The following is a 57,671-nucleotide window of genomic DNA, read 5'->3' on the forward strand; positions in this document are numbered from 1 at the left end:
GGCGTCACCGAGCTCCCCTATGCGTGGGTGGAGCAGACCCGGCCCGGCGGGATCATCCTCGCCACACTGTCCGGCTGGCTCTACTCCTCCGAACTGGCACGGCTCACCGTGGAAGAGGACGGGACGGCCCGCGGCCGACTCCTCGACGGGCAAGTCTCCTTCATGATCGCCCGCCCCCAACTCCCGCCCCCGCTCGGCCTCCTGCCGGACATCGACGACGGCGAGGAACGCACCACCGGGCTCCCCCCGAACGCTCTGGACGACTGGAACACGCGCTTCGTCGCCCAGCTCGCAGCCCCCCACGCGCAGCGCCTCACCATCGACCGTGACGCCCGCACCGAACACCTCCTGATCGACGTCGACGCCGGCGCCTGGGCCGCCGTCGCCCAGGACGGCGAGACCTGGACCGTCCGCCAGGGCGGGCCCGCTCGCCTGTGGGACGACGTCGAGGAGACCGTCACCCAGTGGCGGGCCCACGGCGCCCCGGGCCTGGACCAGTTCGAGGTCACCGTCACCCCAGACGAGCAGACAGTGACCTGGTCCAGGGTCTGACGGCAACGTGCACCAGGAGGCACGGACGATGGCAGAAGAGGAGCCCCTGCACGAGTGGGCCGCCCGACGAGACCGGCGCCGGGCAGCGGATCGGGAGATCACCGGTACACGAAGGGCCGCTCCTCTCGCCGATGGAGCCCGCGCCTCCCACGTCGTCCCCGACGCCCCACGCGCTCTGATGGAGTGGGACGGACACTCTTGGGTGACGGTCGGCGTCGCCGCGAACGCGGACGCCGCCCGGGAATTCCTCGGCCATGTGCCCGCTCCTGCCCCCGAGACCGGGCCGGACGTCCAGCCTGCCTCGCCCGGTCTTGGCCCCGGCCGAGGACGTCACCGAAAGCCCTGAGTGAGGAAAGGTGACGGGCGCCAGACCGGCCCCGTCCGTCCGCTCCCCTCGTGGCGGATGGGCGGGGCCCGTTTCATGCACGTAGCTCATGCCTCAGTGGTGTACCGACGCCAGCATTCCGCGTCCGATGTATTGCGCATTCCAGCCAGGCTGGCGCATTGTGGTCGCCCGTCGCCTCACCGGCGCCCCCTTTGGAGGGTTCCGGCTCCTCCCCCGGGGGTGATGGCGCGCCCCAAGCGGGGCGTTGGACTGGTGTCCCGGCCGGGCTTCCCCCGTCCCGGCCGGGACACCGCGATGTGCGACTCGGCGGGCCGTCTCGTCGAGCGGCGCCAGGTGCGGGCGGTCATGCCTGCCGTGTGACGGTGAGAATGTGGTCCTTCCATGCCTCGGTGGCGTACCGGCGCCAGCGGACGGGAGGCGAGTTACGACTTCGCCGTGCAGTACGTGGACAGCGTGTGGGCCGACACCGCCGCGCACGGCCGCAGGAACATGGCCAAGGTCTTCATGAAGACCACCATCGCCCTGCTGAGACGCGAGCCCACGGACTACGAGCCCGTGGCTGTGCGCAGAGCGCTCCGCGAGCACGCCTTCAACAAGAACAAGCGTGACACCGCCCCGCCGGAGATGCAGGCCATCCTCCGATTCGTACAGCGCAACTCACTCAGCATGGCGGCGTGGGAAGACCCGGCGAAGGTCGAAGAGGTGATTCGCCAGGTCAATTCCCTGCTCAACGGCAAGCAGGCCGCTGCGAGTTCAATCCGGCGTAACCGAAATGCGCTGAGCGGGATATTCGACTACGCCATCAAACGGGGGGTGCTGGCTGCCGACCCAACACCCGGGGGGAAATGAGACAGGGTCAAGACGTCGAACACGGTCGACAAGCGCTCCCTGGTCAACCCCCAGCAGGCGGCAGCACTGCTTAGGTGGGTGTACAGCCAGCCCAGGGAAGGCAAGATCCTGCACGCTTTCTACGCGACCATGTACTACGCAGGGCCGTGCCCAGAAGAGGCCACGCGCTACGCGTGAGAGACGTAACCCTTCCGAACGCCGACCAGTGGGGCGAACTGCTAATCCACAAGGCGACGCCAGATGTCGAGAGCCAGTGGACCGACTCCGGGAAGTCCTTCGACGAGCGGCACTTGAAGGGGCGCGCCGGGTGTGAAGGGTGCGAAGCTGCACAGTGTGGTGATTCGATGCATGTGGGGACAAGGATCGTAAGGCCGTGCTAACCCCCCACGAGTATGACTCGATCCTCGGTAAGCGGGTGTACGACTGGCGGCACGTCTGCTTGACGACCTGCTGAACAAGGGAATCCCCCCAGCCCAGGTCGCGGAATGGGCCGGAAACAGCGTGCCCGTACTCCTGCGCACGTATGCGCACTGCATCAAGGGTGAACTCGACCAGTACAAGGAGCGATGGAGGAGGGCCCCGACCTCTCGGACGCCGCCTAACGGCTCGGAAAACCTGCCCGCGTATTGCCCGTGGGCAGCCGTAGAGGCCCGGTGACAGCCGGACACAGTCGGACCCGCACACCCTCTGGGGAGGCGGGTCCGACTGCTTTTCTGGGCGCTGACGGGCCGTGCCGTGAGACGGAGGCAGGGGTGTCCTCCGACTCGCCACGGTGCCCGGCCGCAGCCCTGTTTTGCCTGTTCATCGGCTATGCGAGGTCAGCTCACCGGCGTGAAGTCCCGCGCCCCGATGAACTCCGGTCGCCGTACCGGCGCCGCGAACGGCTCCACCGCCGCGTTCTCCACGCTGTTGAACACGATGAAGACGTTGCTGCGGGGGAAGGGCGTTATGTTGTCGCCGGAGCCGTGCATGCAGTTGCAGTCGAACCAGGTCGCCGAGCCGGCCTTCCCGGTGAAGAGCTTGATGCCGTACTCGGAGGCCATCGCGGTGAGTGCCTCGTCGGACGGGGTGCCTGCGTCCTGCATCTGGAGGGATTGCTTGTAGTTGTCCTTCGGGGTGGCCCCCGCGCAGCCGAGGAACGTCCGGTGCGACCCCGGCATGATCATGAGGCCGCCGTTGGTGTCGAGGTTCTCGGTCAGGGCGATCGAGACGGACACCGTGCGCATGTTCGGCAGGCCGTCCTCGGCGTGCCAGGTCTCGAAGTCCGAGTGCCAGTAGAAGCCGGACGCGCCGAAGCCCGGCTTCACGTTGATCCGGGACTGGTGGACGTACACGTCCGAACCGAGGATCTGCCGGGCCCGTCCGACGACCCGCTCGTCGCGTACCAGCTGAGCGAACAGCGCACTGATCCGGTGCACCTCGAAGACCGACCGGATCTCCTTGGACTTCGGCTCGATGATCGACCGCTCGTCGGCCCGGATCGCCGGATCGGTGATGATCCGCTCCAACTCCTGCCGGTAGACGGTGACTTCGTCCGGGGTGATGAGCTCCTCGACGGCGAGGAAGCCGTCGCGCTCGTACGCCTGGAGGTCGGTGAGGGAGGCCGGTCCCGGCGTGCCGGGGGCGCCCCACACGACCGGGTCCTGACGCGGCACGTGCACCTCGGTGGCGCCGCGGCTGGGGTAGAGATCGGTGACGGTGGTGGTGGTCATGGTGATGTCACACCTCCTCGGGTTCGGTGAGCAGGGGGTAGACGCCGTTCTCGTCGTGGTCCTCCCGGCCGGTCACGGGCGGGTTGAAGACGCAGATGCAGCGGAAGTCCTCCTTGATCCGCATCGTGTGCCGCTCGTGCCCGTCGAGGAGGTACATGGTGCCGGGCGTGATCGTGTACTTCCGCCCGGTCTCGTCGTCGGTGAGCTCGGCCTCGCCCTCGACGCACACCACGGCCTCGATGTGGTTCGCGTACCACATCGACGTCTCCGTACCGGCGTAGAGGACCGTCTCGTGCAGGGAGAAGCCCACCCTCTCCTTGGCGAGGACGATGCGTTTGCTCTCCCATGTGCCGGACGCGGACTGTACGTGGCGGTCGGTGCCTTCGAGATCCTTGAAAGAACGGACGATCACGGTCGGTTCAGGCCTCCTTCTCAGACGGTTTCGCGGACGGCGCGGGCCAGCGTGCGCAGGCCCTCGTCCAGTTCTTCGGGGGTGATGGTGAGGGCGGGCAGCAGTTTGACGACCTCGCCCTCCGGGCCGGACGTCTCGATCAGCAGCCCGAGTTCGAAGGCCCGCCGGGCGATCCGCTCCGCGCGATCCTTGTTGTGGAACTCGATGCCCCACACCAGCCCGCGCCCCCGGTACTCCTTCACATCGGCGAGGTTCTCCTCGGTGATCGAGATCAGCGCCTGCTCGATCTGCTCGCCGCGCGCCCGGGTCTGCTTCTCCATGGCGGAGCCGTCCGCCCAGTACGTCTCAAGGGCGGCGGTGGCCGTCACGAACGCGGGGTTGTTGCCGCGGAACGTGCCGTTGTGCTCGCCCGGCTCCCAGATGTCCAGCTCGGGCTTGAACAGGCACAGCGACATGGGCAGTCCGTACCCGCTGATGGACTTGGAGACGGTGACGATGTCGGGGGTGATGCCCGCCTCCTCGAACGAGAAGAAGGCCCCCGTACGCCCGCAGCCCATCTGGATGTCGTCGACGATCAGCAGCATGTCCTGCCGCTCGCACAGGTCGGCGAGCGCGCGCAGCCACTCCGGGCGGGCGACGTTGATGCCGCCCTCGCCCTGTACGGTCTCCACGATCACGGCGGCGGGCTTGTTGAGTCCGGAGCCCTGGTCCTCCAGGAGCCGCTCGAACCACAGGAAGTCCTCGACCGTGCCGTCGAAGTAGTTGTCGAACGGCATGGGCGTGCCGTGCACGAGCGGGATACCGGCCCCGGCCCGCTTGAAGGCGTTGCCGGTGACGGCGAGGGACCCGAGGGACATCCCGTGGAAGGCGTTGGTGAAGGAGACGATCGCCTCCCGTCCCTTCACCTTCCGGGCCAGCTTCAGCGCGGACTCGACCGCGTTGGTGCCGGTCGGCCCCGGGAACATGACCTTGTACGGCAGATCGCGCGGCCGCAGCACCAGGTTCTGGAACGACTCCAGGAAGGCCCGCTTCGCGGTCGTCGACATGTCGAGCCCGTGGGTGACGCCGTCCCGCTCCAGATAGTCGATGAGGGCACGTTTGAGTACGGGGTTGTTGTGGCCGTAGTTGAGCGAACCGGCGCCGGCGAAGAAGTCCAGATACGTGTGGCCGTCCTCGTCGTACATACGGCTGCCCTGCGCGCGGTCGAAGACGGTGGGCCAGCCGCGGCAGTAGCTGCGCACCTCGGACTCCAGGGTCTCGAAGACGCTCAGGTCGGGCTGGGTGATGGTCACGGTCGATCGCTCCTCGATGCGTGGGGAGTGAGTGCGGGGAGAGCTCTTCGTACTTCTTCGGGTTCAGACGGCGAGCGGGCCGATGCGGTGCAGGACCTCCGGCTCGTGAGAGCCGTCCGGGAAGTCGGCCGCCTCGAACAGGACGGTGCGCTCGATGCTCGCGCCGTGACGTTCGGCGTACGCGGCGAACAGGCGCTCGGACGCGGTGTTGCCCGGTGTGATGGTGGTCTCGACGGTGGTCAGGGCCTGCCGACGGGCGACCCGTGCGGTGAGCCCGTCCAGCAGCGCGGCGGCGAGCCCGCGCCCCCGGTGCGCCTCGTCGACGGCCACCTGCCACACGAGGAGGGTGTCCGGCCGTTCCGGCCGCACGTACCCCGTCACGAACCCGACCGGTTCACCCGTCTCGTCCCGCGCCACCGCCGAGGTGTCGGCGAAGTCACGGCACCACAGCAGATAGCTGTACGACGAGTTCAGATCGAGGGTTCCGGAGTCCCCGGCGATACGCCACAGCGCGGCGCCGTCCGCCACGTCCGGGCGATCGATCCGAATCCCTTCCGCGATTTCCATTTCTGCTTGTGCGGCAGTCATGTGGCTTGAATTTACCGAGGGAGATTTTTAATTGCATTACCGCTCGGGGTTACGTATGGGCTGTTCATGTGTTATCGCGCGGGCGCGGGCGAGCGCACGAGAAGGGTGTCGAAATGTGTAGGTTTGACCGGAAATTACCACACAAAAAGGACCCCTTGTGGAGTAGGTCACATTTCTGCAACACTCGCGATATCGGCTCGAATTGTTGCCCCCTCGTCGCTCGTTAAATATGTGCGTTTACGAGAGAGGGGACTGGGCAGAAGAAAACGGGGCTCTGCTTGGATTAATCCGATGGGATTCTCGTTGGGAAATCTTTGCGGAGAGTCCGGGAAAGGGTGATGCGGTCACGCGCCGGTGACGCCGTCGATGCGTTCGCGCACGATGTCGGCGTGGCCGTTGTGCCGGGCGTACTCCTCGATCATGTGGATCAGGATCCACCGGAGGCTGACCTCCATCCCGCCCATCATCTGGCCGTCCGGGATCCGCCCGAGCGAGTCGAGAGCACGTCCCGCCACCGTCGCGCGACTGCGGGCGACCTCCCGCCGCCAGATGTCGAGCGCCTTGTCGAGCCCGCGCTCCGGGGAGAGCCGGTAACCCGTCCCCTCCTCGTACACGTAGGGAGCGTCCACGCCCGCGAACACCCGCTGGAACCAGTTCCGTTCGACCTCCGTCAGATGCTGCACGAGCCCCAGCAGCGTGAGCTCCGACGGCTCCGCCGACGCCGTCCGCGCCTGCGTGTCATCCAGCCCCGCACACTTCAACTCCAAGGTGGCCCGATGGAACTCCAGCCAACTCTCCAGCGTGGAGCCCTCGTCGCCGGTCATCAGGGGGATGGGGCGACCGTCGGGGAGGGTGGCGGGCGTCGTCGTACCGTCGGCGGGCGGGGCTGTGGCGTCGGTGGGCGTGCTCGTGGCGTCGGTGGGCTCGGAAGTGGTCATCGGGATTCCTCCGTGGATACCCCCGCCTTCAGGCGGGGGAGGGGACGGACTCCTGTGGAGCAGGGCAGGGAAAGCCGATTCGCCCTCCGGGTGGATCGGCGTCGACCATCAACTACTCCAGCATGCTCACAAGTTGATATGCTAGTTTGTGAGTCATGGTCACTCACGTGAAGCGGGCGTTCAAGTACCGCTTCTATCCGACCGATGCGCAGGCAGCCGAGCTGTCGCGCACGTTCGGATGCGTGCGGAAGGTCTACAACATGGCGCTCGCGGCCCGCACCGAGGCCTGGGCGCGGCTGGAGCGGGTCAACTACAACCAGACCTCGGTGATGCTGACGGCGTGGAAGAAGACCGAGGAACTGGCCTACCTGGGCGACGTCTCCTCCGTCCCGCTGCAGCAGGCACTGCGGCATCTGCAGACCGCCTTCGCGAACTTCTTCGCCAAACGCGCCAAGTACCCGCGCTTCAAGGCGAAGAAGAAGTCCCGTGCGAGCGCGGAGTACACCTCCTCGGCGTTCCGCTTCCGCGACGGGCGCCTGACGCTGGCGAAGATGGCCGACCCGCTCGATATCGTCTGGTCGCGTCCCCTGCCCGACGGGGCCACGCCGACCACGGTGACCGTCAGCCGGGACAGCGCGGGACGCTGGTTCGTCTCCCTGCTGTGCGAGGACCCATGGGTGAAGCCGCTCGCGGCTGCCGATGCGGCAGTCGGTATCGATGTCGGCCTGGACCACCTGCTCACCCTCTCCACCGGGGAGAAGATCGCCAACCCCAGGCACGAGCGCAGGGACCGGTGCAAGCTGGCGAAGGCTCAGCAGGAACTGTCCCGCAAGGCCAAGGGCGATGGCGCCAACCGGCGCAAGGCCCGGGCGAAGGTCGCAAAGATCCACGCCCGGATCGCCGATCGCCGGCGGGATGTGCTGCACAAACTGACGACTCGACTCGTGCGTGAGAACCAAACGCTCGTGATCGAGGATCTGACCGTACGCAACATGGTCAAGAACCGGAGCCTGGCCCGCGCGATCAGCGATGCCGCGTGGTCTCAGTTCCGAAGCATGCTGGAGTACAAGGCCGACTGGTACGGACGGGAAGTGATCGCGGTCGACCGCTTCTTCCCCTCGTCCAAACTGTGCTCCGCCTGCGGCACCCTCCAGCCGGAGATGCCGCTGGGCGTCCGAACCTGGACGTGTGGCAGCTGTGGCACGGCCCATGACCGGGACGTGAACGCGGCGAAGAACCTTCTGGCCGCCGGGCTGGCGGTGTCTGTCTGTGGAGCTGGTGTAAGACCTCAACGGAGAACTCCGGGCGGGCAGTCGGCGGTGAAGCAGAAAACCCCACGGCGCGAGCCATAGGAATCCCCCTCGTTCACGAGGGGAAGGAAGTCAAGAGCCCACCCTCGCACGCGCCCCCGGCGCCTATCCCCAAGTCTCCGAAGCCGCCCGACGAGCCCCCTCCAAGTCGACCGTCAGCCCCGCCTCGGCCATCGCCGCCCCCAGCCCGGCCAGGCTGCCGTCTACTGCCTCGGGGGAGGCGTCCGGGCCGTAGTGGTTCACCCGGACCATCTCCTTGGCGAGGGCGCCGCCGCCCGCGGCCAGCGGCAGGGCGGGGTCCGCGGCCAGCGCCCTGGCGACCAGCTCGGAGGCGTCGACCCTGGCGGGGACGCGGAGGGTCGTGGCGACGGGCGCCGCGTCCCGCGCCTCGTACACGTACGGCTCCAGGCCGCCGCCCAGCGCGAGCGCACCGGCCCGGGTCGCCGCGGCGGCGGACGCGTGCCGGGCCATCACCGTGGCCGGCCCCGCCGCCTCGATCCGCTCCAGGCAGGCCTCCAGGGCGAGCATCTCCAGCTGGGCGGGCGCGTGGAGAAGGGCGCGTCGGCCGCCGTCGATCCAGCGCTCCTTCCAGTCGAGGAGCGAGAGGTACGACCGCCGCGGAGCCCGAGGATTCGCGGCCATCCGGGCCCACGCCCGCTCGCTCACGGAGATCGCCGACACCCCGGCCGGCCCACCCATGGCCTTCTGCGCGCCGATGACGCACAGGTCCACACCCCAGGCGTCGGGCAGCACCGGCTCGGCGCCGACGGACGCGACGGCGTCGAGGTAGAAGAGGGCGCCGTGCTCGCGTACGACCTCGCCGATCTCCGCGACGGGGTTCGTGTTGCCGGTCGCCGCCTCCGCGTGCACCAGGGACACGAAGTCGATGGCCGGGTGCTCGGCGAAGGCCTCCCGGATCCGCGCGGCCGTGACCGCCGTGTGGAAGGGCACCGCCAGGTCCACGACCGTCGCCCCGCAGTCCCGCAGCCAGTTCCCGAAGGTCTGCCCATACGGACCGGTGATCACGTTCAGCGCGGTCGTACCGGGCCCGGCGGCCCCCCGGATCGCCCCCTCCAGCGGCAGCAACGCCTCGCCCTGCGTGATCACCACGTCCTGCTCGGTGGAGAGCAGCCGGGCCACCCGGTCCTCGATCGACGCGAAGTGCGCCGCGCTCAACGGGGCCAGGTCCAGAAACGGGTGCGTCACGGGGTGCTCTCTTCGCTCACGGGGTAGACCGGGGTAGGTGGTGTCGAGGGTATCGACGGCGTGTCAAGGAGTGCCGATGGCATGTCGAGGAGTACTGACGGCCCCAACTCGCCCCGCACCGACGACATCTGAGGCCAGGCGGCCCAGTAGCCATCGGATTGGTTTGAGCAAGTCAAACATCTCCTTATAATCGGAAGTCTGCGCTCTCTCTGTTTTCTTTCTTTCCCTCACAGGAGGTCTCCCCGTGAACTCGGTCCTCGGACGCCGGTCCCGCATCCTGGCCGCCACCACCGCCACGGCCGGGATGCTGTTCGTCGCCGGCTGCTCCTCGACCGACGACGGCGGCAGCGGCACCACGACCGCCGCCGGTGGGGTCGAGCTGGTCAAGGCCGGTCAGCTCACCACCTGCACCCACCTCCCGTACCCGCCGTTCCAGTCGGAGATCGACGGCAAGGTGCAGGGCTTCGACGTGTCGCTGATCGACCTCGTCGCCGAGGACCTGGGCGTGAAGCAGGAGATCCTCGACACGCCGTTCGAGAACTTCAAGACGGGTGCCTTCCTGAACTCCGGCGAGTGCGACCTCGCCGCGGCCGGCATGACGATCACCGAGGAGCGCAAGAAGAACGTCGACTTCTCCGACCCGTACTTCGACGCCACCCAGGCCGTCCTCGCCGACAAGAAGGCCGGCATCGGCTCCTTCGCGGACCTCGAGGGCAAGAAGGTCGGCACCCAGGCGCAGACCACCGGTGAGGACTACGCCAAGAGCCAGGGCCTCGACCCGGTCTCCTTCGAGTCCTCCGACGCCGTCCTCAACGGTCTGCGCGCCGGCCAGGTCGACGCCGTCGTCATCGACTACCCGGTCGTCCAGGGCTGGCTGAAGGACAAGGCCAACGCCGACGCCTTCGAGGTCGCCGAGCAGATCAACACCGGTGAGCAGTACGGCTTCACGGTCAAGAAGGGCAACGCCAAGCTCCTCGCCGCCGTCAACAAGGCGCTCGCCGAGGCCAAGGCCGACGGCGTGTACCGCGAGCTGTACGAGCAGTGGATCGGCCCGTACGACGAGAGCGCCGCCTCCGCCTCCGCCTCCCCGTCGGCCTCGGCCTCCTGACCCCATGACGGACACGGACATACCGCCCCAGCCGTCCCGGTCGCTTCAGCCGAAGAAGAAGGGCCTGACCCGGCGCCAGAAGCGCAGCCTCTCGCGCGGCGTCCAGTACGCCGTCTTCGTCGCCGCCGTGATCGCCTTCGCGGTCTCGGCCGACTGGGACCGGCTGAAGAACCAGTTCGCGCAGGCCGACATCGCCGAGCAGATGTTCCCCGACGTCATCACCATGGCGCTGAAGAACACCGTGCTCTACACCCTGTCCGGCTTCGCCGTCGGCCTGGTGCTCGGCATGGTCATCGCGCTGATGCGGCTGTCGTCGGTGGGCCCGTACCGCTGGTTCGCCGGTGTGTACATCGAGATCTTCCGCGGTCTGCCCGCCCTGCTGATCTTCATCTTCATCGGCGTCGCCGTCCCGCTCGCCTTCCCCGGCACGGAGATCGTCGGCGGCACCTACGGCAAGGTCGCCCTGGCGCTCGGCCTGGTAGCGGCGGCGTACATGGCGGAGACCATCCGGGCGGGCATCCAGGCCGTCCCCAAGGGGCAGATGGAAGCGGCCCGCTCACTGGGCTTCTCACCCGCCCGTGCCATGATCTCGATCATCATCCCCCAGGCGTTCAGGATCATCCTGCCGCCCCTCACCAACGAGTTGGTGTTGCTGTTCAAGGACTCCTCACTCGTCCTGTTCCTCGGCGTCACCCTGGATGAGCGCGAACTGTCCAAGTACGGCCGCGATCTGGCCAGTACCACCGCCAACTCCACGCCGATCCTCGTCGCCGGCCTGTGCTACCTGCTGGTGACCATCCCGCTCGGCTTCGTCGTGCGGCGCATGGAGGCGAAGGCTCAGGAGGCCGTGAAATGAGCCGATCGGAAATCGAAGTACGCGGACTGCACAAGTCGTTCGGCGACAACGAGGTGCTGCGCGGCATCGACCTGGAGATCAACCAGGGTGAGGTCGTGTGCGTCATCGGCCCCTCAGGCTCCGGCAAGTCGACGCTGCTGCGGTGCGTGAACCTCCTGGAGGAGCCCACCAAGGGCCAGGTCTTCGTCGGCGGAACGGAGTTGACGGACCCCGACGTCGACATCGACGCCGTACGCCGCCGTATCGGCATGGTCTTCCAGCAGTTCAACCTCTTCCCGCACCTCACGGTGACCGAGAACCTGACCCTGCCGCAGCGCCGGGTTCTCAAGCGGGACAAGGCGAAGGCGGCCGCCGTGGCCGCCGAGAACCTGGAGCGGGTGGGCCTCGCGGAGAAGGCGAACGCCTACCCGTCCTCCCTCTCCGGCGGCCAGCAGCAGCGCGTGGCCATCGCCCGCTCGCTCTCCATGGGCCCCGAGGTGATGCTCTTCGACGAGCCGACCTCCGCGCTCGACCCCGAACTGGTGGGCGACGTCCTCGCGGTCATGCGCATGCTCGCCGAGGAGGGCATGACGATGATGGTGGTGACCCACGAGATGACCTTCGCCCGCGAGGTCGCCGATCGCGTCGTCTTCATGGACGACGGAGTGATCGTCGAGGACGGCACTCCCGCCCAGGTCATCGGCAACCCGGCCCACGAGCGGACCCGCCACTTCCTGTCCAGGCTGCTGGACCCGGCGATGGCGGACGTGGAGGAGGAGACGTCGGACCAGGTGGGCGGAGAGACTGAGGACTGATGGGGGTGCGGGCCCCTACTAAGGTGCGGAGCATGAGCGAGCGCGCGGTGCTGCATGTGAAGGGCCGGATCCTGGTCGGACCCGAGGAGGTCCGGGACGAGCTGTGGGTGATCGACGGCCGTGTGTCGTACGACCGCCCCGCCGGTGCCCGGGATGTCCGTACCGTCGAGGGCTGGGCGCTGCCCGGCCTGGTGGACGCGCACTGCCACGTGGGCCTCGGCGCGGACGGTCCGGTGGACGCGGACGCGGCGGAGAAGCAGGCCCTGACCGACCGGGACGCCGGCACCCTGCTGATCCGCGACGCGGGCTCGCCCTCCGACACCCGCTGGATCGACGACCGCGAGGACCTCCCGAAGATCATCCGCGCCGGCCGCCACATCGCCCGCACCCGCCGCTACACCCGGAACTACGCCTGGGAGATCGAGCCGGACGACCTGGTGGCGTACGTGGGGCAGGAGGCCCGGCGCGGCGACGGCTGGGTGAAGCTGGTGGGCGACTGGATCGACCGCGAGGTGGGTGACCTGTCACCGTGCTGGCCGCGCGAGGCGGTGGAGGCGGCGATCACGGAGGCCCACCGCCTGGGCGCCCGCGTAACGGCCCACTGCTTCGCGGAGTCGTCGTTGCGCGACCTGGTCGAGTCGGGCATCGACTGCATCGAACACGCGACGGGCCTGACGGACGACCTGATCCCGTTGTTCGCTTCCCGAGGCGTGGCGATCGTCCCCACCCTGGTCAACATCGCCACCTTCCCGAAGCTGGCCGAGGGCGGCGAATCCAGATTCCCCCGCTGGTCCACCCATATGCGCCGCCTCCACGCCCACCGCTACGACACAGTCCGCAACGCCTACGACGCCGGCATCCCGGTCTACGTAGGCACAGACGCGGGCGGCACCCTGCCCCACGGGTTGGTGGCAGAGGAGGTGGCGGAACTGGTCACGGCCGGCATCCCCCCGGTCGAAGCCCTGTCGGCGACAACCTGGAGCGCCCGCGAGTGGCTGGGTCGCCCCGGCCTGGACGAGGGCGCGGCAGCGGACCTGGTGGTGTACGAACGGGACCCCCGCACCGATGTACGCGTGCTGGGGGCCCCGCTGAGGGTTGTGCTGAACGGGCGGGTCGTCGGGTGATCAGAGATCAGTCCGCGTCGTCGCCGTAGGTGCGACACGAGACAAGGCCGTGCAGAAACTCCGAGAACGAAGGCGCGAGGCGCCTCGGAACCCTGTCCTCATCGACGTACGACACGGAAGGCTCACCGAGCGGCCCGCACTCGGAATAGTCGAGCATCACCGTGTCGTGCCCGGCGGAGGGAGTGATACCGAGGACGACGCCGATCTCGGGATACCTCCATTCAGCGATCAGGCGGCGTGACACGACATCCACTCCCCATGTACCCCCGACCCCCCAGACCACGTCGAGGCACACATGGTCCGGCGCCCACGACGTGGGGAATTCGGTGGGGAAGCAGCGATTTCGCAGCACGCCGCCGTTCTGGACGGACACCAGATCGACGTAGCTCTTCGGCAGGCGAACCTGAAGCACGTCCTCGGCGCGCCGAATCATCTCGGCATCCACCGGCGGGCCGACGTACTCGGATTCATCCGCTGGGTCGAAGATCATGATCCCGGACTCCGCTCTAACAGATCGAGAAACCGCCGGTATGGCCGGTTTGCGAGTGAACGGCCATGTCGACGAGCTGCATCACTCCGCAATCCTGGTGATGATGCCATGTCCACTTGCCCTTACGAGATGCCGCCGTGATGCCGGCCGCCCTGTCCGCCGCCGAGAAGTCCCTCCTCCTGTTGCCGGTCAAGGCGATGGTGACATCCGGTACGTTCGGGTGCCGGTAGGCGCTGAAGTCCGGGAACCCCTGGGCATCGAACGGCACCCCCGTGACCGGGTGATTGCCACCGGCGTGCTGAGCGTTGATCGGCCCGACGGGAGTTCCACCTGTGGCACACGTGCATGCAGCGGTGTGGCCGCCCACCGATCCCCCGCAGTTGTGCACGAGTACGGGCGTCTCACCTGCCAGCACGAGGTACGTGTGCAGGCCTTCGACGGTCAGGTTGTGGACCGTCGCCTGCGCCTTGCGCGCCTTGACGGCCGTGATCTGGACCCAGCTGCCGCCCCCCGAGCTCAACCACTGCCCGCGCTTCAGGTCGTCCGCGTCCACCCAGCGGCCCAGGTCCGGGAGCCAGAACCGGTGGCCGTCGGTGGCCGTGATCGTGGACGTCTTGCCGCCGGACTTGCCGTCCGTGTCGACGGTGAGGGTGACCAGGTGCTTGGTGCCGTCACCCTCGATCGTGCGCGTGACCGTGCGGGACTGCGCGTCGTCCGTCTCCACGTCCGACGCCGCGACCTTGTCGCCGATCTCGATGTCCTCGATCGGCTTCGTGGTGCCGTCGGCCATCAGGACCTGGGTGCCGGGAGTGAAGCTGTTGCCGATCTTGCAGGTGGCACCCGTGGCCGGCGGCGCGTCCGGGACCTTCGGCGGGGCCGGGGCGGGTGCCGGGTCTGCCGCCGGTGGATTGGTCGTGTTCGTCGGTGGGTTGGTCGTGTTCGTCGGGGGTGTGTCGGCGCCGCTGGTTGACGGAGGATTGCTCGTGGACGGCGTGGTCGCGCTCGGCGGTGTCGCGTTGTCGACCTGCCGGCCCACGTCGCTCGCGGTGTCGAGCGCCTCCAGCGCCTCGTCCCCGTACTTCGCCGCCTTCGCCGCCGTCGCCCCGTACCCCGCGAAGGGGATCGCGGAGGCGCAGGACAGGGCCGCGTCCACGTACTCGCCCTCGGCCGCGTACCAGCCGCAGTTGGCCAGGTCCGCGACCTCTCCCACGACCGGGATCAGGCCGACCACGTCCAGTGCGGCGTGACCGATGTCCGACCATGACAGGCCGAACAGGTGGCCGTCGATCTCTATGAACGAGATCGGGTTGCCGCCGGCGAAGGCGTAGCGGTTGCCGGTGAAGGGGTCCGTCGTGAGGCTCATGTCGGCGAGGGCGCCGCCGTACATGTCGCGGGTCAGGAAGCGGTTCAGGCCCGGGTCGTACGTCCGGAAGCCCATGTCGTACGTGCCGGACGTCGTGTCGTAGCGCTTGCCGTTGAAGCGGTACGAGTTGTACGGGTCTTCCGGTTCACCGCCCGACCCCGGCTTGTCGGCCCCCGTGAACTGGGCCGTGTCGTTCTTGCCGTACGCCGTGTAGCCGTACGTTGTTTTGGTGTCGCCGTCCTTGTCGGTCAGTGCCTCCACGTCACCGTGCGGGTGGTAGAGGTACTGCGTGGTCTCCGGGTCCTTGTCCTCCTCGTCCTTGATCTGGGTCAGCTTCTGGCCCCAGGACGCGTACTGGAAGGACGTGACACCCTCGTCCGTCACCTCCTCCTTCAGCGAGTGCGTCGTGATGCCCAGGTAGGTGAAGAGCGTGGTCTTCGCGTCGTCGCCGCTGCCGACCGCCTCCTTCACCGTGCGGTCGAAGGCGTCGTACGTCATGCGGGTCGTCTTCGCGGAGTCCCCGGACCCCGCCGTGATCGACGCCGGGCGGTCGAAGCCGTCGTAGCGGTACTTCTGGATCGTCTCGCCGCCGAAGGAGACGGTGTCGAGGCGGCCGAGCGGGTCGTAGTTGTACGTCGATGACGCGCCGTCCGCCGTGGAGGTGAGGAGGCGGTTGCGGTCGTAGCGGTGGGTCGTCGTCGTGTCGTCGACCGTCTGCCAGACCACGTTGCCGGCCGCGTCGTGCCGGTACTCCTCCGTCTTGTCGTCGTCGCCGGTCTTCGCGACCTTCGCGATGCGGTCCTGCGGGTCGTACGTGTACGCGTACGTGTTGTCGATCGTGTCGCCGTGGTCGTCGGCGTCCATCAGCTTCAGGACGTCCTCGACCTTGTGGCCGTTGGCGTTGTACTTCAGGGCGTGTTCGGCGACCAGGGTGTCGTCGGATTGCTTCTCCGTGGTCTTCTTCGTCGAACCGTCGAGGTAGTAGTCGACGGTCAGGACGTTGCCGTTCGGCTTGGTCTGCTTCGCCAGTTCGCCCCGGGCGGTGTATTCGAGCGAAGTGACCTGGCGGCCGTCCGCCGTCGCCGACGCCGCGTTGGTGATCCGCTCGACCCGGTTCAGCGGGTCGTAGTCCAGCTTGCTCCAGGTCAGGTCATGGGCCGTCGTCAGCGTGTTGCCGTTGGCGTCGTACGTCAGCGCGGTGGTGTTGCGCACGGAGTCGCCGTCGCGCTCGACGACCTTGCTGAGCTGGTTGAGCTCGTTGTACTCCAGGCTGTAGCGGTCGACCTCGACGCCGGGGCTGTTGTCGACGATCTCGATCTGGTTGCCGTTGGCGTCGTAGCGGTAGGAGAAGTCCTTCTCCTCGTTGTCCGTGTCCCCTTCGTTGTCGCGGACCAGCCGGACCGCGTCCGCGACGACCGTGCCGGTCGCCTTGTCGGTGAGGGTGATCGTCTGACCGGTGTCCTCGGCGAAGGCGTACTTGCCCAACGACCGCCATTCGCCCGGTAGTTCGGTCTGGTCCAGACTGCGAGTCTCCGTGCCGTCCTTGTGTTTGATCTCGTACGAGGCGTCCTTGGCCGCCCCGTCGACCTTCGGGTAGTGGACGTAGACGGTGTAGTCGCCGCTCTGCGGGATCGTCAGCTGCCAGACGAAGCGGTTCTCGCCCGAACCGGCCGTGTGGGTCTGCGCGTTGTAGCCGTACGAGCCCGCGGCGGCCGTCTCGTCCCAGGTGCCCTGGGTGGCCGTGTTGTTGATGTCGGAGTTGTCGACGAGCGCGACCTGGAGGCCGACCGGAACACCGTCGTCCGAGCGGGACTTCAGCGCGCCGCTCGGGTAGAACGACGAGTCGAGGGTCCGGCTGACCGAATCGCCCGCGCTGGTCAGGGTGTTCTGGATCTGCTGGCCGAGAGCGTTGTACTCGTAGGTGTTCTCGATGTCGTAGGCGTCCGTGGACGTCTTGATCCAGCCGGTGTCGAAGTAGGTGTACTCCGTCTCGTTACGGACGCTCTGGCCCTCCGACGGCGGCGCGCTGACCTTCTTCACCCGGCTCAGCGCGTCGTACTCGTACGTCGTCCGGTCGGGTGTGTTGTAGCGGCCGTCGTCGGGGTCGTAGGGGCTCAGGGTCTCCTTGACCCGGTTCAGCTCGTCGTAGATCGTCTCGGAGGCGAAGTCCTTCGCGTCGTCGCCGGTCTCCATACCGCGCGGCGTGATGACCCGAGTCTGGTTGCCGACCTCGTCGTACTCGAAGCGCGTCTTGCGGACGACCCCGTCGTCGTGCGGGACGTGGGCCTCGGCCAGAGCACCTCGGGGGTCCAGGATCAGCTCGGTGCGGTTGCCGTTCGCGTCGGTGGTGGCGGTGGTCAGACCGTCCCAGTCGTAGGTGCTCGTCGTCGACTTCCCGGCAGCGTCGGTGGTTTCCAGCAGCCGGTGGTCGAGGTCGTAGCGGAACTTGCTGGTGTAGTCGTCCGGGTCCTCGGTCTCGTTCTTGCGGGCGTCGACGACCTTCACCAGGTCACCGACGTCGTTGTAGAAGGCCGAGGCGCGCTTGCCGGCCGCGTTGACCGCCTCGATCGGCTGGTACACCTCGTCGTACTTCGTCGTCGAGGTGAAGTCGCCCGGGGTGTCGGTCAGATTGCCCTTGGGCTCGGTCGCGGTGAGCTGGTTGCCGACCTTGTCGTAGGTGAACGTCGACACCCGGTCCGGCGAGCCCTCCTCGTCGCCCGGCTGGGTGGTCTTCAGCAGCTGGTCCGCCGCGTCGTACTCGCTGCTGGTCGACACCTCGTTCGGGGCGGTGAAGACCAGGGTGTTGTCGTTGCGGTCGTACTCCGGGGCGGGCGTGACGATGAACACGCCGGCCTTCTGGTCCTTCGGCCTGCGGTTCTCCAGCGGACGCGCGAACAGGTCGTACGTCTGCGTGGTCGTCGCCCCGTCGGCCTCCTCGACCTCGGTGACATTGCCGCGCACGTCGTACGTCGTCGTCGTACGGTTGCCGAGGGCGTCGACGATCACCCGCGGATATCCGGACGGGTCGTGGTCCTCGAACTTCGTGGTGTGCTCGCCCGCGTCGGTGGCGGAGGTGAGTCGGCCGCGGGCGTCGTAGGCGTTGGTGGAGGTGTAGTCGCCGTCGGGCTCGCTCGCCACGCCCTTCGGGTCGGTGACCGAGGTCATGTTGCCGCGCGCGTCGTAGCCGAACTGCCAGGTACGGCCCTCGGGGGAGACGCGGCGCACCAGGTCGGCGATGTAGCCGTTCTCGCCGGTCGCGTAGGTGAAGGTGGCGGCGGGACGGTCGTTCTTGACGCTCTCGGCGTCCTTCGCCTCCAGCGGGTAGCCCGTCTTGGGGTCGTACTTCCAGGTGCGGGCCGCCCCGTTGTTCTCCTCAAGCCGGGTGACGTTGTTGTCCGCGTCCCAACCCAGCTTGGTGGTCCGCTTCTTGGCGTCGGTCAGCTTCACCGGGCGGCCGTAGCCGTCCATCAGCTGAGTGGCCGGGTTGCCCTCGGCGTCCGTGACGACCGTCTCGGTCCCCTTGCCGTCATGGCCGTCGGGGTCCTTGTAGCGGTACCCGGTCACGCCCTTGAGCCGGTCCGTGATCGCCTTGGTGTACCCCAGGTAGTGCAGCTGGTCCTTGTCGTCGTGCGGGCCGATGTAGTCCAGCTTGGTGGCGTTCCCCTCCGGGTCGGTGACGGAGACCAGCTTCAGCCCGGGGTGGTCGAACTCCTTGCCGTAGTTGAACTTGAATACTTTGCGCAGCTTGTCGTTCGTCGAGTTCGCCCCGTCCGTCAGCCGCGCGAGCAGGCCCTTCTCGGTGAACGTGAAGTCGATCCGCCGCCCGGAGACGTCGGTGACGGAACGGACCTTGTCGATGATGAACGGGTTCAGGAGATGCTTGCCCTCCTGGACCTCACCGTCCTTGTCGACGTACGTGTAGGGCTCGCCCTTCTCCCAGTAGTCGACGGTGAGGGTGCGCCGGCCCTCGGCGTCGGTGACGTACTTCAGCAGCTTCGACGGGTGCCCGAGCAGCCGCTCCTCGTACGTGAACTCCATCCGGTTGCCGTTCTTGTCGACCTGGGCGCTCGGATAGCCCTGGCAGTCGAAGAGGAACCGGGTGCGGTCCGGGCGCAGGAACTCCCAGGCCTCCCGCTGGTGCGGATGGAGCAGACAGTCCTTCTCCAGCTGCTTGACCCGGAAGTGGACCCCGGCGGGGGAGTCCCACTCGCCCTTCTTGTTCTTGCTGAAGACATGGCTCGTGCCGTCGCCGTCGGTCAGCGTGATCTGCTTGGGCAGCAGCGCGGCCGGATGGAAGTCCAGCGGGGTGCCGAGGCGGACCGGCGAGGACGCCTGCATCGACCAGCCGAAACCGGCCGGAGTGCTGGACGCGTCCTGCGAGTTGTAGGCCATCCGCAGGAACGTCGAGAAGCCCAGCGAGGGGTTCGAGAAGGCGTTGTACGACCACACCGCGTTGCCGGCGTGAAGATTGCTCATCACCGCCGAACCCGAGCCGGTGTTCTTCCCCGCGTACGAGTAGAAGTCCTCCAGACCGAGCTGGCCGGAGGTCGGGTACTCGGCCGTCACCTCGTGCTTCGACGGCGGCACCCCGTCCGTCTCGGAGAGCCAGTCACCGGTGGCCTTCTCCCTGAGGTCCCACTCCAGGCCGAACGTCAGCCGCTTGTCGAGCGGGTCGACGAGCACCGGGGCCTTCAACTCCGCGTCGAAGGTGACCGTTTCGCCCGGCTGCACATCCTTCGGCAGCGGGGTCGCGTCCTTGTTGAGGAGGTTGGTGACGTCCTTACCGTCCAGGTACCAGCGGTACGACAGGACACGCTCGCCCTTCTTCCACACCGTGGCCGTGGTGTTGGTGAGCGTCGCCTCGACGGTGGCCTTCTCGCCGGGGATCATCCGCGCCGGCGTGTACGGCAGGAAGTACGTCTCGCCCTCGGGGGCGGCGAGCAGCTTGTCGCCGCGGGCCATCCGGCCGACGGCGGGCAGTTCGACCGCGCGCGCCGGGCTCGCCAGCAGCTTGCCCTGCTGGGTGCGGACGACGATCCGGTAGTGGTACGTACGGCCCTCGCCGTCGCCGTCGCCGTCGAGTGCCGGGGGCGCGGTGCGGTCGGCGAAGCTCCGGGTGTCCCGGCCGACGGGGGCGACCAGGGTCTCGTCGGTGGGGGTGAAGTCCTTCCGCGTGGACCGGTGGACCTCGTACTCCCTGAGGCCCTTGCCTTGGTACGCGCTCCAGGAGAGGTCGGCGCCGGTGGCGTGCGTGGTGCGGGGGACGGCGATGCGAACGCCGTCGGCCTCGCCCGAGACCCCTCGGTGGGTCACGGAGGAGCCGCCCCGGGCGCGGTCGAGGGAGATACGGGGCGGCTCGTAGTCGCTTTCGTTCTTGGCCTCGTCCTCGTCGTCACCGCCGAAGAGGCGCTCCAGGAGGCCGGGTTCGTCCTTGTCACCGGCGAGTTCACTGGCGGGACGCCAGCCCTCGCGGGGATCACTGGTATCGGGTTCGACCGCGGCCGCGGGTCTCGCCTCGCTCGTCCGGGCGGGAGTGGCGGGCGCGGTACTCATGATCAGGGCCGTCGCCACACCGCCGACCAGGGCGGCACGCAGACGGAAACGGCGGAGACGGATGCGGCGTAGGCGTAAACGGGCGTGGTCCAAGACTGCCATGAAGGGCTCCTTGTTCCCCGAAGGGCTCCTCGTTCCCCGTGGACACAGGGATCGCACAGGACTCGCCGGGCAGCACTGTGTACCAAGGGCCCCCAAAGACGTGTCAATGGCATGTCAAAAGGAGGGGTCGAATTTCGGACTGCGAATGATGAGGAGAAGTCCTGGTGGAGTGTGGGTCGTGGTGTGAAGCCGTAGAAGCGGAACGTCCGGAACCGGCCAGCGGGTCAACACCCCTTGTTTGTCGGGGCGGTTGACCGAGTCGTGAAACCGTTTTAACTTCCCCTCACTCCGACTTCGAGACCCGAGGGGGACCCGTGGCCGCTGTACTACGGGAACGAGCAGGTACCGAGGAGGTGAGGGCGGCGCGGCGTCGGCCGGACGGTGCGCCCCCGCGGCGAAAAGGTTTTCAGAGCCGGGGCTCGCTCGCCCTGGCGCTGCTCATGCTCCCCGGCCTCGCCTACTTCCTGCTCTTCCACTACGGCGCCCTGGCCGGCAACCTCATCGCCTTCAAGGAGTACGTGCCGTTCGACGGCATCTGGGGCAGCCCCTGGGTCGGCACGGGCAATTTTCGGCGGATGTTCGAGGACGCGGCGTTCTGGGACGCCGTCATCAACACGCTCTGGATCGCCGTCCTCCAGATCGTCTTCTACTTCCCGGTGCCGCTCGCCCTCGCCCTGCTCCTGCACACCCTCACCTACAGCAGCGTCCGCCGCTTCGTGCAGTCGGTGGCGTATCTGCCGCACTTCATCTCATGGGTGATCGTCGTCGCCCTGTTCCAACAGGTCCTCGGTGACACCGGACTGCTCAACTCGTCCCTGGACGGCATGGGGCTGCGCACCGTCGACATCATCGGCAACCCTGACGCTTTCCGGCCGCTCACCGTCGCCCAGGTCATCTGGAAGGACGCCGGCTGGGGCACGATCATCTTCCTCGCCGCGCTCGCCCAGGTCGACGAGCAGCAGTACGAGGCCGCCGCGATCGACGGGGCGGGCCCCTGGCGGCGCTTCTGGCACGTCACGCTGCCCGCCATCCGCCCGGTGATCGTGCTGCTGCTCATCATGCGGCTCGGCGACATCCTCTCCGTCGGCTTCGAGCAGATGCTGCTCCAGCGTGACGCGGTCGGCCCGGAGACCGCCGAGATCATCGACACCTTCGTCTACTACCAGGGCATCGTCGGCGGCGACTACGGATTCGCCGCCGCCGCGGGCCTGTTCAAGGGCGTCATCGGCGCCCTGCTCGTCTACGCGGCCAACAAGGTCGCTCATCGGCTCGGCGAACAGGGGGTCTACAGGTGAGCGCTCACGTTCGGCCGGGATGGATGGAGAAGCCCAAGCCCGTCACCCAGGCCGCGAAAGCGGTGGCCCTCGTCGCCGTGGTCCTCCTGGTTTGTGTGCCGTTCCTCGTCATCGTCTCCACCTCCCTCGCCTCCACCGACGAGGTCGTCGAGAACGGCGGCTGGGTGCTGTGGCCGACCGAGCCCTCGCTGGACGCGTACCGCGACATCCTCGACGGCGGCATCGTCACCCACGCCCTCGGCGTCAGCGCCTCAGTCACGCTCGCCGGCACCCTGCTCAGCCTCGCCTGCACGGTCACCCTCGCCTACGCCCTTTCCAGGCCCGGCGTCTTCGGCGGCAAGCCGGTCCTGCTGCTGATCCTGTTCACGTTCCTCTTCCCGCCCGGCATGATCCCGAGCTTCCTGCTGGTCAAGGAGCTGGGCTTGCTGGACAGTTACGCCTCGCTGGTCCTGCCCGTCCTCGTGAACGTCTTCAACCTCGTCGTCCTGCGCGGCTTCTTCCAGGGCATCCCCGAGGAGCTGTACGAGGCGGCGCGGCTGGACGGGGCGGGGGACTGGCGGGTGCTGTGGTCGGTGGTCCTGCCTCTGTCCAAGGCCGCGCTGGCCGTCGTAGGACTCTTCTACGCGGTGGCGTACTGGAACTCCTGGTTCTACGCCTCCCTCTACCTGGAGAGCGACCACTGGCCCCTGCAACAGGTCCTGCGGACGTACGTGGTCGCCGGGTCCGGACTGACCGACGCGACGACCGGCGAGGCCACCGTCACCGCACCGCAGACCGTGCAGATGGCGGTGCTGGTGATCGCCACCGTACCGATCCTGCTCGTCTACCCGTTCCTGCAGAAGTACTTCACCAAGGGCGTGCTCACCGGCGCCATCAAGAGCTGACGCACCCTGTATGGAAGGTGGTTCACCCATGCCCCGCATGTCCCGCCGTACGCTGCTCCGCTCCCTGGCCGCCGGTGGCGCGGCGGCCGCCGCGCCCTCCCTGCTGACCGCCTGCTCCACCGGCTCCGGCGACAGCGACGTGTCCAACGCGGGCAAGAAGCTCGCGCCCTGGCCGGCGTACCGTGCCGCGACCGGCCCGAAGCCGGACCTCGCGCCGACCGAGGCCGGAGTCCAGGCGGGCTACACCGCCTACCCCGCCGACCTGGTCAAGTCCGTCTCCCGCACCCCCGGCGACGGCTCGACCGTCAGAGTCATGTCGGTGTCGTTCGGCACCCCACCCAAGCCCGCTTCCGCGAACCGGTTCTGGGCGGCCGTCGAGAAGGCCCTCGGGGTGAAGATCGAGTACACGATCATCGCCCAGGCCGACTACCAGAAGAAGATGGCGACCGTCATGGCGGGCGACCCCGACACCCTGCCCGACATCATCAACGTCTTCTCCGGCTTCGTCCTGCCCCGCGAGCCCGAGTTCGTACGGCGCCGGGCCGAGGACCTCACCCCGTTCCTCTCCGGCGACGCGATCGCCGACTACCCCAACCTCGCGAACATCCCCACCCACGCCTGGCGCGACATGGGCCGCATCGGCGGACTGATCTACGGCATCCCGCTGGAGCGCCCCCTGCCCGGCTCCACGCTCTGGCTCAACCAGGGCATGTTCACCGACGCGGGCATGAAGGAGGGCTGGACCACGGACGACTTCGCCGCCGTCGTCAAGAAGGCCACCGGCGGCCGGACCTACGCGCTGGGCGCCGCCGCCGGCTCCAACTTCGGCAACGCCTTCCACGGCGCCGCCCACAACGCCCCCCAGGAATGGGCCGTCACCGAGGACGGCACCTTCCAGCCGGGCTGGGCCGACGAACGCTACAAGGCGGCCATCGCCTTCCAGTCCGGGCTCCGCGAGGCCGGCTCGTACCACCCCGACGCCACATCCATCTCCCAGATCGACCTGACCACCCTCTACTACAACGGCACGGTCGGCTCCATGCAGGACGGCTTCGGCGCCTATCTGCCCAAGTACCGTGAGAGCAAAGGAAAGTTGACCCCGGCGGCGGCCCTGCCGTACAGCGTCGGCGGCGAACCCGGCGGCATCGTCGCCGCCCGCCGCTCCTTCGGCTACACCGTGCTGAAGAAGGCGAAGAAGGAGCGCATCGAGCTGCTGCTCCGCATCCTCGACTACCTCGCCGCCCCCTTCGGCAGCCAGGAGTGGGAACTCGTCCACTACGGCGTCGAGGGCACCCACTTCACCCGCGCCGGTGACGGCTCCCCACAGGTCACCAAGCTCGGCGAGGTCGAGAACAACACCAACCTGCCGCTGAAGTACCTCGCCGAGGGGCCCCAGGTGCTGTTCGTGCCGGGCATGCCGGACGCCGTACGGGCCCTGCACACCTGGCAGCGGAAGGTCGTGCCGTACGCCATCCGCAACGCCTCCTTCGGGCTGCAGTCGGCGACGAAGAACTCCCAGGGCGCCAAGCTCAAGGCGCTCATCGACGACACCGTCACCGGCATCGTCGCCGGCCGCCTCCCGCTGTCCGAGTGGGACGCGACCGTGAAGAAGTGGCGTGCCGGCGGCGGCGACAGAATGGCCGAGGAATTCGCGAAGGACCACGCGGCCAACACGTGAGCCGCGCACAGCCGAGGTGGGGGATGGGGAACGACATGGTGTCCAAGGGGCCGGCGGCCAAGGGGCGGGTCACGATTCGCGAGGTCGCCGAGCGGGCGGGCGTGTCGGTGGCCACGGCGTCGCGTGCGCTCAGCGGCAACCATCCCGTGCCCGCCGCGACCCGGGCCCGCGTGCTGCGTGCCGCGCGTGACCTCGACTATGTCGCCAACGCACACGCCCGCGCGCTGGTGGGCGGCGGCCGGAAGATGGCCGCCGTCGTCGTACGCCAGGTCACCAGCCCCTTCTACGCCCAGGTCGCCGAGGGGGTGGAGGCGGAGGCCGCCGACCGGGGATGGCTGTGCGTCGTGGGCGCCACCGGCGGGGATCCCCAGCGCGAGATGGACTTCGTCCGGCTCATGCGGGAGGAGGGGGCGCGGCTGGTCATCCTGGTCGGCGGGGTCGTCGAGGACGACGCGTACCGCTCACGCGTGACCCACTACGCCCAGGCCCTCGACGCGTCCGGGGCGCGGCTGGTGCTCTGCGGACGGCCGACGCCCGATCCCGATGTCCCGGCCCTCGTCGTCGAGTTCGACAACGAGGCGGGGGCTCGCGCGATCACCGGGCATCTGCTGTCCGCCGGGCACCGTCGGATCGTCTTCCTCGGCGGGCTGCCGGGCAACACCGCGCTCGACGCGCGGGTCGCCGGGTACCGGGCGGCTCTGGCCGAGCACGGGGTGCCGCTGGCGGGGGCGAGGGTGGTCGACTGCGGCTTGGGCCGCGCGAACGGTTTGCGTGCGATGGGCGAACTTCTCAAGGACACAAGGGAGTTCACTGCGGTGGTGGCCGGGGACGACATGGTTGCGGCGGGGGCGCTTCGGGCTATCGCCGATGCGGGGTTGCGGGTTCCGGAGGACGTTTCTGTCGTCGGGTACAACGACATTCCGTTGGCCGAGGACTTCAATCCGCCGCTGACGACTGTGCGGACTCCTGCGGAGGAGCTTGGCAGGGCTGCTGTGCGGATCGCTTTGCGTGATCCCGAGCATGCGGCTGGGTCGCATCACCTGCTCGGTACGCACATTGTTGTGCGGCGGAGTGTCGCGGCACCCCCACGCTCCGATTGAAGGCCGTCGTGACAGTGCGGGCGGAGTGTGGCTGGTCGCGCCCACGCGGCGGAGCCGCATATGTCACAGCCCCGCGCCCCTTAGGTTGGCCCGCTGCCCCCGTGATCACAAGCGCACCCCCGACTGATGGAGGGCTCACCTCGTATGACCGTGCCGCCAGTGTCGATCACCGGCCCGATGCACCTGCCTGACCTTGATCTTCGTCTTTCGCCCCTCACCGGCTGGACCCGCGCCCACTGGGAAGCCGTAGCCGACCGACTCCTGAATGGCCTGCTGCCCTACGCCACCCCGGACTTCGCCCAGTACCGGTTACCCGGGCCGCCCAGCCACTCCGGCCCCTGGTCGGACGGGCTCGAAGGCTACGCTCGCTCATTCCTCCTCGCTGCCTTCCGGATCGCGGGGTCGGGAGGCCGGGTGAGTTCCGCTCTCATCGAGCGGTACGCCGCCGGGCTCGCCGCCGGTACCGATCCACACCATCCCGAGCACTGGCCGCCCATCACCGACCGGGCGCAGCCCATGGTCGAGGCGGCGTCGATCGCGATCGCGTTGCACGAGTCGCGGCCGTGGTTGTGGGATCACCTTTCCGACGGGGTACGGGGGCGGGTCGTGGAGTGGCTGGGGGGCTTCGTCGGGGCGGAGGTGAACGACTCCAACTGGCGGCTCTTCCAAGTCATCACCGAGGAGTTCCTCGCCTCCGTCGGTGCCCCGCACAGCCGTGCCGAGATCGACGCCGGGCTGGCCCGCCCGGAGGACTGGTACCGGGGCGGGGGCTGGTACACAGACGGGGACGGGCAGAAGTTCGACTACTACAACGGCTGGGCGCTGCATCTGTATCCGGTGCTGTGGGAGCGGATCGCGGGGCCCCGGGCGGACGCGGCCACCGTGACCCGGCACAGGGGCCGGCTCCGTGAATTCCTCGCCGATCACCAGCACTTCTTCGGCTCCGACGGGGCGCCGGTGCACCAGGGTCGGTCGCTCACCTATCGCTTCGCGACCACCGCCCCCTTGTGGGCGGGCGCCCTTGCCGACGCAACCCCCCTCCCGCCCGGCCGCACCCGCCGTCTCGCCTCCGGTGCCCTGAAGCACTTCGCCGAGCGGGGCGCGCCCGACGAGCGGGGGCTGCTCACGCTGGGGTGGTACCGCCCGTTCCTCCCCGTCACCCAGCGCTACTCGGGTCCTGCCTCCCCGTACTGGGCGAGCAAGGCGTTCCTCGGGCTGCTGCTGCCCGAGAACCATCCGGTGTGGATGGCGGCGGAGGAGCCCGCGCCCGTGGACACGGCCGACGTCACCCTGGCCCTGCCCGCGCCGGGCTGGCTGCTGCACTCCACCGCCGCCGACGGGCTCGTACGGCTCGTCAATCACGGCAGCGACCGGTTGCCGCCCCCGCCCGCGACGGCCGACGACAGCCCGCACTACGCCAGGTTCGCCTACTCCAGCGGCACGGCGCCCGAGACTCCGGCCGGCCCCGACAACCACCTCGCCCTCCTCGCCCCCGACGGCACGCCCTCCCCGCGCGGGCGCATCCACCCGCTCGGTGTCGACGGCCGCCGTGCCGCCTCCTGGCACGAGGCCCTGGGACAGCGCGTGGAGACGGTCAGCGTGGCGCACGGCCCGTGGGAGGTACGGGTGCACCGACTCGACGCACCGTCCGGAACAGCCGTACGGGAAGGGGGATGGGCGGTGGCCGACGACGCGGCGCCGCCCGTGGGGGAGTCCGGGCCGGGGCCCCGGGCGCTGGCCCGTCGCGCGGACGGCCTGACCAGCGCGATCGTGGGCCTGCACGGCTGGAGCGGGCCCGGCGCCGTCGTACACGCCCGCGACACCAACGCGTACGGACTCCACTCGGCGACGCCCGTCCTCGAAGGAAGCGCCGCCCCGCTCCTCGTCACCCTCGTCCTGCTCAGCGGCGACCCGCACGCCTCGCACACGGGCGCGAGCGCCACGGTCCGCGACGACGGAACCGTGGACCTCCGCTTCCCCGACGGCACCCGGGAGCGGGTGCGGTACGACGAAACGCCGCACCCGACCCGCGTGGTCCGGTCGGCGGACCGCTGAGCCCCTCCGCTCAGCGGTCCGCCAGTGTCATGGCCTGGTCCAGTGCCTGGAGGAAACCGTTTATCGTCGCCCGGTCCCGGACCGCCAGGCGCAGCCAGTCCTCGTCCAGCCCTGGGAAGGTGTCGCCGCGGCGGACGGCGAAGCCCAGGGTGCGGAGGTGGCGTCGTACGGCCGCCGCTCGGGGGAGCCGGATCAGCACGAACGGGCCCTCGGCGGGCTCGGCGACGAGCAGGCCGTCGGGCACGAACTCCTGGAGCCCGGCGACCAGATGGGCACGGTCGGCGGCTGTGCGAGCGGCCGCGTCGGCCGCCTCCGTCAGCGCCCGGTCCGACACACACGCCTCGGCCGCCGCGAGCGCGGGCGTGGACACCGGCCACAGCGGCTGGGCACGCTCCAGCTCCGCGATCGTCTCGGGGGCGGCGAGGACGTAACCGATCCGCAGCCCTGCCAGCCCCCAGGTCTTGGTGAGGCTGCGCAGCACGACGAGGCCGGGCACGTCCGTCCGCCCGGCCAGCGCCTCGCGCTCACCCGGCACGGCGTCCATGAACGCCTCGTCGACCACCAACGTCCGCCCCGGCCGGGCGAGTTCGGCGATGGCCGCGGCCGGATGCAGTACGGACGTCGGGTTGGTCGGGTTGCCGATGACGACCAGGTCGGCGTCCTCGGGCACGGCCGCCGGGTCCAGCCGGAAGCCGTCCGCCGCCCGCAGCAGCACCCGGTCCACGGTGTGCCCGGCGTCCCGCAGCGCGGCCTCCGGCTCCGTGAACTGGGGGTGTACGACGACGGGCCGACGGACCGTCAGGGCGCGGGCGAGCAGCACGAAGGCCTCGGCGGCGCCGGCGGTGAGCAGGACCCGGTCCACCGGCAGCCCGTGCCGGGCCGCCACCGCCGCCCGGGCGGTACGCCCGTCGGGGTAGGCGGCCAGCCCGGTCAGCGACTCGGCGATCCGCTCCCGCAGCCAGGCGGGCGGCGTGTCGGAGCGGACGTTCACGGCGAGGTCGATGAGCCCCGCCCCGTCGTCCCGTACCTCGGAGTCCCCGTGATGGCGCAGATCGTGTGCTGCGCCCTCCGATTCAGTGTGCATGGGAGTGCGCATGCCCTCCGTGGTGAGGGTGATGCCCATGGCCGTGGTGGTGTCCGTCGTGATGCTCGTCGTCGTCCGGGTGGAAGTGCGGCTGCTGCGGCAGCCCCACCTTGTCCTCGAAGCCGGGCAGTGCGATGCGGTAGACGCAGGAGTCGCAGTTCATGCGCAGATCGCCTTCCAGCGCCTCCCGGTACCGCTCCATGACCAGATCGAGCAACTCCGGCTCCGGCCCGATGACATCGGCGGACCGTACCTCGACCTCCGGATGCGCCGCCGCCCAGCCCTCGGTCTGCTGCCGCACCCGGTCCGGCAGGATCCCGGTGAACAGGAAGTACGGCAGCACGACGATCCGCTTCGCGCCCAGCCTCACGCACCGGTCGAGGCCGCTCGGCACGTCCGGCGCCGCCAGCGACACGAACGCCGTCTCCACGCCCGCGTAACCGCGCCCCTCCCACAGCAGCCGGGCCGCCTTGTGCACCTCGGCGTTGGCGTCGGGATCGGTGGAACCGCGCCCGACCAGCAACACGGTCACATCGGCCCGGTCGCCCGGCGCACGCCCGGCCGAGCCCAGCGCCTCGTCCAGCCGCCGCTCCAGGACGCTCAGCAGCGCCGGGTGCGGGCCCAGCGGACGGCCGTAGGTGTACGAGATCCCCGGGTGCCGTTCCTTCTCGCGGGCCAGCGCCGCCGGGATGTCCCCCTTGGCGTGCCCGGCGGACACCAGCATCAGCGGAACCGCGGCGAACCGCCGCACCCCCCGCTCCACCAGCTCGGTGACGGCCTCGCCCAGCGGCGGCGGGGACAGCTCGATGAAGCCGCCCGCGACGGGCAGTTCGGGGTGGCGGCGCCCCAGCTCCCGTACGAAGTCGCGGAACGCCTCGGCTCCGGCATCGTCCCGGGTGCCATGACCGGCGATGAGCAGGGCGGGCGGCGGGGTGGTCACGATTTCTCCTTCTCGGTGGGGTGCTCGGTGGAGTTGTGCGCGGAGGGGTGCTGCTCGGTGGGGTGGTGGTACAGCAGGGCGTTGAGCGCGGCGGCGGCCACCGCCGACCCGCCCTTCTCGGACACGTTGCTGACGGCGGGCAGCCCGCTCTCCCGCAACGCGGCCTTGGACTCGGCCGCGCCGACGAAACCGACGGGCAGCCCGATGACGAGCGCGGGCACGGCGTCCAGCGTGAGCAGCTCCTCGAGCGCGGTCGGCGCACAGCCGATCACCCACAACGCCCCCGGCCCGACCTGCTCGTAAGCCAGCCGGACGGCATGCGCGGAGCGGGTCAGCCCCGGCCCGGCGACGGCGTCCTTCAGTTGACAGACGGTCTCGCGCCGGGTGATCCCCGCGGCGACCATCTCCACATCCACGACGACCGGCGCCCCCGCGTGCAGCGCGGCGTGCGCGTTCCGCAGCGCGCCCTCGTCCATGACGAGGTCGTCCGCGTACTCCAGATCGGCGGCGGAGTGGATGACCCGCTCCACGACCGCTCTGGTCAGCGGCGGGAAGCGCGAGGTGTCGAGGCGGGCACGCAGCCGCCGGAACGACTCATGCTCGATCGGATGGACCACACGGGTCGCCGGGTTCACTCGGACTCCTCCTGCGCGCTCTCCTGCCAGCGGTAGCCGCGTGGCGTCACCATGCGCCCCGCGATCTCCCTGGTCGCCGTGTTGCCCACGGTCACGACGGTCATCATGTCGACCGTCGCCGGGTCGAGTGCGGCCAGGGTCGTCACCCGGGCCGATTCGTCCGGCCGCGAGGCCTGTCGTACGACACCGACCGGCGTCGTCGGCTCCCGGTGCTCGCCGAGGATCGCGAGCGCCTTCGGCAACTGCCAGTCCCGGCCCCGGCTGCGCGGGTTGTAGAACGTCACCACGATGTCCGCCTCGGCCGCCGCCCGCACCCGCCGCTCGATGACCTCCCACGGCGTGTGCAGGTCGGACAGGCTGATCGACACATGGTCGTGCCCGAGGGGCGCCCCCAGGATCGCGGCGGCGGCGAGCGCGGCGGTCACGCCCGGCACGCCGATCACATCGATGTCGTCGGAGGCCTCGGCGAGCGCCGGCGACGCCATGGCGTACACCCCCGCGTCCCCGCTCCCGATCAGCGCGACGGCCTGCCCCTTCCGAGCCTCCGCCACCGCCGTCCGCGCCCGCTCCTCCTCGGCACCGAGCCCGGACTCCAGGACGCGCGTGCCGGGCCTGAGCAGATCCCGGATCTGATCGACGTACTGATCGAGCCCGACGAGTACGGAGGCGGATCGGAGCTCGGCCTTGGCACGCGGCGTGAGCAGATCCCGCGCCCCGGGCCCGAGCCCGACGACCGCGAGCCGCCCCCGCCCCGGCCGCCGCACGACCGCACAGGTCGCCATCGCCGCCTTCCCGTCCGCCCGCTCCGACTTCCGCTTGGGGACGAGGAGTTCACCCCCGCGTACGAGGGCGGCGGCCTCCGCTACGGAAGGGGTGCCCACGGCGGCGAGCGGCGCGTCGGAGGGGTTCGGCACCTCGACCGCCGCCAACTCGTCGGCGGAGTAGGTGACGAGGGGTACGCCGAGGCTTTCGGCGGCCTGGACGATGCCGGGTTCGTCGGCTTTGGCGTCGACGGTGACGATCTCGGCGAGCGACTTGGGGGAAAGGCCGGCGTCGCGGAGGGCCGCATGGACCAGGCCGAGGATCTCGTCGGTGGGGGCACCCTTGGAGGCGCCTACGCCGACGACGAGGGAGGGCGGGCGGAGGACGACTTGGGCTTGGCCGATGTCGAGGAGGCGGTCGGTCACGTGGATCACCGGTTCCTGCTGTGGCACCGAGCCTTGCCGGGCCGCCGGACGCCCGACGTTCGACGGCAACGCGGGCAGAGGCCAGCTGAACTCCAAGTCCAGCTCCACGGCCTCCCCATCCAGCACAGCTCGAGAAACCCCAGCCACATCCCCCTCGACAGGCACCCCGAGCGTGTCCAGCCCAGGCACCCCCATCGCATCCGTAGCGGTAGTCACCACAGGCTCGGCGCCCATCAACTCACCCACCTCACGGGCGAGTTCATTGGCACCCCCACCATGCCCGCCGACCAACGAGACAGCGAACCGCCCGCCCTCGTCGACGCACACCACACCCGGGTCGGATGCCTTGTCGCCCAGCAGCGGCGCGAGCAACCGTACGGTCGCCCCCGTCGCGAGGAAGCACACCAACTGCTCGCACTCCCCGAACGCGCGCCCCACGGCATCCCGTACGGGCCCCTCGTACACACGTGTCCGCTCGGGCCAGGCCGAGGCGAGCCGCTGGGCGGCCACCGCGCCCGCGGCGGTCGCGGAGATCAGGCCGATCACCGGTCAACTCCTTCACTCAGGATTGCCTTGCGATATCCATGCCGGTCATCCCAGCTGACCTGCTTTTCTGCTGGGGGTCCGGGGGCCGCGCGGCGGTAGTCGCATATCAATTCAGCCCCCGGGAAGATGCAGCACTGTGCGCCGGAGGCCTGACGCCCCACAGCAGAAAAACGGGATTGGTGGCGGCCAGCCGGGTCACGTCCCCCGGCAGCGGCACGAGCCGGGACGCCTGCAGCAGTACGCCGTCACAGGTCATCCCGGCCGCCACGAGCGCCTCCCGGGCCGCCGGGACCCGGTCGAGCGCGGCCATGGCGACCACCACGGTCCGCCGTACGCGCTCCGCGCAGGCGGCGACGATGGCGGGCAGTTCGCGCCCTCCACCGCCGATGAACACGGCGTCGGGTTCGCCGTGCAGACCGGACAGCACGTCCGGCGCCGCACCGTGCACCACATGCACGTCGACGCCGTGCGCGGCGGCGTTGCCGTGGATCCGCTCCACGTCCTCGGCCGACTTCTCGACGGCGGTGACGGCCGCGCCGAGCCGCGCGCACTCCACGGCCACCGAGCCGGAACCCGCGCCGATGTCCCACACCAGATCCCCGAGCCGCGGCCCGAGCCGGGCGAGCGCCAGCGCCCGTACCTCGAACTTGGTGATCATCGAGTCACGATGCGCGAACTCGCGCTCGTCCAGGGCCCATCGGTCAGGGGCGGGACGCGCCCCGGCGACGGTACGCATCACGCTGACCGCATGCTCGTCGTCGGGATCGAGGCACAGTACGACGCTCACGGCCGAACCCCAGTCACGGGCGGCGGCCTCCACCGGAGTCACCCGCTCCACCCGCTCCCGCCCGGGATCGCCCAGCGCGGACGCCACGACGAGCACCCGTCGGCTGTGCAGCAGTCCCGCGCCCAGTTCGGCGGGCCCGGAGCCCGGCCCGGTCAGCACCGCCACCTTCGGCCGCGCCCGGCACACGTTCAGCGCGGTCCGCAGCTCACGCCCGTGCGCGCTCACCACGACCGCGTCGTCCCAGGGCAGCCCCAGCCGGGCGAACGCCGCGGCGACGGACGACACCCCCGGCCGTACGTCCAACGCGTCCGCCCCGAACCGCTCGGCGAGCGCCCGCACGATCCCGAAGAACCCCGGGTCACCGGAGGCGAGCACGACGACCCGCCGGTCGACGAACTTCTCGATCACGTCCAGGGCGGGCGACAGCGGCCCCAGCACCACCCGCTCGGCACCCTCCGGCAGCCGAGCCGCCTCCAGATGCCGCCGCCCGCCCACGACGAGCGCCGCCTCCGCCAACACGGCCTCGGCGTCCGGGGGGAGGGGCGCCCCCGTACCCGTACCGATGACACTGATCACGGAGCCGAGCCCTGCTCCCGCACCTCACGACGCGCTTCCCGCAGCGCCTTGCGCGCCGTCGGGTCGGCCTTGCGGTACCCGTGGAAGTGACCGGGGTGGTAGAGATGCGAACGCGTCCCCTGGGCGTCGAGGGCGGGACCGACCAGGAAGAGCGTGTGCTTCCAGAGCTTGTGCTCCTTGACGGTCTCCTCCAGCGTCCCGATCGTGCACTTCACGACGAGTTCCTCGGGCCAGGTCGCCTGATACGCCACCACGACCGGCGTCGACGTCGGATACCCGCCCTCCAACAACTCCCGCACCAACTGCCCACTGCGCGCCGCCGACAAAAACACCGCCATGGTCGTCCCGTGCCGCGCGAACTCCCGCACCTCCTCACCCGGCGGCATGGGCGTCTTTCCCCCACCGAGCCGGGTCAGAATCACGGACTGCGCAACCTCGGGAATCGTCAACTCCCGCTGCGCGAGCGCGGCAACGGCCGAGAAGGACGACACCCCGGGAATCACCTCGGTGACGATCCCGATCTCCCGACACCGATCGACCTGCTCCTGCGTACCACCCCACAGCGCCGGATCCCCGGAATGAATCCGAGCCACCTTCAACCCCTCGTCGAGGGCCCGCTCGTACACGGCGACGACGTCCTCCAGGGACATGGCCGCCGAGTCCAGAATCTCGGCCCCTTCCCGAGCATGCTCAAGCACCTCAGCCTGAACGAGACTCGCCGCCCAGATCACCACATCGGCCTCGGCGATCGCCCGAGCAGCCCGAAACGTCAACAGATCGGCAGCCCCGGGCCCGGCCCCGACGAAGGTCACCTTGCCGGTGTCAGCAGCCATGGGGGATCGATCCTCTCTGAGTTGGTGTCGCGCCCTTCAGGGGCGCGGGGAACGGCGCGAGCAACCACAACGGACCCGCAGCCAAAAACGGCCCTACCAGCGGAGCGTCAGGGCTCACAGCTTGCCGCCGCGCCCGCCGTCACGCCGGGCGGGCGCGATCAGGGTGGAGAGATAGGGCAGCGGACGGCCGTCGAGTTCGCAGGCGGCCTGGATGGACTCCTCCGCCAGCCCGAGCGCGGACCCCCACACCGCGTCGTCGATCCGCCCGCTTTCCCGCAGCGCCTCGACGACGGCCTGCGCCTGTCGTCCGAACTTGTACGCGACGACGGTCCCCGGCCCGTTGAGGGCGTCCTTCAGCACGGCCGCCCCCGCGGTGACGGGCACGAGCGTGAGCGGTTCGGTCCCTTCCGTCAGTACGGCACCGGAGCGCGCGGCGAGGTCCTGCATGGCGGTGATACCGGGCACGGTCTCCACGACGGTCCCCGGCACCAGTTCCTCGATGGTCTGGGCGAGATAGGTGAAGGTGGAGTAGACGTTGGGATCACCGATGGTGGCGAAGGCGACGCACGCGTGCCCCCTGAGCAGCTCGGCGACCCGCTCCCCGGCGGCGTCCCAGGCGGCCTCGCGCCGCCCCCGGTCGGTCCGCTCGTTGAGCGCGAACACGACCCGTACGACTTTCTCCTCGGACACGTAATGCAGAACGGTCGCCTCGGCGCGCCCTCGCTCTCCGGTGTCCATGACCGGCACAACAACGACATCGGCGGCCCGCAGAGCGTTGACACCCTTGACGGTCACCAGCTCCGGATCACCGGGCCCGACCCCGATCCCGATCAGCTTGCTGCTCATGACGTCCGGCACCTCTCCACGAACCGACGGGCGACACCGGGCTCCGACGCCCAGTGCGTGTGCAGATAACTCGCGTGCACACCTCGCTGTACAAAACCTTCGACCCGCCGCGCGGGAGAACGTATCCCCCAAGCGGGAGCCGCCCCGGCCCCCGGCTCGACGACCGTCCGATGAAACTCGTGCCCCCGCATCCGCGTCCCCGCCGGCGCGAGCACACTGTCACCGACGGCCACCGCGTCCCGATACCCGAGCGTGAGCCGCTCCGACATCCGCGCATTCGCATCGAGCACCCCGCACATCGGCAGCCCATCGAGCTCCCGGCACAGATACAGCAGCCCCGCACACTCGGCGGCGACAGGAGCCCCGCTCTCCGCGAGGCCCGCGACAGCCTTCCGCAGGGATACGTTGGCGGACAGCTCAGCCGCGTACACCTCGGGGAACCCACCGCCGATGACCAACCCCCGAGTCCTCTCGGGCAGTTCCGCATCATTCAGCGGATCGAAGACGACGACCTCGGCCCCGGCGGCAGCCAGCAGCTCGCTGTGCTCGGCATACGAAAAGCTGAACGCGGCTCCACCGGCAACGGCAACGACGGGCGCCTGTGCGATGGGCGATGCTTCGGCTCCGGGCACTTTTGAGCCCGGTCCAGCCACACCCAGCCCGTCCGGCGTTTGAGGACGAGGCCGTTCAGGCCGAAAGCGGGGGTCTGGGGGCGCAGCCCCCAGGGATGGGACGGGTAGGGGCGGCGGGGGCGAAGAAGACACGGCCGCAGCCGCATCCCATGCCGCACCCGAAATCACCCCCGCACTCCGAGCCAGCCCGACCAGCCCCTCCAGATCGCACCCGGCAGCCACCTGCGCCCCCATCGCCGCAACCGCCTCCACGGCCTGAGCCCGCCGCTCGACAACCGGCACCAACCCCAAATGCCGAGAAGGCGTACCCACCTGCGCAGCCCTCCGCAGCACCCCCAACACCGGCACCCCGGCCGACTCCAACGCCCCCCGCAACAACTCCTCGTGCCGATCCGACGCAACCTTGTTCAGAATCACGCCCCCGACCCGCACCTCCGGATCCCACGAGGCGAACCCATGCACCAACGCCGCCACCGACCGCGACTGCGAAGACGCGTCCACGACCAGCACCACCGGCGCCCGCAACAACTTCGCCACATGAGCGGTGGAGGCCAGTTCACCTTCCCCCGCGGCCCCGTCGTACATCCCCATCACGCCCTCGACGACGGCGATGTCGCACCCCCGCGCCCCATGGGCGAACAGCGGCGCGATCAACTCCGGCCCGCCCAGATACGCGTCGAGGTTCCGCCCCACCCGCCCGCTCGCGAGCGCGTGATACCCGGGATCGATGTAGTCCGGCCCCACCTTGTGCGGAGACACGACGAGCCCCCGCGCGGTGAACGCGGCCATCAACCCCGTGGCGACGGTGGTCTTGCCGCTGCCCGAGGAGGGCGCGGCGATGACCAACCGGGGCACAGCTGTCACCACTCGATGCCCCTCTGGCCCTTCTGGCCGGCATCCATGGGGTGCTTGACCTTGGACATGTCCGTCACCAGGTCCGCGAAGTCGACGAGCTTCTCGGGAGCGTTCCGCCCGGTGATGACGACATGCTGCGTCCCGGGCCGGTCCCGCAGCACGGAGATCACCTCATCGGTGTCGACCCACCCCCAGTGCATGGGATAGGCGAACTCATCCAGCACATACAGCTTGTACGTCTCGGCGGCCAGATCCCGCTTGACCTGCTCCCAGCCCTCCCGGGCCTTCTCCTCGTTGGTCGAGTTGTCACCCTGGATGTCCCGCTGGACCCACGACCAGCCCTCACCCATCTTGTGCCAGTCGACGGACCCGCCCTCACCACTCGCGCCCAGTACCCGCAGCGCGTTCTCCTCGCCGACCTTCCACTTGGCCGACTTCACGAACTGGAACACCCCGATGGGCCACCCCTGGTTCCAAGCCCGCAACGCCAGCCCGAACGCGGCGGTCGACTTGCCCTTCCCGATCCCCGTGTGCACCACGACGAGAGGCCGATTACGACGCTGCCGCGTCGTCAACCCGTCATCCGGTACGACACTCGGCTGTCCCTGAGGCATTACGCGGCCCTCCTCTGTACGTCCTTCACCAGCCCGGCGATGGAATCCGCCCGCAACTCGTCCAACGTCACTGCCGTACCCCCCAACTCACCCGCGAGCTGCCCCGCCAGCCCCAGCCGCACGGGCCCCGACTCGCAGTCCACGACCACGGACGCGACCCCGTCGGCGGCGAACAACCGAGCCGCCCGCCCAGCCAGCGCGACAGGCTCGGGCCCGCCCGTGGCACGACCATCGGTCACCACAACCACCAGCGCCCGCCGCGCCGGATCCCGCAACCGCTCGACCCGCAGCACCTCATGGGCCCGCAGCAACCCGGCGGCCAGCGGCGTCCGCCCACCCGTCGGCAGCGACTCCAGCCGAGCCGCCGCCGCGTCCACGGAAGAGGTCGGCGGCAACGCCACCTCGGCGGCCGACCCCCGGAAGGTCACCAGCCCGACCTTGTCCCGCCGCTGATAGGCATCCAGCAGCAGCGACAGCACAGCCCCCTTCACTGCACTCATCCGCTGCCGAGCCGCCATCGACCCGGAGGCATCGACGACGAACAAAACGAGGTTCCCCTCGCGACCCTCGCGGACGGCCTGACGCAGATCGTCCCGGCGCACGACCAGCCCCGGTCCCGACCGCCCCCGCGCCCGCTGGTGCGGGGCCGCCGCCTGCACCGTGGCCGCCAAGTGCAGCTTGGTGAGCGCCCCCCGGGGCCGCCGCGCCCCCGTCGTCCGCCCGTGCTCGGTCCGCGCCCGCGAACGCCGCCCGGCCGCGCCCTCGCCGATGCCGGGCACGCTCAGCACCTTGGTACGGAACGGTTCCGAGGCCCGTACGGCCGACTGCTCGGAGCCCCCCGAGGGCTGCGGCTGTCCATCCTCCCCGGCCTCGGGCCGGGCACCGGTGTCACCACCACCCTGCGGCCCCTCGTCCGGCGACGGCTGCCCGCCGCCTCCACCGGGCCCGTCCGGCCCCGGATCGGGGTCGTCGTCCCCGGAGAACTCCTCCAACGTCTCGTCGAGCTTGTCCTCGTCGAGCCCCGGCGCGTCGAAGGGATTCCGACGCCGACGGTGGGGCAACGCGAGCAGCGCGGCCTGCCGCACATCCTCGGCGAGTACGTCGGTCCGCCCGGCCCACGCGGCCAGCGCGGTAGCGGTTCGGGCCATCACGATGTCGGCCCGCATGCCGTCGACCTCGAAGGCAGCGCAAGTCGCCGCGATCTGCCTGAGCACTCCATCACCCAGCCGCACCGACGGCAACAACTCCCGTGCGGCAACGATCCGTTGCTGTACGGCGGCCTCCTCACCGGCCCACCGGGCAGCGAATCCGACCGGGCCGTCGTCGTACGCGAGCCGCCGCCGTACGACCTCCACCCGCTGCTCCGGCTCCCGGGAGGCAGCCACCTCGACGGTCAGCCCGAAACGGTCGAGGAGCTGGGGCCTGAGTTCCCCTTCCTCGGGGTTCATGGTCCCGACCAGCAGGAAACGAGCCTGGTGCCGTACGGAGACGCCTTCGCGTTCGACGTACGAGGCGCCCATGGCGGCGGCGTCCAACAGGAGGTCGACCAGGTGGTCATGCAACAGGTTGACCTCGTCGACGTACAGGATCCCTCGGTGCGCCGAGGCCAACAGGCCCGGTTCGAAGGCCTTCACGCCTTCGGCCAGAGCTCGCTCGATGTCCAGCGCGCCCACGAGCCGGTCCTCGGAGGCGCCGACGGGCAACTCGACCATGCGTGCGGGCCGCCGGACCCCTGCGCCCGGCTCGTGCGGTCCGTCCGGGCACGTCGGGTCGGGGGAGGCCGGGTCACAGGAGAAACGGCACCCGGAGATGACGTCAACCTCCGGAAGCAGCGCCGACAAGGCGCGTACCGCCGTCGACTTGGCCGTTCCTTTCTCACCGCGCACCAGAACGCCGCCGACGGCCGGGCTCACCGCGTTGAGCAGCAGAGCCAAGCGGAGGTCGTCCTGACCCACGACCGCAGTGAAGGGGTAGGGCGTGCTCACGCGGTGATCACTCCTTCGGGTGAGGTGCCGCAAACCGGTTCAAACTCTGGCCGCAGGCGTGCCATGGTCGAGATCTGGTCCCCGCCTACGCGGGGGTGGTCCTTGGCGTTCTGATGCCGAACTTGCCGAGGTTTAGTGCTCCCCGCCAACGCGGGGGTTCCCAGGGAGATCACTCGTCTCCCTCCAGATCTCCCTCAAGTTCGAGGTAGGTCGCCCGGAGCCGGTCCAGGGTCTCCTGGTCCGGCTCCGCCCACAGCCCTCGGTCCGCCGCCTCCAGCAGACGCTCGGTGATGCCCCTCAGCGCCCACGGGTTGGACTTCTTCATGAAGTCCCGGTTCTCGGCGTCGAAGACGTACTCGGCCGACAGCTTCTCGTACATCCAGTCGTCCACGACCCCGGCCGTCGCGTCGTACCCGAACAGGTAGTCCACCGTCGCGGCCATTTCGAACGCGCCCTTGTAACCGTGCCTCCTCATCGCGCTCATCCAGCGGGGATTGACCACCCGGGCCCGGAACACGCGGTGCGTCTCTTCGCCCAGAGTCCTGGTCTTCACCTGGTCGGGCACGGCCGAGTCCCCCACGTACGCCTCAGGGCTGGCCCCCGTCAGATGCCGCACCATCGCGACCATCCCGCCGTGGTACTGGAAGTAGTCGTCCGCGTCGACGAGATCGTGCTCTCTCGTATCGACATTCTTCGCGGCCACGGCAATGCGGCGGAACGCCGTCTCCATGTCCCCCCGAGCCGCCCGCCCCTCCAGCCCGCGCCCGTACGCGTAACCGCCCCAGACGGCATACACCTCGGCGAGGTCGGCGTCGCTCCTCCAATTCCGCGCATCGATCAACGGCAGCAACCCCGCCCCGTAAGCCCCCGGCTTGGACCCAAAGATCCGAGCCGTAGCCCTCCGCCGATCCCCATGCACGGCCGCATCCTCCTCCACATGCGCCCGCACAAAGTTGGACTCGACCGGCTCATCCAGCTCCGCAACCGCCCGCACCGCGTCGTCGATCAGCCCCACCACATGCGGGAACGCATCCCGGAAGAACCCGGAGATCCGGACGGTGACATCGACGCGCGGACGCCCCAGCTCCTCGAGCCCGACCACCTCGAACCCTGTCACCCGCCGCGACGCGTCGTCCCACACCGGACGACACCCCAGCAACGCCAGGATCTCCGCGATGTCATCGCCCTGCGTACGCATCGCGGACGTACCCCACACCGTCAGCCCGACCGACTTCGGGTACTCCCCGGTGTCGGCCAGATACCGCTGCACGAGCGAGTCGGCGAGCGACTGCCCGACCTCCCAGCTCAGCCGGGACGGAATGGCCTTGGGGTCGACGGAGTAGAAGTTGCGCCCGGTCGGCAGGACGTTCACCAGCCCGCGCGTGGGCGAACCGGACGGACCAGCCGGCACGTACCCACCGTCGAGCGCCTTGAGGATGTGCCCGATCTCGTCCGTCGTCCGGGCCAGCCGAGGCACGACCTCGTTGCAGGCGAACTCCAACACCGCGACGGCGTCCGGCAGTTCGATGCCGAGCACCCCGCGTACGAGGGCCGGGACGACCGTCACGTCCCAGTCCCGCGCCTCCATGCCCTCGGCGAGCCGTCGGCACAGCTGCTCAAGGAGGTCGATGGCGTCGGCGGCGGTACGCGCCGGCCCATCCACCAGGTCCGTCAGCTCGACCGACACCTTCACCGGCGCACCGGGCTCGGTCAGCAACTCCTTCTCGACCAGCCCGAAATGGGCCGCGAGGGAGGCCCGCAGCCCCGGCAGCGCGTTCGCCTGTCCGCCCCACACCTGCGAGGCGCGCAGCACGGCCAGCACGAGATTGACGCGCGGCTCACCGACGGGCCCGCCCCCGAGGATGTGCAGACCGTCCCTGATCTGCACATCCTTGATCTCGCACAGATAGCCGTCGATATGCATGACGAACTCGTCGAAGGCGTCGTCATCCGGCTGGTCGTCGACGTGCAAGTCGTGGTGGAGTTCGGCCGCTTTCACCAGCGTCCAGATCTGCGCCCGCACGGCCGGCGCCTTCGTCGGGTCCAGGTCGGACACGAGCGCGTACTCGTCGAGGAGTTGCTCCAGCTTCGCCAGATCGCCGTACGTGTCGGCGCGCGCCATCGGCGGCACCAGATGGTCGACCACCGTCGCGTGCCCGCGCCGCTTGGCCTGGGTGCCCTCGCCGGGGTCGTTGACGATGAACGGGTAGATCAGCGGCAGCTCACCGAGGACGGCGTCCGGCGCGCAACCGCCGCTCAGCCCCAGCCCCTTGCCAGGCAGCCACTCCATCGTGCCGTGCTTGCCCATGTGCACGATGGCGTCGGCGCCGAACGAGTTGTCCAGCCACCGGTACGCCGCCATGTAGTGGTGGGACGGCGGCATGTCCGGGTCGTGGTAGATCGCGATCGGGTTCTCGCCGAAGCCGCGCGGCGGCTGGATCATCACGACGACGTTCCCGAACCGGAGCGAGGCGAGGACGATGTCCTCCCCGTCCACGTACAGGCTGCCCGGCGGCTCGCCCCACGCCTCCAGCATGGCGTCCCGCAGCTGAGGGTCGAGCTTGTCGAACCACGCTCGATAGTCCGCGAGCGGCACCCGCGCGGGCGCGGCGGCCAGCTGGTCCTCCGTCAGCCACTCCACATCGTGGCCACCGGCCTCGATGAGCCGGTGGATCAACTCGTCGCCACCGGAGGGGTATTCGGTCAGCGAGTAGCCCGCGTCCCGCAGCGCGTCCAGTACCTGTACCGCCGAGGCGGGCGTGTCCAGGCCGACCGCGTTGCCGACCCGCGAGTGCTTGGTCGGGTACGCGGTGAAGACCAGCGCCAGCTTCTTCTCGGCGTTCGGCTTGTGCTTCAACCGGGCGTGCCGTACGGCGATTCCGGCGACGCGGCCGGCGCGCTCGGGGTCGGCGACGTACACCGGGACGTCGGCCCCGTTCTCGTCGATCTGCTCCTTGAAGGAGAACGGCACGGTGACGATCCGCCCGTCGAACTCCGGGATCGCGACCTGCATCGCCGCGTCCATGGGGGAGAGGGCGGCATCGGACTCGTCCCAGGCGGCGCGTGACGAGGTGAGGCAGAGCCCTTGCAGGACGGGGATATTGAGATCGGCGAGCGCACCGATGTCCCAGGCCTCCTCGTCACCACCGGCCGAGGCCTGCGAGGCGTGCGTACCGCCGGCGGCGAGGACAGTGGCGACGAGGGCGTCGGCGCGGCCGAGGATCTCGTACAACCCGGTGTCGGCCCCGCGCAGCGAACCGCAGTACACGGGAAGGGCGTTGGCCCCTCGCGCCTCGATCGCATCGCAGAGGGTGTCCACGAACGCGGTGTTGCCGCTCAGCTCGTGGGCCCGGTAGAAGAGCACGCCGACGGTCGGACGGTCCGGGTGGATCGTACGATCGCCGTGGATGCCGTACTCGGGCATCTTCTGCGGCTCGACGAACCCCTCACCCGTCAGCAGCACGGTGTCGGACAGGAACCGCGCCAGCTCGGTGAGGTTGGCGGGCCCGCCCTCGACGAGATACCGCAGCGCCTCGGCCACCACACCGGCGGGCACGGACGACTCGGCCATCAACTCCGCGTCGGGCACCGCCTCCCCACCGAGCAGCACGGTCGGGATGCCGGACGCCTTCAGCTTGGCGAGCCCGTCCTCCCAGGCCCGCTTGCCGCCCAGCAGCCGTACGACGGCGATGTCCGCGCCGTCGAGCAGACCGGGCAGCTCCCCCTCGACATCGACCCGGGTCGGATTGCCGATCCGGTACGAGGCACCGGAAGCGGCCCGGGCCGCCAGCAGATCCGTGTCGGCGGTCGACAACAACAACACTGTGCTCATGCGGGCGCTCCCGGTGGAATGAAAGGCAGTCCTTGCGGCGCGCCCGACTCGATGAGCCGCCACAGCGCGTCCGTGTCCGCGTGTTCCTCGATCAGATCTCCGAGCCGGTCGAGCTGCTCCTCGCGCAGCGCGGCGAACGACGTGTCGGCGGCCGGTACGAAGCGGCGCCCCGCGGCGGCCGCCACCTCGCGCAGAAAGGCCCGCCGGAATCCGTCCGACTCCAGCGACCCGTGCCAGTGCGTGCCCCAGGTCTGCCCGACCCGGCAGCCGTCGAGGCTGTGTCCATTGTCATCAGAGATGAACGCTTCACCGCCGACGACCTCGGCGACCCCGTGATGGATCTCGTACCCCTGCACCTGCTCCCCGAGGGCTTCGCCGACGGGCCGGGTGAGGGTCTTCTCCCGGGCGAACCGCACCCGCACGGGCAGTACCCCGAGCCCGTCCACCTGCCCCCGCCGGCTCTCGACCTCGTCCTCGATGTGCTCGCCGAGGACCTGGAAGCCACCGCAGATGCCGAGCACGGGCCGCTGCTCGGCCGCCCTGTGCTTCAGGGCGTCGGCCAGCCCGCGTTCCCGCAGCCACTCCAGCGCCCGTACGGTTCCCCGGGTCCCCGGAACGACCACGAGATCGGCGTCGGCCAGCTCCTCCGGCCGGTCCACGAACCGCACGACGACACCGGGTTCGGCGGCCAGCGCGTCGACGTCCGTGAAGTTGGACATGAGGGGGACGGCGCAGACGGCGACCCGCAGCACGTCCTCCCCGACGGGCGGAGCGACATTCGACTCCCGCACGGTCCCGCGCAGCGAGACCCGCAGCCCGTCCTCCTCGTCGATCCCGAGCCCGTGCCGGAAGGGCAGCACACCGTACGTCCGCCGCCCGGTCAGCCCGTGCAGCATGTCGAGGCCGGGCTCCAGCAGGGAGACATCCCCCCGGAACTTGTTGACGAGGAACCCGGCGACGAACGCTTGATCCTCGGGGGAGAGGAGCGCGACGGTCCCGAAGAAGGAGGCGAAGACACCCCCACGGTCGATGTCGCCGACGACGAGAACGGGGAGCCCGGCATTCCGGGCGATCCCCATATTGACGATGTCCGTCCGCCGAAGATTGATCTCGGCGGGAGAACCGGCCCCCTCACAGATCACCGCGTCATACGTGCCCCGCAACTCGGCGAGACACTCCAACACGGTCCCGAGGAGCGCCCCTTGCCGCCCCCCGTGATACCCCCGCGCACTCAGCTCGCCCACCGGCTTCCCGAGCAACACCACTTGACTGCTCTGCTCCCCACCGGGCTTGAGCAGCACGGGATTCATCAACGCCGTCGGCTCGACCCGACAGGCCTGCGCCTGCATGGCCTGCGCCCGCCCGATCTCGGCGCCCTCCCTCGTCACAAACGAATTGAGGGACATGTTCTGCGCCTTGAACGGCGCAACCTTGACCCCCTGCCGAACCAGCCACCGACAGATCCCAGCGGTGACGACACTCTTCCCGGCATCAGAGGTGGTACCGGCTACAAGTAGTCCGCCACCGGTCATGATTCAGTCCCCAATCCCTGTGGGCAGTCGTTCCGCAGGGCGATGGGGGTCCCCTCGCTCGAGCGAAGTCGAGAGTGGGGGAGGGTGGGCACAGCCGACAGCGCCGGGCCCCTCATGACCCGGTCCAGGAGCAGCGACACACCCGCACTGACCCCCAACGCCAGCCAACCCACCCACCGAGACAACCGCACAGCCCGCTCGATATCCCCGACAACGACAGCCCGCCCCACCCCATTCAGCACAGGCCGATGCTCAACCCGCCCCCCATACGACAAGGTCCCCCCCAACCGCACCCCCAGCGCCCCCGCGAACGACGCCTCCACGGGCCCGGCGTTGGGACTCGGATGCTTCGCCGCGTCCGCACGCCACGCCCGTACGGCCCCCCGACGATCGCCCGCGGCGACGGCGGCGAGCACGGCGGTCAGCCGAGCACCCGGCCATCCCGCCACATCGTCCAGCCGGGCGGAAGCCCACCCGTACCGCCGATATCGCGGCGACCTGTGCCCGACCATGGCGTCAAGCGTGTTGACGGCCCGGAACCCGACGAGCCCGGGCACACCCCCCACGGCTCCCCAGACCAACGCCCCCACCACGGCATCGGAGGTGTTCTCGGCGACGGACTCCACGACGGCCCGAGCGATCCCATCGGCATCGAGGGCCTGTGGATCCCGCCCGCACAGATGCGGCAGCCGGGCCCGGGCGGCCTCGACGTCCCCCGCCTCGAGCGCCCGCCCGATGGTCCGGGCCTCCCGCGCGAGTGAAGTCCCCCCGACGACGGCCCAGGTGGCGGCGCCGGTCAACGCGACGGAGGCGGCACGCGACGGCCGTACGGCGGACGCGGCGGCGGCCCCGAGCGCCACGGCGCCACCGGCGCACACGGCGGTGTGCAGCGCGCCCCACCCCCGGTGGTCCCGCCACAACACCCGCTCCACGGCAGCCGCGGCCCGCCCGAACACGGCGACGGGGTGCCCCCGGCGCGGATCGCCGAGCAGCAGGTCACCGAGGAGCCCGGCGGCGGCGCCGTACGCGAAGACGCGATCGGCACGCACGGCCTCAGCCGATCGCGAGGTCGGGCAAGGGCGAGGTGGTGAAGCTCAACGGGCAGCCGCGCATGGCGATATGTCCTCACTCAGGGTGTCCACGCCCTGGTTCGACGAGACCGACGACGAGAGTTCCTGGCTCCCGGGAAGGTTCTTCCCCGGTGACAGTGGCGGGACCGCGCCGGACTCGCACCGGCTTCCTCTCCTGCCGTCGTAGCTGGCCCCGGCAGTCCACCATGCCCCTGGAAGACCCGTCAACTTGCTGTTGACCTGCGACGCAGTGGTGTGCTGAGCCCCACACCGCTGAAATATCGTCAGACACCCGAATCGGCGGTTTCTCGGCTCTTTCCCGACGCCCAACCTGGGAACACTTGAGGGAACGGCAGTACGAAAGCTGAGCGCCGACGAGCGGCATTGGGTGATTCGTTGCGGGGAGACGAACCTGGTGTGGCCGGGACTGCCACCGCCTCCGGGCGGCGGCGGGACACGGCGCTCGGGTCGTCGCGGTGGACGCCGTGTCGGTGCGCTGACTCTTTTGTCTGGAGGAGGTCGGTGTGGTCGGCAGGGATGTGTCGGAGCGGGTGTGGCGGAAGAGCAGCTACTCAGGTGGGAACACGGACACCTGCGTCGAAGTCGCCGTCGAGGGGGCGCACGTTCTGGTGCGTGACTCGAAACGGTGCGAAGGCCCGATGCTCGTCTTTCCGGCTGCCGCCTGGTGTGGTTTGCTGGCTGAGCTTGAGAACCCGGCAATGGACGGTTTCTGAGGGCCGTCCGGCGGGACGGGAGGGACCCACATGGGAGACAGGGCCAAGCAAGTCCCAGCGCGCGCGGGAGGATCCCGTACCCCGCGTCTTTCCTTGTCCGCGGCAGCCCCACTGGCACTCTTCTCCCTGATGACGGGAGTGGTGGCGGTCGGTCTCGGCGCGCTCGCCACGCTGTTGGTACCCGGGGCCGAGGCGAAGGGCCTCGTATGGCTGGTGGTGACCGTCCTCGTGGCCGCGAGCGCCGGGCTGTGGTGGGGGCTCACTCCAGGCGCGGAGCGCCTCCGCGTTCTGGACCGGGCTCTGACGGCGGCTCGCCCGAAGGACGCACGGGGTCGCTGACGACGGGTGGCTGCGCGGTCCCCGAGCGGCCGCGCAGCGCCTTGCCGATCCCGGCGGCGAGCGCCGTGACGACCGCTGCGGCGAGGCCACCGAACACGACCGTGGTCAGTGGCGTGAGCACCCCCAGATGAATGCTGGGTGCCACCCGGGCGGACACGGCGATGCTGAACAGCAGCACGCTTCCGCAGGCCGTGCCCAGCAGCAGACGGACCGACATCAGCCTTATCTCGCCATCCACCCGGGCGTTCTCCACCTGAATGAGGGCGTCCGCCCACTCGGGGCGCTGCATGGCACAGGCCTTGAGTGTGGTGTCGTCCAGTGTGGCGGGCGCGTCCTCGTCGGCGTTCGTGGACTCGGGAGGGCTCCCTGGAGGTTCGCCCGCCCTGACGACACGGGCCGCGCGCAGCCGCCTGCACCACTCAAGGAACCCGAAGACCACCATGGGCCCTCCCCGTTGTCTGCCCGGGTCGTCCCTCCCGGGATTCAGCTGTTGTCGAGACTCTCCTTGACCGTGTCGATCAGCTCGATCATCCGGTCACCGTCGTGCGCCTTGTTGCTGATGTCCTCGAAGCACTCCTGGTAGCGGGCCGTCTGTTCGAGGTCGTCCCGGCTCGACGAAATCCCCGTGGGGCCTTCGAGGAAGAGCAGGTCGTCGTCGTCCTTGAAGCCGAGCAAGGTGAACGAGCCGGCCACGCTGTAGTGCGCCCCCGCCGTGAACGGAAGCAGGCGCATGGTGACGTTGGAGTGCTGGGACATGGTCTTGAGGTGCTCCAGCTGGTGGCGCATCACGCCCGGCCCACCGATGACCCGGCGGACCGCCGCCTCGTCCAGCACGAGGTGCACTTCAGGCCCGTGCTCGCCGTCGAAGATCCGCTCCTGGCGGGTGGTGCGCAGCTCCGCCGACCGCCGCGCCACGTCGGGGACCGTGCGCGGTGCCAGTTGGGCCATCGCGTAATCCTCCGTCTGGAACAGCGAGGGGATCAGAGTCGGGTGGTACGTGCGGATGGCGGTCGTGGCACTTTCGTAGCCCAGGTACTGGGCGAACTGCGGATGCACCATGTCGCTGTACGGAGCCCACCAGGACAGCCCCTTGGAACCACGGGCGGCGTCCTCCAGTTCGGCCACCAGGCCGGGCTCGGTCACGTTGTAGAGCTGGAGCAGAGCCCGGAGGTCGGTGACGCTCAAGCTCACCGCCGCCGCTTCCAGACGAATCAATTTTGACAGGGACCATTCAAGTGTCTCGGCGGCTTCCCGCTGTGTGAGACCGGCGCCTTCACGCGCCTTGCGCAACTCGATGCGAAGCCTGCGTCGGTTCAGACTCGGATCGATGTCCCCGGCCATGTCGCTCCCTGGTACGTGTCGTCTTTGACAGGTCGCCCGTACCACGTCGGATTTCAACTCTCCATCAGAGTAGGTGAGTTTGCTGACGTCGGCTAGTAGCAGGTCGAAAAGCCAGGTGTCAAATCGACGCGGTCGCGGTGCGAGGTAGAACCTATGGAAAGGCCCCCTCGTGATCAAATTCACGAGGGGGCGGCCTTACTCCAGGTGACGCAGCGGTTGGTGTGACGTCAGGCCATGATCAGTGAAATTCCGTACGCCACAGCCGCCGCACACAGCGCGAAGCACATGTACGCCCCTGTGGTCGCCAGCGCCACCGAGTCGCCCCGGGTTGACGCCTCCTCCCGCTTGGAGAGGCCGACGATGCCGAGGGTGAACAGGCCGACGAGGGCCACGGTGACCACGAGGCTGACTCCGAAGACGGAGCCGAGGGCTGCCCAGTCGATGTGCATGGTGATTCTTCCTCAGATGGTCGCGGGGCTCAGACGGCGGGCGTCGGCGCCGACGGGTTCGCGGTGGCCTCGGTGGCCGCCGCCGGGGCGGGAATGGTGGCCGCGAGGTCCTCGGCCGCGGCGCCGGCCGGCGGCGGGGCCACCGCCGCCATGGCCGTGGTGACCACACCGGCGGGCTCGTCGGTAGCGGCGTCGTTCACATTGGTGTGGTCGACGACCTCCCGGCGCGAGACCACCCAGATCGCGGCGCTGGAGCCGACCAGGAAGACCGCGACGGCGGCCGTGCCCCAGGTCCCGAAGGCGGTCACCCACTCGGCGAGCGCGGCGACGAGCGCGGCGGCCGGCAGGGTCAGACCCCAGGCGACGAACATGCGGGTGGCGGTGGACCAGCGGACCACGCCGCCCTTGCGGCCGAGGCCCGCGCCCATCACGGCACCGGAGACGGAGTGCGTGGTGGAGAGCGAGAAGCCGAGGTGCGAGGAGGCCAGGATGACCGTGGCCGCGCTGGTCTGCGCGGCGAAGCCCTGCTGCGGCTGGAGGTCGGTCAGGCCCTTGCCCATCGTGCGGATGATGCGCCAGCCGCCCAGGTAGGTGCCGAGCGCGATGGCGATACCGGCGGAGACGATGACCCACACCGGCGGGTCGGAGTCCGGCGCGAGGGTGCCGCCGGCGACCAGGGCCAGGGTGATGATGCCCATCGTCTTCTGCGCGTCGTTCGTGCCGTGGGCCAGCGAGACCAGGCCCGCGGAGGCGATCTGGCCGGCACGGTAGCCCTTGCCGGAGGCCTTCTCGCTCGTGTGCTGCCCCAGCTTGTACGTCAGCCGGGTGGCGAACATCGCCGCGACGCCGGCGACCAGCGGGGCCGCGACGGCGGGGATCAGCACCTTGGTGACGAGCACGTCACCGTGCACCGCGCCGAGGCCGGCCGAGGCGATCGTGGCGCCGATCAGGCCGCCCATCAGGGCGTGCGAGGAACTGGAGGGGAGCCCGACCAGCCAGGTCACGAGGTTCCAGAGTATGGCGCCCACGAGCGCCGCGAATATGACCTCCGGCTGTATGCCGGACTCGTCGACGAGTCCTTTGGAGATGGTGTTGGCGACCTCGATGGAGAGGAACGCGCCGACAAGGTTGAGCACGGCGGACATGGCCACCGCGACCTTGGGCTTCATCGCGCCGGTCGAGATGGTGGTGGCCATCGCGTTGGCGGTGTCGTGGAAACCGTTCGTAAAATCGAACGCGAGCGCAGTGACCACCACGATCGCGAGGATCAGCGAGAAGTTTTCCATTTACCCGGGCTTCTTTCGGACGTCAGTGGCACGTGGACCGTAAGTAACCTGGGTGAACGGAAGGTGAACTGCGATGGACCGTGGGGTGTGGTGAATGGGGTGCCGCCGTTCCGCTTGTGCTGACGGGCCCGGGAAGTCGGGCGGTGTGATGGTGCCCGACTGTTCGAACTGAGGTGGAATCCCCAGCTCCGCGGGCCCGTGGAGAGTCTCCACGGGCCCGCGCCCTGCTTGGTCAGCCCCTGGTGAACTGCTTCAGTCGGCCCATGGACCCGTTGAAGAGATTCTGGTCACCCGGCAGGCTTCCGCTGCCGTTGTCGTACTGCCAGATCGTCCAGAACTTCCACCCCGCGGGGAGCTCTCCCGCCCCCGCCGAGTTGTACCGCGCCAGCCACAGCGCGTGGTTCTGGCCGAAGGCTGCGCTGTTGCCGGTGCAGGTCTTCCACCAGTGGGTCGTCGTGTAGATCGCCGGACGGCGACCGGTGAGCCGCTTGACCTCGTTGCTGAACGACTTGATCCAGCCGACCATCTTGCTGTCGCTCAGGCCGTAGCACTTCTTCTTCTTGTTGTACGGGTTGTACTCGATGTCCAGCGCGGGCGGCAGCGTCCAGCCGTCCGCGCGCCAGCCGCCGCCGTTCCGCACGAAGTACGCCGCCTGGGTCTTCCCGGACGACTGGTTCGGCAGCGCGAAGTGGTACGCGCCGCGGATCATGCCCGCGTTCCGCGAGCCGTTGTACTGCTGGCGGAAGTGCGGGTTGCGGTAGGTGGTGGACTCCGTCGCCTTGACGTAGACGAACTTGGCGCCCTTCGACTTCGCGCGCGACCAGTTCACGTTCTTCTGGTGCGAGGAGACGTCGTGCCCCTTGGGCCTCGCGGCGGCCGAGACGGGGATCTCGACGAGAGCGGTTCCCCCCAAGGCGAGCGCGGCGACCGATGCCGCCAGTAAGCGGTTGTGGTGACGGGACGCCTGACGGGACGGTTTGTGAACGCGAGCCATGTTTCCCCCCGGAATGGCGACGTGTGCGACGAAACATCCGGAGGCTACTGGAAGATCACCGAATGCCAGTCGATCACAGGCCGGTCACCGGCCAATCGTCGGCCAATCACCATCGCGAGCGATATGTATGCATATGAGACCTTCCGAAGGTCCGCTTTCGGCCCTACAGTGCCCCGCCCTCCGGCCCGCCCCGGCCCGTTCCGCACGGCCCGCCTGGCAGGATCACGGCATGGCTGAGCAGCAGCGGAACACCTGGGACGGCCGGGACGCGGGTGCGGATGCGCGGGAATCGCCGGACGTACGGCACCGGGTGGTGCCGGACGACGTGGCGCGGGCGTGGGACGAGCTCGTGGCGACGGCCCGTCGGACGGTGGTCGACGGGCTGGTCGTCGGCACCTCCGGCAACGTGTCCGTACGGGTCGGCGACACCGTCCTGGTCACGCCGACGGGAGTGCCGTACGACCGGCTGTCGCCGGACGACGTGACCGGCGTGGACCTCGCAGGGCGTCAGGTCCTCGGCACGCTCCGCCCCACGAGCGAACTCCCCATGCATCTGGCGATCCACCGCACCACCGACGCCCGCGCCGTCGTCCACACCCACGCCGTCCACGCCACGGCCGTCTCCACGCTCGTACGCGAACTGCCGCTGATCCACTACATGTCCGCCGCACTCGGCGGGCCCGTCCGAGTCGCCCCGTATGCGACTTACGGCACCCAGGAGTTGGCCGAGAACATGCTCCGCGCCCTGACCGACCGCACCGCTTGTCTTCTCCAGAACCACGGCACGATCACATACGGAAACACCCTCTCCGAGGCATTCGACCGCACCGCCCAACTGGAGTGGATGTGCCGCGTCTGGCTCACGGCCTCCTCCGTCCCCGGCCTGACCCCGACCCTGCTCACCCACGAACAGCTGAACGAGGTGGGGGAGCGGCTGCGGGGCTACGGGCAGCCGGAGTAGGAGACTTCAGAGTTCAGCGGCGGGCCCGGGGCACGGACAGCTCACCCGGAATCCACGCCCACTGGCCCATGTCGTGATCCGCCGGGACACTGGTGCCGTGCGTGGAGTCAAGGCGGCAGTCGCGGCTGCCGGTCTCGTGTTCGCGGCCGGCGCGGCCAGTGTCGCGGCCGGACGGCTGGCCAGTGACGCCGCGCTGAAGGTGTCGCCGGGCAGACCACTGCCCACGGAGCCCCGGCTGACGGTGCACTCCACCGCCGCGGGCCGCATCACCCTCACCCGGGCCTTCGCCGCACAGCGCCCCGGCATCTACGGCCTCACCGGCGAAGCCGCCCACGCGGTCGTCGGCAACGTCCTGGACGGCGCCCCGCACGCCCCCGACACGGTCGTACGCCGCCTGGAACGCGTGACCCACGGCACCCTGGAGCCCGGCGACAAGGTGTGGCTCACCCCCAACACGCACATCGGCGACCCGCGCACCGCCCTCGGACTCGACCACACCGACGTCGACATCCCCGGCGAACTCGGCGCCCTGCCCGCCTGGTTCGTGCCCGCCGCCCGCGACACCTGGGTGATCACCGTTCACGGCCTGGGCACCACCCGCGAACACCCCATGAACGTCATGGCGTTCCTGCACCGCCACCGCTTCCCGGTGCTCGATCTCGCCTACCGCGGTGACCTCGGCGCACCCCGCCCCCCGGACGGCCTGAACCACCTCGGCGAGACCGAGTGGCGCGACGTGGACGCGGCCATCCGCTACGCCGTGCAGCACGGCGCCGCGAAGGTCGTCCTGCACGGCTGGTCCACCGGCGCCACCATGGCCCTGCGCGCCGCCACGCACTCCGTGCTGCGCGACCGCGTCGCCGGACTCGTCCTGGACTCGCCGGTCCTCGACTGGTCGGCCACCCTGCGCGCCCTCGCCGCCGCCCGCCGCACCCCCGGCGCCCTGCTGTCCCTCGCCGTCCGTGCCGCCCAGGGCCGCACGGGACTGCACGGCGACCGCGCCGACGAGGCCGCCGCCCCGCCGCGGCTCGCGGCACCGACCCTGATCTTCCACGGCCCGGACGACACCCTCGCCCCCTGGGGCCCCTCCCGCCGCCTCGCAGCCGACCGCCCCGACCGCGTCACCCTGCGCACGGTCCGCCACGCCCCGCACGGCGCCATGTGGAACGCCGACCCCGCGGGCTACGAAGAGGCCCTCCGCCGCTTCCTGACCCCGCTGATGTAGGCCGGGGGAGTCGGCCGCGAGGCGCGCGGCTCTCCACCGGGACAGACCGGGAACCCGCCCCGCCACAGACAGGTACGACTCATTCCGTTTAGCGTCGGACCAAGGTGCTCCTCCCCGTCGTCGAGCCCCTGTGGGACCCGTGCGTTGGCCACGTCTGTAGCCCGCTGTGACATTCCGTTTGGGTTTTCGGACCGTCAACCGGGAGACTGCCCCCGTGACGTCCCGTAATCCGCGCGACTCCAGGCTCCGACTCGTCAGCCCGCGAACCCTGGCCGCCGCTCCCCGAGCAGCAGTGACCCAGCGCCGCCGACCGGCTCCCCGGCCCCCGGAGGGCACCCCGCCGCCCGTGGAACTCGCCCGCATGGCCCGCGCCGTCCTGGCCGACGCGGCAACCGTCGCCCGCTGGGCCGACAGCGCGCTGCGCCCCGGCCGCGAGGGCGCCGGCGCGGACGGCAAAGGCACTCTCTCCGCCGCGACCGCCGAACGGGCCGCCGCCGAGCTGGGCCTGACCCCGGATCAGATCCGCCACGACTGGGACACGGCACGCCTGGCCGGCCTCGTCGAGGTGCACGGCGACAGCGCCCGCCCCGGCTGGCGGCTGCGCGCCTGGCACCGCGACGACAGCGCCGTACTGCGCGGCTGGGTGGCGCTCTTCGACGCCTGGTCCATTGCCCACCCCGAGCCCGCGGACCTCGAGCCCGCCGCCGTGGCCGAGGTCGTCTCGGCCATGCCCCAGGTGCTCTCCTTCCTCCAGCTCTCCGCCGGCCCCGTCCCCTTGGCACAGCTCCTCGACCTCCTCGAACAGCGGGTCACCGAACTGCGTACCGAGCGCTGTGAGATCCCGTACGGGCCGCAGCCCGAGCCGGGCATGGAACCCGGCGCGGAGGACACCCCGCTCACCCCACTCCTCGAGTGGTCCCTGCGCGCCCTCGCCTCCGTCGGAGCACTGACCTATGGCGACGCCCAGGCCACGCTCACCCCGCTCGGCAGCTGGGCGGTGTGGGTGAAGCTGGAGCAGATCTGCGTCGCGGCACAGAGCCCGGCCGGGAACATCGAGGTCGCCGCCGAGGACATGCTCCGCGGCTGCGCCCAGCTCCGTCCGAACGCGGCCCGCGCCGAGTACCGCGCCTGGCTCGCCGCCCGCCCCGTGGGCGCCGCCGTCACCGAGCTCATCGACGCCGCCCGCGGCGAGGACGCCCTCATCCGCGGCCTCGCCTTCGAGGCGCTGCGCGTGGTCGGCGCCCCCGCCGAGCCGGACGTACGCACCGTCGTCGACGAGACCCCGCTGCGCCCCTATGCCCTGCTGTGGCTCGCCGAGCACGACGGCGCCGACCCCGAGGACGCCCACGCGATGCTCACCCGCGAGGAGTCCACTTGGCTCTGGGTGGACACCGCCGCTGCCGTCGCCGACCACGGCGAGGCCCCGCTCCTCGTACGGCACCTGGAGTCCGCCGTGCAGGCCACGGTGCCCGCGCTGCTCGACGAGGTCCGGGCGGTAGGGCACCCCCGCACCGTCCAGGTCCTGGTCGCCCTCGCCGCCGCCCACCCCGACCCGGCGCTCGCCAAGGCCGTCCGCCGGGCCGCCTTCCAGGTGCACACCGGAGGCAGCTGAAACAGGGGACGCCGTCGGCGCCGGGTGGGCGGGTGTCAGGCGCCTATCTCGGGGGCGTACGTGCCGAAGCTCCACACATTGCCCTCGGCATCCCGGGCCATGTAGTCCCGCGACCCGTAGTCCTGGTCCGTCGGGGGCATCAGGATCTCCACCCCGTGCTCCACGGCCCGCCGGTGGTGGGCGTCCACGTCGTCCACGACGATGTACACCCCGGTGGGCCCCGCGCCCTTCATCGCACCGTCGAAGGCGCTGCCGGTGCCCTTGGAGCCCAGCATCACCGCGCCGTTGCCCTGCGCCAGCTCGGCGTGCACCACCGCCCCGTCCTCGCCCTCGTACACCGAGAGCTCGGTGAAACCCAGCGCCTCCGTGAGCTGCCTGATGGCCGCCTTGGCGTCCGCGTACAGCAGTGTCGGGTAGATGCTCGGACGTCCGTCGCTCTTGCCTGCCATGCCGATCACGACCTCTCCGTCGCCCGGAATGCGACCTGCCGCTCAGTTTGGCACCCGCCACTGACAACGCCCCGCCGAGCGGGTGGACGACCGAACGGGGGACCTGCCGCCCCCGGTCCGCAGCGCCACGCCGGACACCCACCCCGGCCCGCCTACGCTCGGCGCCCCATGCGCAGTCGTTTCCCGACGGCACCCCTCGCCGTCCCTCTCGCCCTCCTCACGGTCCCGGTCCTCCTCGCCGCCCACCAGGCCAGGCCTGCCCCCTACGGCGACCGGTTCACCGTCCACGCGCGCGTGGAGCACTCCACCGCACTCCGGCTGCACACGACGAAGGGCGCGGTGACGGCGTACGACCCGGAAACCGGCGGCCCCCGCTGGACCCACACCCGACCGGGGCACCGGCCGCTCGCGGTGCTCCACGCGCGCGTGCGCACGATCGCACTGTGGGAGGACGGGCTGGTCACCGCCACCGACGGCGACACCGTGCGCTGGCACCGGGCCCTGCCGAACGCCACCGCATGGCTCGCGGACCACGGCGGAACCGGCGTCCTCCGGCTGCTCGACCCCCGCATGCTCGCCGTCGTCACCCCCGACCGCGTCACCGCGTACCGCATCGTCGACGGAGATCTCCGCTGGGTGCTGCCCGCACACCGGGGCTGCGCCTTCGCCCCCGGTCGGGCGGTACGCCACGGGGCCACACTCCTGCTCGCCCAGCCCTGCGCGAGGGACAGCGACGCGTCCTGGACGTCCCAGCTGGTCCCTGTCGACGACCTCGGCCGCGTCACCCCGCACCGCAGGCCGCTCGGCAACGAACTCCCGCGCCGGTGACCGAGACCACGTGATCCCTTGCGACGCGGGCGGAAAACCGCTTGCTGCCCCCAGTTAGAATCGGCCCATGGCCATTCTCCTCACGCATTAGACGGCGGGAACGCCCTCAGCCGCCACCCGTCACCCCCTCCCCCACTCTCGGCTTCGCTCGAGCGGGGGGATCCCCAGCTCTGGAGTCTGTCCGTGATCTCCGCTTCCGGTATCGAGCTGCGCGCCGGTGCCCGCGTCCTCATCGAGTCCGCCACCTTCCGTATCGCCAAGGGCGACCGCATCGGCCTGGTCGGCCGCAACGGCGCCGGCAAGACCACCCTCACCAAGTGCCTGGCCGGCGAGGGCATCCCCGCCGGCGGCACCATCACCCGCTCCGGCGAGGTCGGCTATCTCCCGCAGGACCCCCGCACCGGCGACCTCGACGTGCTCGCCCGCGACCGTGTCCTCTCCGCGCGCGGCCTGGACGTACTGATCCGCAAGATGCGTGACAACGAGCAGCGCATCGCCAACGGCCAGGGCGCCACCCGGGAGAAGGCCCTCAGGCAGTACGAGCGCCAGGAGACGGAGTTCCTCACCAAGGGCGGGTACGCCGCCGAGGCCGAGGCCGCCACCATCGCCGCCGCGCTCAACCTGCCCGACCGCGTGCTCGGCCAGCCGCTGCACACCCTCTCCGGCGGTCAGCGCCGCCGTATCGAGCTCGCCCGCATCCTGTTCTCCGACGCGGACACCCTGCTCCTCGACGAGCCGACGAACCACCTCGACGCCGACTCGATCGTCTGGCTGCGCGACTACCTCAAGACCTACCGCGGCGGCTTCATCGTCATCTCCCACGACGTCGACCTGGTCGAGACGGTCGTCAACAAGGTGTTCTACCTGGATGCCAACCGCGCCCAGATCGACGTCTACAACATGGGCTGGAAGCTCTACCAGCAGCAGCGCGAGGCCGACGAGAAGCGCCGCAAGCGCGAGCGGCAGAACGCCGAGAAGAAGGCCGCCGCGCTGCACTCGCAGGCCGACAAGATGCGGGCCAAGGCCACCAAGACCGTCGCCGCGCAGAACATGGCCAAGCGCGCCGACCGGCTGCTCGCCGGCCTGGAGGCGGTCCGCGTCTCCGACAAGGTCGCCAAGCTGCGCTTCCCCGAGCCCGCGCCCTGCGGCAAGACCCCGCTCACCGCCGAGGGCCTGTCGAAGTCGTACGGCTCGCTGGAGATCTTCACCGACGTCGACCTGGCCATCGACAAGGGGTCCAGGGTCGTCATCCTCGGCCTCAACGGCGCAGGCAAGACCACCCTGCTTCGTCTGCTCGGCGGCGTAGAGAAGCCCGACACCGGCCAGGTGATCGAGGGCCACGGCCTCAAGCTCGGCTACTACGCGCAGGAGCACGAGACCCTCGACCCGGACCGCACGGTCCTGGAGAACATGCGCTCCGCCTCCCCCGACCTGGACCTGGTCGAGATCCGCAAGACGCTCGGTTCGTTCCTGTTCTCCGGCGACGACGTCGACAAGCCGGCCGGCGTCCTGTCCGGCGGCGAGAAGACCCGTCTCGCCCTCGCGACCCTCGTGGTGTCGTCCGCGAACGTCCTCCTCCTCGACGAGCCGACCAACAACCTCGACCCGGCCAGCCGCGAGGAGATCCTCGGCGCGCTGCGCACCTACAAGGGCGCGGTCGTCCTCGTCACCCACGACGAGGGCGCCGTCGAGGCGCTCCAGCCGGAGCGGATCATCCTGCTGCCGGACGGCGTCGAGGACCTGTGGGGCGCGGACTACGCGGACCTCGTCGCGCTCGCCTGATCAAGCGCCTGCACGCCACTGCTTGATCGAACGGGTTGATCAACTGCGTATGGATCATTCGGCCCATCCGTGATCCATCATCTGTGTGAGATCTCCTCGTACCGAGGTGT

The 57,671-nt window shown here is 69.9% G+C and carries 46 protein-coding genes and 1 riboswitch (1 of these 47 only partly in view); of the genes, 19 read left to right on the plus strand and 27 right to left on the minus strand.

Going from position 1 to position 57,671, the window contains the following annotated elements:
* The 3 genes from tgmC to F3T56_RS46915 all read left to right on the plus strand — a co-directional run.
* On the plus strand, nucleotides 1–552 hold the final stretch of the coding sequence (gene tgmC / locus F3T56_RS08885; protein WP_149824160.1) for an ATP-grasp peptide maturase system methyltransferase. The gene continues 579 nt to the left of window position 1, outside the view; 552 of the gene's 1,131 nt are visible here — the last part of the coding sequence; its start codon lies beyond the left edge, outside the window; its stop codon occupies nucleotides 550–552.
* 28 nt (nucleotides 553–580) lie between these two features.
* A complete protein-coding gene (locus F3T56_RS08890) occupies nucleotides 581–898 on the plus strand; it encodes a DUF6087 family protein (protein ID WP_149824161.1) in 318 nt (105 codons plus the stop codon).
* Nucleotides 899–1,333: 435 nt separating this feature from the next.
* A complete protein-coding gene (locus F3T56_RS46915; RefSeq protein ID WP_216372938.1) occupies nucleotides 1,334–1,747 on the plus strand; it encodes a hypothetical protein in 414 nt (137 codons plus the stop codon).
* Nucleotides 1,748–2,565: 818 nt separating this feature from the next.
* On the opposite strand, the gene thpD is transcribed toward F3T56_RS46915, so the two are convergent.
* The 5 genes from thpD to F3T56_RS08920 all read right to left on the minus strand — a co-directional run bounded on the left by thpD (nucleotide 2,566) and on the right by F3T56_RS08920 (nucleotide 6,689).
* Nucleotides 2,566–3,465: an ectoine hydroxylase gene (gene thpD, locus F3T56_RS08900; RefSeq protein WP_172638867.1), complete on the minus strand. Its 900-nt coding sequence runs from the start codon at nucleotides 3,463–3,465 to the stop codon at nucleotides 2,566–2,568.
* 1 nt (nucleotide 3,466) lies between these two features.
* Nucleotides 3,467–3,871 carry an ectoine synthase gene (locus F3T56_RS08905; RefSeq protein ID WP_149824163.1) on the minus strand — a complete coding sequence of 135 codons (405 nt, stop codon included), beginning with the start codon at nucleotides 3,869–3,871 and terminating at the stop codon, nucleotides 3,467–3,469.
* A 20-nt stretch (nucleotides 3,872–3,891) separates the two neighbouring features.
* The gene (ectB, locus tag F3T56_RS08910; RefSeq protein WP_149824164.1) at nucleotides 3,892–5,163 is read right to left on the minus strand and encodes a diaminobutyrate--2-oxoglutarate transaminase; all 1,272 of its coding nucleotides are present in this window, start codon (nucleotides 5,161–5,163) and stop codon (nucleotides 3,892–3,894) included.
* 63 nt (nucleotides 5,164–5,226) lie between these two features.
* A complete protein-coding gene (gene ectA, locus F3T56_RS08915; protein ID WP_172638861.1) occupies nucleotides 5,227–5,751 on the minus strand; it encodes a diaminobutyrate acetyltransferase in 525 nt (174 codons plus the stop codon).
* Nucleotides 5,752–6,095: 344 nt separating this feature from the next.
* Complete coding sequence (locus F3T56_RS08920; protein ID WP_149824165.1) at nucleotides 6,096–6,689, minus strand: DinB family protein; 594 nt, start codon at nucleotides 6,687–6,689, stop codon at nucleotides 6,096–6,098.
* Nucleotides 6,690–6,844: 155 nt separating this feature from the next.
* Here F3T56_RS08920 and F3T56_RS08925 point away from each other — a divergent pair, with 155 nt between their 5' ends.
* A complete protein-coding gene (locus tag F3T56_RS08925) occupies nucleotides 6,845–8,041 on the plus strand; it encodes an RNA-guided endonuclease InsQ/TnpB family protein (RefSeq protein WP_149824166.1) in 1,197 nt (398 codons plus the stop codon).
* Between the two features lie 63 nt (nucleotides 8,042–8,104).
* On the opposite strand, the gene F3T56_RS08930 is transcribed toward F3T56_RS08925, so the two are convergent.
* A complete protein-coding gene (locus tag F3T56_RS08930) occupies nucleotides 8,105–9,205 on the minus strand; it encodes a pyridoxal-phosphate-dependent aminotransferase family protein (RefSeq protein WP_149824167.1) in 1,101 nt (366 codons plus the stop codon).
* A gap of 244 nt (nucleotides 9,206–9,449) precedes the next feature.
* On the opposite strand from F3T56_RS08930, the gene F3T56_RS08935 reads away from it, so the two are divergent.
* From F3T56_RS08935 to F3T56_RS08950, 4 genes are read left to right on the plus strand one after another with little or no spacing between them, the layout of a single operon-like run.
* The gene (locus F3T56_RS08935; RefSeq protein ID WP_149824168.1) at nucleotides 9,450–10,313 is read left to right on the plus strand and encodes a transporter substrate-binding domain-containing protein; all 864 of its coding nucleotides are present in this window, start codon (nucleotides 9,450–9,452) and stop codon (nucleotides 10,311–10,313) included.
* A gap of 4 nt (nucleotides 10,314–10,317) precedes the next feature.
* The gene (locus F3T56_RS08940; protein ID WP_149824169.1) at nucleotides 10,318–11,169 is read left to right on the plus strand and encodes an amino acid ABC transporter permease; all 852 of its coding nucleotides are present in this window, start codon (nucleotides 10,318–10,320) and stop codon (nucleotides 11,167–11,169) included.
* Nucleotides 11,166–11,963 (plus strand): amino acid ABC transporter ATP-binding protein, encoded by a 798-nt coding sequence (locus F3T56_RS08945; protein ID WP_149824170.1) that lies wholly within the window; start codon nucleotides 11,166–11,168, stop codon nucleotides 11,961–11,963. Before F3T56_RS08940 ends, F3T56_RS08945 begins: the two co-directional genes overlap by 4 nt.
* A gap of 32 nt (nucleotides 11,964–11,995) precedes the next feature.
* Nucleotides 11,996–13,087 carry an amidohydrolase family protein gene (locus tag F3T56_RS08950; RefSeq protein WP_149824171.1) on the plus strand — a complete coding sequence of 364 codons (1,092 nt, stop codon included), beginning with the start codon at nucleotides 11,996–11,998 and terminating at the stop codon, nucleotides 13,085–13,087.
* Nucleotides 13,088–13,094: 7 nt separating this feature from the next.
* Here F3T56_RS08950 and F3T56_RS08955 read toward each other — a convergent pair whose 3' ends face one another.
* Entirely contained in the window at nucleotides 13,095–13,577 is a 483-nt protein-coding gene (locus F3T56_RS08955) for an SMI1/KNR4 family protein (RefSeq protein ID WP_149824172.1), read from the minus strand.
* Nucleotides 13,578–13,593: 16 nt separating this feature from the next.
* Entirely contained in the window at nucleotides 13,594–20,595 is a 7,002-nt protein-coding gene (locus tag F3T56_RS08960; RefSeq protein ID WP_149824173.1) for a golvesin C-terminal-like domain-containing protein, read from the minus strand.
* A 440-nt stretch (nucleotides 20,596–21,035) separates the two neighbouring features.
* Between F3T56_RS08960 and F3T56_RS08965 the strand changes: the two genes are divergently transcribed.
* From F3T56_RS08965 to F3T56_RS08985, 5 genes are all read left to right on the plus strand, one after another.
* Nucleotides 21,036–21,890 carry an ABC transporter permease gene (locus F3T56_RS08965; protein ID WP_149824305.1) on the plus strand — a complete coding sequence of 285 codons (855 nt, stop codon included), beginning with the start codon at nucleotides 21,036–21,038 and terminating at the stop codon, nucleotides 21,888–21,890.
* Nucleotides 21,887–22,774, plus strand: coding sequence for a carbohydrate ABC transporter permease (locus F3T56_RS08970; protein WP_149824174.1), 888 nt, complete (start codon nucleotides 21,887–21,889; stop codon nucleotides 22,772–22,774). Before F3T56_RS08965 ends, F3T56_RS08970 begins: the two co-directional genes overlap by 4 nt.
* Nucleotides 22,775–22,802: 28 nt before the next feature.
* Nucleotides 22,803–24,452 carry an extracellular solute-binding protein gene (locus F3T56_RS08975; RefSeq protein WP_149824175.1) on the plus strand — a complete coding sequence of 550 codons (1,650 nt, stop codon included), beginning with the start codon at nucleotides 22,803–22,805 and terminating at the stop codon, nucleotides 24,450–24,452.
* A gap of 23 nt (nucleotides 24,453–24,475) precedes the next feature.
* Nucleotides 24,476–25,552 (plus strand): LacI family DNA-binding transcriptional regulator, encoded by a 1,077-nt coding sequence (locus F3T56_RS08980; RefSeq protein WP_149824176.1) that lies wholly within the window; start codon nucleotides 24,476–24,478, stop codon nucleotides 25,550–25,552.
* A gap of 144 nt (nucleotides 25,553–25,696) precedes the next feature.
* Nucleotides 25,697–27,607 carry a DUF2264 domain-containing protein gene (locus tag F3T56_RS08985; RefSeq protein WP_246203501.1) on the plus strand — a complete coding sequence of 637 codons (1,911 nt, stop codon included), beginning with the start codon at nucleotides 25,697–25,699 and terminating at the stop codon, nucleotides 27,605–27,607.
* Between the two features lie 10 nt (nucleotides 27,608–27,617).
* On the opposite strand, the gene cobC is transcribed toward F3T56_RS08985, so the two are convergent.
* The 13 genes from cobC to F3T56_RS09050 form a co-directional block, all read right to left on the minus strand.
* Complete coding sequence (cobC, locus tag F3T56_RS08990) at nucleotides 27,618–28,691, minus strand: Rv2231c family histidinol phosphate aminotransferase CobC (RefSeq protein ID WP_425473553.1); 1,074 nt, start codon at nucleotides 28,689–28,691, stop codon at nucleotides 27,618–27,620.
* Nucleotides 28,681–29,631 carry a sirohydrochlorin chelatase gene (locus F3T56_RS08995; protein ID WP_149824177.1) on the minus strand — a complete coding sequence of 317 codons (951 nt, stop codon included), beginning with the start codon at nucleotides 29,629–29,631 and terminating at the stop codon, nucleotides 28,681–28,683. Before F3T56_RS08995 ends, cobC begins: the two co-directional genes overlap by 11 nt.
* Nucleotides 29,628–30,266, minus strand: a complete 639-nt coding sequence (locus tag F3T56_RS09000; RefSeq protein ID WP_149824178.1) for a precorrin-8X methylmutase — start codon at nucleotides 30,264–30,266, stop codon at nucleotides 29,628–29,630. Before F3T56_RS09000 ends, F3T56_RS08995 begins: the two co-directional genes overlap by 4 nt.
* A complete protein-coding gene (gene cobJ / locus F3T56_RS09005) occupies nucleotides 30,263–31,999 on the minus strand; it encodes a precorrin-3B C(17)-methyltransferase (RefSeq protein ID WP_149824179.1) in 1,737 nt (578 codons plus the stop codon). Before cobJ ends, F3T56_RS09000 begins: the two co-directional genes overlap by 4 nt.
* A 106-nt stretch (nucleotides 32,000–32,105) precedes the next feature.
* Complete coding sequence (cbiE, locus tag F3T56_RS09010) at nucleotides 32,106–33,362, minus strand: precorrin-6y C5,15-methyltransferase (decarboxylating) subunit CbiE (RefSeq protein WP_149824180.1); 1,257 nt, start codon at nucleotides 33,360–33,362, stop codon at nucleotides 32,106–32,108.
* Nucleotides 33,359–34,195, minus strand: a complete 837-nt coding sequence (cobM, locus tag F3T56_RS09015; RefSeq protein WP_149824181.1) for a precorrin-4 C(11)-methyltransferase — start codon at nucleotides 34,193–34,195, stop codon at nucleotides 33,359–33,361. Before cobM ends, cbiE begins: the two co-directional genes overlap by 4 nt.
* 114 nt (nucleotides 34,196–34,309) lie before the next feature.
* Nucleotides 34,310–35,041 (minus strand): precorrin-2 C(20)-methyltransferase, encoded by a 732-nt coding sequence (gene cobI, locus F3T56_RS09020; protein WP_149824182.1) that lies wholly within the window; start codon nucleotides 35,039–35,041, stop codon nucleotides 34,310–34,312.
* A complete protein-coding gene (locus F3T56_RS09025) occupies nucleotides 35,038–36,540 on the minus strand; it encodes a cobyrinic acid a,c-diamide synthase CobB (RefSeq protein ID WP_149824183.1) in 1,503 nt (500 codons plus the stop codon). Before F3T56_RS09025 ends, cobI begins: the two co-directional genes overlap by 4 nt.
* Nucleotides 36,534–37,142, minus strand: a complete 609-nt coding sequence (gene cobO, locus F3T56_RS09030) for a cob(I)yrinic acid a,c-diamide adenosyltransferase (protein ID WP_149824184.1) — start codon at nucleotides 37,140–37,142, stop codon at nucleotides 36,534–36,536. Before cobO ends, F3T56_RS09025 begins: the two co-directional genes overlap by 7 nt.
* On the minus strand, nucleotides 37,142–39,127 hold the full coding sequence (locus tag F3T56_RS09035; protein ID WP_149824185.1) for a putative cobaltochelatase: 1,986 nt from the start codon (nucleotides 39,125–39,127) through the stop codon (nucleotides 37,142–37,144). Before F3T56_RS09035 ends, cobO begins: the two co-directional genes overlap by 1 nt.
* A gap of 169 nt (nucleotides 39,128–39,296) precedes the next feature.
* A complete protein-coding gene (gene cobN / locus F3T56_RS09040; protein WP_149824186.1) occupies nucleotides 39,297–42,959 on the minus strand; it encodes a cobaltochelatase subunit CobN in 3,663 nt (1,220 codons plus the stop codon).
* Nucleotides 42,956–44,491 (minus strand): cobyric acid synthase, encoded by a 1,536-nt coding sequence (locus F3T56_RS09045; protein ID WP_149824187.1) that lies wholly within the window; start codon nucleotides 44,489–44,491, stop codon nucleotides 42,956–42,958. Before F3T56_RS09045 ends, cobN begins: the two co-directional genes overlap by 4 nt.
* A complete protein-coding gene (locus tag F3T56_RS09050) occupies nucleotides 44,488–45,540 on the minus strand; it encodes a cobalamin biosynthesis protein (protein ID WP_246203502.1) in 1,053 nt (350 codons plus the stop codon). Before F3T56_RS09050 ends, F3T56_RS09045 begins: the two co-directional genes overlap by 4 nt.
* Nucleotides 45,541–45,640: 100 nt before the next feature.
* Nucleotides 45,641–45,783, minus strand: a riboswitch (cobalamin riboswitch).
* Between the two features lie 329 nt (nucleotides 45,784–46,112).
* Here F3T56_RS09050 and F3T56_RS09055 point away from each other — a divergent pair.
* On the plus strand, nucleotides 46,113–46,295 hold the full coding sequence (locus F3T56_RS09055; RefSeq protein WP_342786906.1) for a DUF397 domain-containing protein: 183 nt from the start codon (nucleotides 46,113–46,115) through the stop codon (nucleotides 46,293–46,295).
* Nucleotides 46,296–46,554: 259 nt separating this feature from the next.
* On the opposite strand, the gene F3T56_RS09065 is transcribed toward F3T56_RS09055, so the two are convergent.
* The 5 genes from F3T56_RS09065 to F3T56_RS09085 form a co-directional block, all read right to left on the minus strand.
* Nucleotides 46,555–47,076: a hypothetical protein gene (locus F3T56_RS09065; protein WP_149824190.1), complete on the minus strand. Its 522-nt coding sequence runs from the start codon at nucleotides 47,074–47,076 to the stop codon at nucleotides 46,555–46,557.
* Between the two features lie 41 nt (nucleotides 47,077–47,117).
* Nucleotides 47,118–47,975, minus strand: coding sequence for a helix-turn-helix domain-containing protein (locus F3T56_RS09070; protein WP_149824191.1), 858 nt, complete (start codon nucleotides 47,973–47,975; stop codon nucleotides 47,118–47,120).
* 227 nt (nucleotides 47,976–48,202) lie between these two features.
* Entirely contained in the window at nucleotides 48,203–48,424 is a 222-nt protein-coding gene (locus tag F3T56_RS09075; protein ID WP_149824192.1) for a hypothetical protein, read from the minus strand.
* A gap of 29 nt (nucleotides 48,425–48,453) precedes the next feature.
* Nucleotides 48,454–49,710 carry an inorganic phosphate transporter gene (locus F3T56_RS09080; RefSeq protein ID WP_149824193.1) on the minus strand — a complete coding sequence of 419 codons (1,257 nt, stop codon included), beginning with the start codon at nucleotides 49,708–49,710 and terminating at the stop codon, nucleotides 48,454–48,456.
* Between the two features lie 232 nt (nucleotides 49,711–49,942).
* Nucleotides 49,943–50,704: a lysozyme gene (locus tag F3T56_RS09085; RefSeq protein WP_149824194.1), complete on the minus strand. Its 762-nt coding sequence runs from the start codon at nucleotides 50,702–50,704 to the stop codon at nucleotides 49,943–49,945.
* Between the two features lie 229 nt (nucleotides 50,705–50,933).
* On the opposite strand from F3T56_RS09085, the gene F3T56_RS09090 reads away from it, so the two are divergent.
* From F3T56_RS09090 to F3T56_RS09100, 3 genes are all read left to right on the plus strand, one after another.
* A complete protein-coding gene (locus tag F3T56_RS09090) occupies nucleotides 50,934–51,665 on the plus strand; it encodes a class II aldolase/adducin family protein (protein ID WP_149824195.1) in 732 nt (243 codons plus the stop codon).
* A 97-nt stretch (nucleotides 51,666–51,762) separates the two neighbouring features.
* Nucleotides 51,763–52,890: an alpha/beta hydrolase family protein gene (locus F3T56_RS09095; protein ID WP_149824196.1), complete on the plus strand. Its 1,128-nt coding sequence runs from the start codon at nucleotides 51,763–51,765 to the stop codon at nucleotides 52,888–52,890.
* A 214-nt stretch (nucleotides 52,891–53,104) separates the two neighbouring features.
* Nucleotides 53,105–54,502, plus strand: coding sequence for a hypothetical protein (locus F3T56_RS09100; protein WP_172638862.1), 1,398 nt, complete (start codon nucleotides 53,105–53,107; stop codon nucleotides 54,500–54,502).
* Nucleotides 54,503–54,537: 35 nt separating this feature from the next.
* Here the strand turns inward: F3T56_RS09100 and F3T56_RS09105 are convergent, their stop codons facing one another.
* Nucleotides 54,538–54,960: a VOC family protein gene (locus tag F3T56_RS09105; protein ID WP_149824197.1), complete on the minus strand. Its 423-nt coding sequence runs from the start codon at nucleotides 54,958–54,960 to the stop codon at nucleotides 54,538–54,540.
* Between the two features lie 159 nt (nucleotides 54,961–55,119).
* On the opposite strand from F3T56_RS09105, the gene F3T56_RS09110 reads away from it, so the two are divergent.
* Nucleotides 55,120–55,779, plus strand: coding sequence for a PQQ-binding-like beta-propeller repeat protein (locus tag F3T56_RS09110; protein WP_149824198.1), 660 nt, complete (start codon nucleotides 55,120–55,122; stop codon nucleotides 55,777–55,779).
* Between the two features lie 183 nt (nucleotides 55,780–55,962).
* The gene (locus tag F3T56_RS09115) at nucleotides 55,963–57,561 is read left to right on the plus strand and encodes an ABC-F family ATP-binding cassette domain-containing protein (protein ID WP_149824199.1); all 1,599 of its coding nucleotides are present in this window, start codon (nucleotides 55,963–55,965) and stop codon (nucleotides 57,559–57,561) included.
* Nucleotides 57,562–57,671 lie beyond the last annotated feature (110 nt).

Origin of the sequence: Streptomyces tailanensis, from assembly GCF_008386495.1 — a bacterium.
In the GTDB taxonomy this organism is placed as follows: Bacteria; Actinomycetota; Actinomycetes; order Streptomycetales; family Streptomycetaceae; genus Streptomyces; species Streptomyces tailanensis.

Excerpts from the sequence above, each read along its gene's own strand:
- F3T56_RS08890 (WP_149824161.1), top strand. The coding sequence starts at position 581 with ATGGCAGAAGAGGAGCCCCTGCACGAGTGGGCCGCCCGACGAGACCGG.
- ectA (WP_172638861.1), bottom strand. The coding sequence starts at position 5,751 with ATGACTGCCGCACAAGCAGAAATGGAAATCGCGGAAGGGATTCGGATC.
- F3T56_RS08920 (WP_149824165.1), bottom strand. The coding sequence starts at position 6,689 with ATGACCACTTCCGAGCCCACCGACGCCACGAGCACGCCCACCGACGCC.
- F3T56_RS08925 (WP_149824166.1), top strand. The coding sequence starts at position 6,845 with ATGGTCACTCACGTGAAGCGGGCGTTCAAGTACCGCTTCTATCCGACC.
- F3T56_RS08940 (WP_149824169.1), top strand. The coding sequence starts at position 10,318 with ATGACGGACACGGACATACCGCCCCAGCCGTCCCGGTCGCTTCAGCCG.
- F3T56_RS08945 (WP_149824170.1), top strand. The coding sequence starts at position 11,166 with ATGAGCCGATCGGAAATCGAAGTACGCGGACTGCACAAGTCGTTCGGC.
- F3T56_RS08950 (WP_149824171.1), top strand. The coding sequence starts at position 11,996 with ATGAGCGAGCGCGCGGTGCTGCATGTGAAGGGCCGGATCCTGGTCGGA.
- F3T56_RS08955 (WP_149824172.1), bottom strand. The coding sequence starts at position 13,577 with ATGATCTTCGACCCAGCGGATGAATCCGAGTACGTCGGCCCGCCGGTG.
- F3T56_RS08960 (WP_149824173.1), bottom strand. The coding sequence starts at position 20,595 with ATGGCAGTCTTGGACCACGCCCGTTTACGCCTACGCCGCATCCGTCTC.
- F3T56_RS08965 (WP_149824305.1), top strand. The coding sequence starts at position 21,036 with ATGCTCCCCGGCCTCGCCTACTTCCTGCTCTTCCACTACGGCGCCCTG.
- F3T56_RS08975 (WP_149824175.1), top strand. The coding sequence starts at position 22,803 with ATGCCCCGCATGTCCCGCCGTACGCTGCTCCGCTCCCTGGCCGCCGGT.
- F3T56_RS08980 (WP_149824176.1), top strand. The coding sequence starts at position 24,476 with ATGGGGAACGACATGGTGTCCAAGGGGCCGGCGGCCAAGGGGCGGGTC.
- F3T56_RS08985 (WP_246203501.1), top strand. The coding sequence starts at position 25,697 with ATGACCGTGCCGCCAGTGTCGATCACCGGCCCGATGCACCTGCCTGAC.
- cobC (WP_425473553.1), bottom strand. The coding sequence starts at position 28,691 with ATGCACACTGAATCGGAGGGCGCAGCACACGATCTGCGCCATCACGGG.
- cobM (WP_149824181.1), bottom strand. The coding sequence starts at position 34,195 with ATGGCTGCTGACACCGGCAAGGTGACCTTCGTCGGGGCCGGGCCCGGG.
- cobI (WP_149824182.1), bottom strand. The coding sequence starts at position 35,041 with ATGAGCAGCAAGCTGATCGGGATCGGGGTCGGGCCCGGTGATCCGGAG.
- cobO (WP_149824184.1), bottom strand. The coding sequence starts at position 37,142 with ATGCCTCAGGGACAGCCGAGTGTCGTACCGGATGACGGGTTGACGACG.
- cobN (WP_149824186.1), bottom strand. The coding sequence starts at position 42,959 with ATGAGCACAGTGTTGTTGTTGTCGACCGCCGACACGGATCTGCTGGCG.
- F3T56_RS09045 (WP_149824187.1), bottom strand. The coding sequence starts at position 44,491 with ATGACCGGTGGCGGACTACTTGTAGCCGGTACCACCTCTGATGCCGGG.
- F3T56_RS09065 (WP_149824190.1), bottom strand. The coding sequence starts at position 47,076 with ATGGTGGTCTTCGGGTTCCTTGAGTGGTGCAGGCGGCTGCGCGCGGCC.
- F3T56_RS09070 (WP_149824191.1), bottom strand. The coding sequence starts at position 47,975 with ATGGCCGGGGACATCGATCCGAGTCTGAACCGACGCAGGCTTCGCATC.
- F3T56_RS09075 (WP_149824192.1), bottom strand. The coding sequence starts at position 48,424 with ATGCACATCGACTGGGCAGCCCTCGGCTCCGTCTTCGGAGTCAGCCTC.
- F3T56_RS09080 (WP_149824193.1), bottom strand. The coding sequence starts at position 49,710 with ATGGAAAACTTCTCGCTGATCCTCGCGATCGTGGTGGTCACTGCGCTC.
- F3T56_RS09085 (WP_149824194.1), bottom strand. The coding sequence starts at position 50,704 with ATGGCTCGCGTTCACAAACCGTCCCGTCAGGCGTCCCGTCACCACAAC.
- F3T56_RS09090 (WP_149824195.1), top strand. The coding sequence starts at position 50,934 with ATGGCTGAGCAGCAGCGGAACACCTGGGACGGCCGGGACGCGGGTGCG.
- F3T56_RS09110 (WP_149824198.1), top strand. The coding sequence starts at position 55,120 with ATGCGCAGTCGTTTCCCGACGGCACCCCTCGCCGTCCCTCTCGCCCTC.